The following is a 56,330-nucleotide window of genomic DNA, read 5'->3' as shown; positions in this document are numbered from 1 at the left end:
CTGGTTCTTTATTCCGAAGTTTACGAAGCGCCTCTTTTTTAAAGGCTTCAAAATCGAATTTTTCTGCTTTCATATTGGTCAATTTAAATCTTTTAATTTAATTGACACACTTTATTTTACACCCTCTTTCCGTACCCGAAGTATCGTCCGCGGCAGTTGAAGGAGTAATTTCTTTCTGAAAATGTTTGAGTTATTTTCTTTCGCGTAGATTCCAAATTATTCCAGAATAACATTCCTGCTTTCTTAATTTTCATCTGCACATTCAACTCAAATTACCATTTCCAATTATTCACGAAGAGAAGGAGGGTTACAATTCCTTGTTCAGCAATAAGCCACTTTGCACCAATTGATGCAGTGATTTTTCGTACAAGGCATTTTTGGCTGCGGCAACATGTCGTTCGTGATGACAATCGGTTCCGAGCAATGAAATCATATTTTTTTCAATCATTTGCTCTGCAATTTTTTTTGTCTCCGGAGAATAATATCCCGCCAAAGAAGATAAATTTACTTGCAACAAAACACCTTTCTCTATTAAGTCTTCGTATTTACTAAAATTTCGATGCCAATAATTATAACGTTCCGGATGTGCTAATACAGGTTTATAGCCTTTCATTTGCATGTTAAAAATCGCTTGATATAAATTATCCGGCGGATTAATAAACGACAATTCGAACAGCAAATATTTTTTTTTGCCGAACGTGAGCAAAGGTTCTTTTTCTATTTTTTGTTCAAAATCATAATCCAAATAATATTCGGAAGCTGCTTCCAATTGCACTGGAATTCCTGCGTTTTTTAATTCAACACGCACTTTTTCCATGCCTCCTAAAATAGTTTCAGAAGTATTGCGATAAAAATCACTCATCGTGTGCGGAGTGGTAATTATTTTTTTGAATCCCAGATGATACAATTCTTTAATTAAATTAATTGAATCATCCATCGTTTGCGCACCATCGTCAATGCCAGGAATGAGGTGAGAATGGACATCACAGCCCAATTGCGATAAATCTACAGGGGTATCTGTTTTTGTTGATTTAGAAAATACATTGCTAAAAAATCCCACGGGCGAATGTTGTTTTATACAAATGTACGAATAAAGCGCGAGGCAATTTTTCGTTTAAGCCTTATTGACAAACGACTCAAACCAATCCAAGGTTATTTTCAAACCAGTTTCAATAGTTATTTCAGGATAATAATTCAACTCTTTTTTTGCTTTCGAAATATCTGCTAAAGAATCGCGCACATCTCCTACTCGTTCGCTCCTATAAGTAGTTTCGACAGTTGCCTTACATAATTTTCTTAAAATCTTTATCAAGTGATTAAGCGAAACGCGTTCGCCAAAAGCAACGTTAAAAACACTTCCTTGAAAATTATTTTCCGAAGCAAACATGGCTTTTATATTTGCTTGTACAGCATTTTCCACGAAAGTAAAATCACGTGTTTGATTTCCATCTCCATTTATTTTCGGCGATATATTTTGAAGCAATGCATCTATGAACAAAGGAATGGCAGCAGCATATTCGCCTTCTGGATTTTGTCTCGGTCCGAAAATATTGAAATAACGAAGCCCGATAATTTCCATGTTATACGTCTTCGAAAAAATTTCTCCGTACAACTCATCCACCATTTTCGAAACCGCATAAGGCGATAATTGTTTTCCGGTAATTTCTTCTACTTTCGGTAAAATTTTACTGTCGCCATAAACCGACGAAGAACTGGCGTACACCAAGCGTTTCACGTTTGCATCGCGCGCAGCAATCAACATATTTATAAAGCCGGTAGCATTTACATGATGTGTATCTAAAGGGTTTTTGATGGATCTTGGAACGGAACCAAGCGCAGCTTCGTGAAAAACATAATCCACATTTTCGCAGGCTTTTCTGCAATCATCGAGGTTGCAAATATCACCTTCGATGAAAATAAAATTTTCAGAATTCAGAAATGGCTCGATATTTTTCTTAAAACCTGTTGCTAAATTATCGAGTACAATTACTTTTCCGGCATTGTATTTCAATAAATATTCTACAATGTTGGATCCAATAAAACCCGCGCCACCTGTAACTAAAAAAGTTTTTTCGGATAAATCGTTTGAATGAAATTTAGTAGCGTACACGATTTGTTTCAGATTTTAAATAAAAATTTTAAAGAATATTTTCATAAACTCGAAACGAAAGAATTATCTTTTAACGTATTGATTTTCGTAGTATTTCTGATAATCTCCAGAAGTTACATTGTTCAACCACACTTCGTTTTTCAAATACCAATCAACGGTTTTTTCCAAGCCTTCTTCAAATTGTAAACTCGGTTTCCAATCCAATTCCTTTTGAAGTTTTGAAGAATCAATCGCATAGCGCAAATCATGTCCAGCACGGTCTTTCACAAACGTTATCAGCTTTGCTGATTCACCTTCTGCACGATTTAATTTCTTGTCCATAATTTTACACAACAAACGAATTAAATCGATATTTGTCCATTCATTATTTCCACCAATATTATACGTTTCTCCATTTTTTCCATGATGGAAAATAGTATCAATGGCGCGTGCATGATCTTCTACAAACAGCCAATCACGCACATTCTCACCTTTTCCGTAAATAGGAATGGCTTTGTTATTTTTTATATTGTGAATGGAAAGTGGAATTAATTTTTCTGGAAAATGAAAAGATCCGTAATTGTTGGAGCAATTCGAAATTACAATAGGCAATTGAAAAGTATCGTGATACGCGCGCACAAAATGGTCGGAACTCGCTTTGGATGCGGAATACGGACTGTGTGGATCATATGAAGTTTTTTCCGTAAACATTCCTGTTTCACCCAAAGAGCCATACACTTCATCTGTGGAAACATGATAAAAACGATGCTCTGAAAAATTATTTTTCCAACTGCTTTTTGCAGCGTTCAATAAATTTACGGTGCCGATTACATTCGTCATTACAAATTCCAAAGGATTGGAAATACTTCTGTCTACGTGGCTTTCAGCGGCTAAATGAACAACGCCAAAAAAATTATTTTTCTCAAATAAATTCGAAATAAAATTAGCATTAACAATATCACCTTTTACAAATTCGTAATTCGATTTTTTTTCAATATCCTTTAAATTAGCGAGATTGCCAGCGTACGTGAGCATATCTAAATTCACAATATGATAATCCGGATATTTATTTACAAACAAACGAACTACGTGAGAACCAATAAATCCGGCACCTCCAGTGATTAAAATTTTTTTCATCTAAGAATTATAATAATTTGCTATTCGTAAATTCGTGTTGATTTGTAATTCGTAACCACTCTCTATTGGTAAATTCGTATTGATTTGTAATTCGTAACCACTCTACAATCCCCAATAGGTAATATTTTTCATTTTATTTCTGTACATCCCTTTCACATCAATCAACACAGGATTTTTAGACAAAATAGATTTAAAATATTTTTCATCTAAATTCAAATACTCTTTGTGATTAACCGCGATGATAACAGCGTCGTAATTTTTACCTATATTTTTTACCAACCCGAAACCGTATTCGTGATCCAATTCCTTTGAATCCGCATACGGATCCGTTACTTCTACTTTTACCGAATACGATTTTAATTCTTTCACCACATCTGCAATTTTAGAATTTCGGATGTCGCTCACATTTTCTTTAAACGTAGCGCCCATCACTAAAACCTTGGCTTGAGAAATATTTTTTCCAGCTGCAATTATTTTTTTTACGGTATTTTTTGCGACATAAAACCCCATCGAATCGTTTACGTATCTGCCGGAATTAATTACGCGCGAGTGATAACCCAAGGCTTCCGCTTTGTGCGTTAAATAATATGGATCCACGCCAATGCAGTGTCCACCAACAAGTCCTGGAGAAAATTTCAAGAAATTCCATTTTGTTCCCGCAGCTTCCAACACATCATACGTATTAATATTCATTTTATTGAAGATGATGGAAAGTTCATTCATCAAAGCAATATTTACATCTCGCTGGGTGTTTTCAATGATTTTAGCGGCTTCTGCTACTTTAATGGAAGGTGCTTTGTGAACGCCTGGTTCCACAATAATTTGATAGGTTTTCGCAATTTCTTCCAAGGATTCCTCATCACATCCCGAAACAACTTTTAAAATTTTTGTAATCGTATGTTCCTTATCGCCTGGATTGATACGTTCTGGAGAATATCCCACTTTAAAATCTTTTTTGAATTTCAATTTCGAAATTTCTTCCAAAATCGGAATGCAATCTTCTTCCGTACAACCTGGATAAACAGTGGATTCATACACCACATAATCTCCCTTTTTCAATGCTTTCCCAACAGATTTAGACGCGCCAATCAGAGGTTTTAAATCAGGTAAATTATGTTCGTCAATCGGCGTTGGCACGGCTACAATGAAAAAATTTGCTTTTTTCAACACATCAATCGAAGCGGTAAATTCAATGTCACAGCCTTTAAACGCCGACTTATCAAGTTCTTGACTCGGATCAATTCCTTTCTTCATCATGTTTACGCGTGCCTCGTTGATGTCGAATCCGATGACTTTAATTTTTTTTGCAAAAGCCAGTGCAATGGGCAATCCTACGTATCCCAAGCCAATAACGGCTAATTTCGCTTCTTTTTTGAGGAGTTTTTTATACATATTTTCAGTCTTGAAAAATTATTTTTTTCGATTGTCTTTTCGCAAAGCGTAAATACGTTCAATCATCTCCACCACTTTCATCCCTTCTAAAGCGTTGGTAGTAATGGTTTTCCTATTTTTTAGCGTATCCACCACATTTTCAATAATATAATGATGATTGGCTGCCGAACCTTTGTAAGTCCCGTAATCATTGCCCGGATTGGTTGGCGCCAATTCTGGCAAAGTATAATTTTCGATGTGACAATATTCTACTTCGTTCATGTATTGCCCGCCAATCTTCACGCTCCCTTTTTTTCCGATAATCGTAATGCTACTTTCTAAATTGCTATCCCAAACAGCCGTGGAATAATTAATACTTCCCATTCCGCCATTCGCGAAATTAAAAGTAACAAAACCGCTGTCTTCAAAATCAGTAGAATTAGCGTGTGTAAAATCATTGAACTTCGCCTGAATGTCTTTGATATCGCCAAAAAGCCAATACATGATATCTATAAAATGAGAAAATTGCGTGAACAAAGTTCCGCCATCTAAATCCTGCGTGCCTTTCCAGCCGCCTTTTTTATAATAACGCTCGTCGCGATTCCAATAACAATTCAACTGCACCATATAAATATCACCCATTTTTTTTGTTTCGATGAGCTCTTTTATCCATACAGATGGCGGCGAATAACGATTTTGCATCACGCAAAAAACATTTTTATTTACTTGCAACGATTTATAAATAATGGCTTCGCAATCTGCTTTGTGAAGTGCCATCGGCTTTTCGCACACAATGTGTTTTTTTGCATCTAGCGCAAGCAACGCATGTTTCGCGTGCAATCCGTTTGGTGTAGCAATATTTACGACATCAATTTCTAAATTAGACACCAACATTTCTTCAATCGAATTGAAAAATTTTTCTTTCAATTCAGATAATCCTAATTTGCTTTTATCTTGAATATCACAAACGGCAACGAGTTCACATTCTTCGTTTCTGCGAATCATCTCCGCATGGCGTTTTCCGATGTGTCCTTGACCAACAATGGCGAATTTTATTTTAGTCATTTTGATTGAATTAATACGGGAAATTACTCCACTATCTTGCTTACTTTTCCGATTTCTAATTTGTATTTTTCCTTACTTTCTGGACAAACCGCGATGCCATTTTTAAAATCCAAACGATGTCCGAATTCACTCATCCAACCAATTTGTTTGGCAGGATTTCCGACCCATAAAGAATAAGCAGGAACATTTTTTGTAACCACAGCACCCGCACCAATAAAGGCAAATTCGCCAATATCGTGTCCGCAAACAATAGTTGCGTTGGCACCAATAGATGCTCCTTTTCCAACATGCGTTTTGGCATATTGATTTTTACGATTGACAGCGCTGCGTGGATTAGTCACATTGGTAAATACCATCGACGGACCCAAAAAAACATCGTCCGCACACGTTACGCCCGTATAAATAGAAACATTGTTTTGCACTTTTACATTTTTGCCAAGCACCACATCAGGCGAAATAACTACGTTTTGACCGATGTTGGAACCCTCGCCAATTGTGCAATTAGACATAATGTGTGAAAAATGCCAAATCTTAACGCCTTTCGCTATTTTACAGCCTTCATCAATAAAAGCAGAAGGATGCGCAAAAAAATCTTTTTCCATTCTTAAAATTTAAGGATACAAAAATAGGAAAATCTAAGAAAGTATACGCTTTTTAGCGTTTTACTTTAGGATGTCTTTAAAAAAGTATGATTTTAAACACTTCAAAAAAATAATTTTTCAAAGCACTTATTTCGAGCCGCCTTCTTTCTGGACTTTGCTATGTTTTATTCCGTAAGAGAAATAAATAATAATTCCGATAGCCATCCAAATAATCAATCGCCACCAAGTTTCTGACGGAAGTGCAATCATTTGAGCCGAACAAATTATAATTCCGAGAATCGGAAAAAGCGGAACAAAAGGTGTTTTAAATGGACGATGAATATTGGGACGTGTTTTTCGGAGTACAATAATTCCTGCACAAACAATTACGAAGGCGAGTAAAGTACCGATGGAAACCAATTCGCCTAATATGCCAATCGGGAAAAGTCCAGCAATAATGGCAGCTACAGAGCCTGTTAAAATAGTGGTAACATAAGGCGTTTTAAATTTTTTGTGAACGGCTGCAAATTTTTGTGGAAGCAAACCGTCTTTCGCCATGGAATAAAAAATACGCGGTTGTCCCATCAACATCACTAAAATAACGGAACTCAATCCGGCAATGGCGCCGATTTTTATCAAAGGACGCAACCAAAATAAAGCAGGACCAGCTTTGTCAATCGCCATGGCAATAGGAGCGGGAACATTTAAATCTTTGTAATTAACGATTCCTGTAAGGACAAAAGAAACGACAATGTATAAAATGGTACAAATGATGAGCGATCCGAGAATGCCTCGAGGCATGTCTTTTTGTGGATTAATAGCTTCTTGAGCAGCGGTGGAAACGGCATCAAAACCGATGTATGCAAAAAAGATAACGCCTGCACCGGCAACAATTCCACTCCATCCGAATTTTCCATCACCTGCATTGGGCGGAATAAAAGGAGTCCAATTGGATTTGGTAATGTAGTGTGCGCCAAATCCTATGAAGAGCAGAATTACCGCAATTTTTAAAATAACGATGATGTTGTTGAAACGCGCTGATTCTTTAATGCCGATCACCAATAAAGTGGTCATCAACACAATAATAAATATTGCTGGAAAATTGATGAAAGCACCCGTTAAATGCCAGCCTTGTGTTGGGTCGTGATCCAAAGGAGCTTGGCACATGGCGGCAGGAATCGTAATTCCGAAATCTTTAAAAAAACTAACAATGTAACCCGACCATCCAACAGCCACGGTAGAAGCGCCAAAGAGGTATTCTAAAATTAAATCCCACCCGATAATCCAAGCAATAAATTCTCCGAGCGTGGCGTAGGAGTACGTATAAGCACTTCCTGCAATCGGAATCATGGAAGCAAATTCGGCATAACATAAACCTGCAAATGCACAGCCAATTCCAGATAAAACAAAAGACAATACCAAAGCTGGACCCGCATGATTAGCAGCTGCAGTACCAGTTAGTACAAAAATTCCAGTGCCGATAATGGCTCCAATACCAAGGGCAATGAGATTATTAGCCGTTAATGTGCGTTTCAGTCCGTTTTCAGAATCAGAAGATTCCGTCATTAAGCGATTGAGTGATTTCGTGAAAAAGAGCTTATTTGCCATAGTTATTCGGAGTATTTATAAAAAATCAGTTTGAAAAATTATTTTTTAGAAGGCTAAATATAGATATTTTTTTTAGTTGGTGCGCTCTAAGCGATAAAAGGATTGGGATAATTTACAACAGCAGTATATATCGCAAGTTGATAATTGAGAAAATTTATTTTTTGCATTTTGAATTATTGGTTTAAATTGAAAGAAAATCTGGCTTTTTATACACTGCTAAAATTTTTTAAGTTATTTTTGAATCAGTAAAGACGTATTTTTATTTTTAATTTCAATTGCTCATCTTACTTTAGAAAATCTATAACCATGAAAAAATTAATTTTACTCTGTGTCATTTTTCTGTTCGGATCCATTTCTGCGGAAGCGCAACAAAAAATTAATTTTCAAAACCCTAAAACACTTGCTGATAATCAGAGAAGCGATACTATTGATATTTTAAATTATACGATAAATCTGAATATTACGGATTTCACCAATAAAATAATTGGCGGAAATACTGTAATTCGTTTTGCTCCGAAAATGAATACTGTCAATACGATTAGTTTGGATTTACTCCGTTTAACGGTTGATTCCATTACAATGAACAATCAATTAGTAACGTATCATTACAACGATACTCTTATTGTAGCTCAGCTCCCAAGTACTGAAAACATTGGGGATACAAATAATTTAACTATTTATTATCACGGAACGCCACAAATGGACGCTTCGGGCTGGGGTGGTTTTTATTTTCAAAACGGAATTGCTTATAATTTGGGTGTTGGTTTTGATGCGAATCCACATAATTATGGAAGAGTTTGGTATCCGTGTTTCGATAATTTTGTAGAGCGTGCTACGTATATTTTCAACATCACCACCAATAATGGAAACATTGCTTATTGCAATGGATATTTAAAAAGTGATACCACTGATATATCCGGATTAAGAACACGAACATGGGAATTAGACAAATCTATTCCAAGTTATTTGGCAAGTGTTGATGTAGGGAAATACACACAAGTAAACGAAGTTTACAACGGCATTAATGGTCCAATTCCAATTGTGTTGGCGGCACTTCCTGCAGATACAATCAATTTAAAAAATTCATTTGTTCATCTTAAAAATGCACTTGCTGGTTTCGAAAACAGGTATGGATATTATCGTTGGAATAAAGTAGGTTATTCGCTTGTCCCATTTACTTCTGGTGCAATGGAACACGCCACAAACATTGCTTTTCCTGCACTTGCCGCCAACGGAACAACTACTTACGAAGCGGATATAATGGCGCACGAATTATCGCATCATTGGTTTGGTGATTTGGTAACGTGTCAAACAGCAGGCGATATGTGGCTGAACGAAGGAATGGCAGTTTATTCGCAATCTATTTTTACAGAATGGGTTTACGGAACAAATGCTTACAAAGCTTCTATCAGAACCAATCACGAAAATGTATTGCACTACGCACATATTATAGATCACAGCTATCGCGCGCTTTACAACATACCGTTAGCATATACGTATGGTTATACGGTGTATCAAAAAGGGGCAGATGTAGCGCATACATTAAGAGGTTATATGGGCGATTCCACATTTTTTGCCGGACTGAAATATTATTTGAATACCAATCAATACACTGCTGTTAATAGTTACACCTTGATGAATAGTTTACAAACTTCATCTGGAATGAATTTGTCAGATTTTTTTAATGGATGGGTTTTTAATCCAGGCTTTCCGCAGTTTTCCATTGATTCATTTAAGGTGGTTCCAGTAAGTGGAAATTATACTGTTACTGTTTTTGTAAAACAAAAATTGACTGGAGCGCCTGCTTATTTCAACAATGTGCCTTTGCAGATTTCATTCAAAGATAAAATGTGGAATGATATTGATCAGAAAATAATTGTTTCCGGACATCTTTCTACGTTCACTTTTACGCTTCCGATAAATCCTATTTTTATTGGTTTAAATATGGATGAAAAAATTAGCGAAGCCATTGCTCCACAAACTGCTACTATAAAAGCAACTGGAACGTATAATTTATCCAATGCGCGCATGTCAATTACGGTTACCAACATCACCGATTCTGCATTTATTTTTGTGGAACATAATTATACCGCGCCCGATTCTATAAAAAATAATCCGATGCACTACCGCATTTCGCCAAACAGGTATTGGAAGGTATCGGGTATTATTCCGAACGGATATACAGCAACGGCACAAATGTATTTTGATGGCAGAAAAGTTTCTTCTGGCGGCGGCGGATACCTCGATACCGCATTAACTATCCATGGCTCAGACAGTATTATTTTGTTGTACCGAAAAAATCCTGCTTCTGATTGGACGCAATATCCTGCTTATTCGAAAGTAATTGTGGGTGGACCAACTCTCGGTTTTGGATACGTTAAGTTAGACTCCTTGCCGATGGGTGAATATACTTTCGCAGATGGCGTTTCAACACTTGGAATTAAAGAATTGAAAAAAAGTTCGGGAACTATTCAGGTGTATCCGAATCCTGCAAATAAAACTATTTCATTCGATTTGAAAGATGAATCGCAACTTCAATCCAAAAAATTCTCTGTGATAAACGCTGCTGGAAAAATAATTTTTCGTGGCAATTTAAAACAAGGACAAACTAATTATTCTGTTTCTGCCGAAGATTGGAAAAACGGTATTTATTTTATTTCTATTCCCGTAGACGACCAACATTATTTGACTGGAAAGTTTGATGTGATCCACTAAAGTGATTAGGTAATTAAGTGATTATGTGATGAAGAAAAGATGTCATTCTGAACGCAGTGAAGAATCTAATGTTAACTAAATAAAGCTTAGCGAGAAGCTGCGCTGAATGGAAGAAGCTAATGAAAAAATATTTGCACATAAATAAAAATCCAATATTTCTGATTGTTATTCTTTTAGTTTTAATTAGTAGTTGTTGGTCTCCTTTTACTTGTGATAAATGGCGAAAGGAAAACATAAGGTATAAAGAATTTAAAGGCACTATATCTGTAAAAAAAGAATTTAAGAATTGCGATGGCATTATTGTAATTAATAAAACAGATACTTTACCGCATTTTTGTCCGTGTGGTTTGTGGAGAGAAAAATGGAATATGATAAATGTATCAGATTCAATTATTAAAAATTATGGTAGCGATTCAATTAAAATAATCACAAAGGATACTATTCTAAAGTTTCTATATCCATGTTGTGATGAATAGTGGAATAGTGTCACTATTTGCACCCAACAAAAGAGCTTTAAAAATTATTTTTTTGAAGCCTAAATTTACGGATAATGAAATCGCCAGGCATTCAAATAAGCAATATGTTTTTTCGTACGCTTTTGTTCGTAGTTAAAAATAAGATGTCCTAAATCTGCCATAAAAGGCAATGCCAGCGAATCGTATTGGTATTTTCCGGTGTTCAAAATATTTTTTTCGTTCGCATAAATCAATACCGACAAACAAAATTCTGTGTGCGTATCCGGATCTACAATGTAGGCGCAATCAGCTAAAAAGCCATACGCTCTGCCCACAATATTAAACGATCGAACCGTAGAATCTTTAATGGAATCAGTCGTTCCGAAGTAAATGTATTTCTTGAAATTGTCTTTGTAAACTTTTTCATCGTAATGTGGATAATCACTTTCTCGTGGAAGCATACTCATGTATTTATACAAAAATTGATAATCACTTTCTGTTATATGAAATTGCAGTGAAGGGTTAATACATTCAGGAAAAATAATGGAAAGTAAAATATTATTTTCATCTTCAAACGGAATATAATTGTTGTCGCAAAAATTTCTTGGAGGTCTTATTCGTCCGTCCTCTTTAAACCCTCTCCCTATTTTTGTGCATAGCGCACAGTTTGCAATAGCAGCATTGTCAGTATCGGCAGCTTGTTTGTAAATAACAGAAGAATCATTTCTTAAAAAAACAAAAGGATTGGTAAAACGATTGTCGTTTGTATCGCAACCTCCCCCCAAACGCTGATTTATCAAAATGTTTTGATAGCCCATCTCATGCAATCTTTTATTGATATAATCAGGAGACAGAAATTCGTAAATACGATTACAGGCTTTGTTATTACTAACCAGTAACATTTTTTTTAAGTATTGCGCAATGCTTGGATAGCCTGATTCCGCAGTAGTATCCACGTATTCTTTTGTTTGACAACGATGTAAACTGTCAATTAATAAACGAGAATCTTTGGTTAAATCACTAATATTTAAGCGATCAATTTTTTCGAGCGCTAAAGCTGAAAAGGGTAATTTCACTAAACTTGCGGGGTAAAAATAATTTTTTGAAGGAGGTTCCAAAAAATATTTTTTCAAGTGCGGAACATTATCTTTATCGCGATTTATTTGCGTGTAAATAATTTGCAAATGATATTTTTCGGGATGTAAAAAAACGTCTTTATACTTCGTGTAAAACGAATCGGTTTTAATAATTTGTTTTAAAATATTTTGAGCGGTGCAGTGAATTTGCATCGCTGCAAAAACAAATAGCAGTGTCCGCTTAATCATATTGAAAAAATTATTTTCGTTCTGCTTTTATTAAATTCTGATCGTTTGTCCCCCAATGATAGCCGAGTGAAAAGGGTAGTGCTTTTACATATTTAGCACTGTCTTTATAGGCAGTTTCCAAATTAGTTTGGGTAACACCTTTAAAATCTTTTACCGGAACAACATACATCCCGTAAAGCGAAACACTCCATTTGTCGCTGGTCAAATATTTATAAGGAATTCCGGTATCGTCTTCTAAAATAGAAGCACTTTTATCCAAAATAAAATTTCGGAGCAGCGTAAAAAATTTATAATGCAACAGATAGGACGCGGATTTCAGATAGGTAAAAGAGGTTGGCATATTTTTCATCCAAGCCATCATGCCTTTGTTTTTTGCCAATGCACCATCTGATAAATCACATTTCATGTACGAAACTACTTGCATACTATTATTCGTATTATTTCGGAAATATACTTTTACAAAATCATTTGTGTGAACCGCTGCACTGTCCTTGTTTAATTCGGTTTCAGAACCATCATCGTTCAGATGAAAATATTTTACATTTACAATTGGATGATGTGTGCGCACTAAAAAAACACAAATCAATGGCAAGGTTCCGTTCACATTTTCGCGTTGTAAATCGCCCAACATTTTGTGTGTAATGAAATAACTTTTTTTGAAAACATCACTCAACGACGTGAAAATATCATTCAAATAATTGGCACGTTCGGACGGGTTTAAATGTTTTAAATTTGGCAATGCACCAGCTCTTTCGAGCGCATATAAATGATAATTTTTTGCTTCATGGAAAAAAATATTTCCGTGCAAGATATCCGGCCCGCTCAAGGGATAAAAAACATCTAAATTTTTTTGATGTTCTGATGAAAGTTCTGTATTTGCCCATGCTGCCATAGGTTTTATACGTTTACTATCCAATAAATTCCAGGCAGCATCGAAATTTTTTGCGTGACGAATCCAAGCGGTATCCTTTTCCAAATCTGAGAAATCGCTGCCCGATTCTTGTTTCATACCGGCAATGTATCGCGCAATATCATTGAAAGTTCGGTCGATCGTTACATTTGTATCAGCTGAAATTTTTATTTTTTTTATACTGTCTGAGACTTGTTTTACTGGAACAGAATCTTTTTTTACTGCCGTGTTTTTTGTTACGATAGTTGATTTATTTTCTTGATTTCCGCAAGCGTTTATCAAAAAACACATCGCAAGAATCGTGATTGAAAAAATTATTTTTTCAGCGTACTTTTTTTTCTTCATTTTGAGATTCATTTTTTTTAATAAAATAGACAATACCTCCAACAAGCACAGTTGCTAAGCCAAACAATGATTCTTTAACGTGCCCTTGCATTGTAAAAAACAATGTCCAACCCGTCAAAAGTAAAAAAATAATTGGAGTAATCGGATAGGCGAATGTTTTGTAGATTCCTGACAATTCTCGTTTCTTTATTCTCATTACAAATAAACTGAAAACGGTTAAGAAAGTAAATAAGCCCAAGGTAAAGCCGATGTAGACCAGTACTTTATCGAAGGTAGACGTGAGGATTAATAAAATTGTAATGGCTGATTGTATAATGGTTGCTACGACAGGGATTCCATTTTTATTTTTCTTCGATAAAAAAGAAAGTTGTGTTAAATCTTCGCCCATTACTTGCGCTACGCGTGGACCCGCAAATACCATGGAGCTAATGGAAGACACTAATAAAAACGCGATGAGCATCCCCATTAAATTTCCAATTTTTGTTCCAAAAATATGAACAGCAGAAATGTATCCAACTTCTACTTGACCTTTCAATTCGTTGATGGGAGCGGTGTACAGAAAAATAAAATTTAAAAGGACATATAAAATCATCACCACCAAAGTTCCCCAAAATAAAGATTTCGGAATGTTGATACGCGGATTTTCAATGTCACTCGCCATGTAGGCAGAAGCGTTCCAGCCCGAATAAGCGTAGGACACATAAATCAATGAAACAGCAAATGCTGGACTAAAAATACTTTTCCAGCTTTCGCTCGGAATAAGGCTATTAATGGGAAGGATAGAAATTGGTTGCGAAGTATTTATTGTAAATCCAGCAACGATAAAAAATAAAATCAACAACACTTTTAATACGGTAAAAATATTTTGAAATTTCGCACTATTTTTAAGATTGAAAGAATGTACGAGTGTAATTAAAATAACAACGGAGCAACCCAGCATTGCAGGATTTAATGTTGGATACACTTCGTTTACATATTTCCCCAAAGCCATTGCGGATAAGGCTACGGGCACTGAAAAACCTACGGTTACAGAAACCCAGCCAGATAAAAATCCAACGAAAGGATGTAATAATTTGGAAAGATAATGGTATTCTCCGCCTGAACGCGGCATCGCGGAAGCAAGTTCTCCGTAAGACAATGCGCCGCAAAGCGCAATAATTCCGCCAACTACCCACAATAAAATAATTCCGAAAACAGATTGAATATCGAATAATTGAAAACCGAGGCTCGTGAAAACCCCAGTGCCAATCATATTGGCGATGACGACGGAAACGGCGGTGTAAAAACTAATTTTTCGTGCGGACATTTTTGAGTAGTTGAAAATTATTTTTCTTACAGGGTAGCACTGATTTTTTTTGAAATATTTTTTTGACTATTAGACGAAAACACACCATGAGCGGTGTCGCGCACATCCTCTATCGTATAAAAGACTTTCGGGTTGTGCTCTCGAATAAGTTCAATAACCGATTGTACATTTTTACGTTTCACAACAGTAAATACCATTTTTACGGCTCCTGATGCGCCTTGAGCAGCTACTGTAGTAATTCCATGATTTTCTCTTTTAAGCTTATCAATCAATGTTTCACAATCATGTTCTGTGATAATTCGAATTAGTTGCAAGCCGATTGCTAATTTTTCTTCTACAATAATTCCAGCATACGTGCCAAGAGAATAGCCCAATGCCCAAGCGAAATAGCAGGCTACATTATCCATGTGCTTCATCACTTGTGCAATTGCAACTAACCAAATTAAAGCTTCTGCAAAAGCGGTAAATGGCACTATTTTTTTTAATCCGCGAAAAATAAAAATATAACGCAAAGTGGAAAGCGTTACAGCAAAAAGGCGCGCAATTACTATTAACAAAGGCAATCCAATCCAAGCGTAGTAATCAAAATGAGTCATAGTCATATATTTTTAAAGGAACAAAAATAATTTTTTCTTTGTAGGAATGGCCAAGTATTTTCGGTACTCCGAAAAATTATTTTTTGAAGGCATCGTAAATTGCTTGCTGGATTTTTGTGCGAATATTAAGTTCAGCCAATTTATTTTCTGATGCATTTGGATTAACTCTGTTAGATAAAAAGACATACACAATTCCGTTGTCCGGATCCGCCCAGGTAAATGTTCCAGTATATCCAGAATGCCCAAAACTGTTTGTTGATGCGGAATCGCAAGCAGGGCTTTCTTTGCTGTGATTCATTTCTGGCTTATCAAATCCGAGTCCGCGGCGGTTGCCGTTTGCGGAAAATTGGCACGCTGTAAAATTACTAACCGTAGTTGAATCAAAATATCGCTCACCACCATACGTGCCTTTTTGCAAATACATTTGCATCATTATCGCTACATCATTCGCATCCGAAAAAAGTCCGGCATGACCCGAAACGCCTCCCATCATGGCGGCTCCTTGATCTTGCACATCGCCATGCAGCAATTGTTTTCTAAAATAAGTATCGTTTTCTGTCGGCGGAATTCGTTTTAAATCGAAGCGTTTTCGCGGCAAATATCCCATTGTAGTAAGTCCTAAAGGGTTGTAAAAATTTTGAAAAACATAATTGTCAAGTGTTGTTTTTGTTTGTTTTTCGATGATTTCTTTTAATAAATAAAATCCTAAATCACTGTATAGATATTCTTTTTTCTTCGATACTTTTGATTGAATAATTTGACGTAAAATACTGTCGTGATACGCTTTACTGATGTACAAATGTTCCGCTACACGTATTGGAAATGCAGGCGTTTCTACACTGTCGTAAATCCATGGGAAATAGATTCCATCCTTCATCGTATTTTTATAAAAAGGAATCCACGCTTGCAATCCCGCTTGGTGCGCCATCACATCATTGATGAGCATTTTCTTTTTATTTGATTTTTTTAAAATCGGTAAATACAAACTGAGTGGAGCATTTATTTTTATTTTATTTTCTTCGGAAAGGCGCATGATGGAGGGCGTTGTTGCCAATATTTTTGTGAGAGAAGCGAGGTCGTAAATATCATTCGTACGTGTAGGAATTTTTTTATCATACGTTTGATAGCCGAATGCTTTTTGATAAAAAACATTACCATTTTTTGCAGCAAATACAACACACCCAGGATAAGCGTGTTCTTTTATTCCTTCGTTAGCAAGTGAATCAATCACAGAAAGTTTTTTTTCGGACACTCCAATTTCTTCTGGAGAAACGTAGGCAAAACGAATTTTATCAGTGGTTCTGATTCCGCTTCCAATTGGAAACAAAGGCGCTGCGGTAACAGGTAATTTTCCTTGAGCAGTCATTCCTCCAAAGATAAGTTGCGCAGAATAATTTTGAGTGTATTCATTGTCTTCGTAAGATTCAATAACTGCAAGCGATTGCTCGATATTGTTAAATTTAGAAAGTACATACGGTGTGGAAAAACAATCGAAAATTATTTTTTTCGTTAATAATAATTTGTCTAAAAATTTTATGGATGGAATAGAAAGTCCGAAATTAATTGCCGGATTAGAACTTGGATTATCCAATGCTACAACAATGATATTGTAAGGTTTTAAAGCCTTTTCGATGGAATCATAAAAAAGAGAATCGCCATTTATTTTCAAAAAAATATTTTTTGAAGGAGCATATTTTGTAATTGTTTCTTGAAAAATAGTAGTGCTTGTATCTCCGACAGAAATCGTCGCAATGTTTAATGTATCCAGCCTTTTTAGAGGAATAAAATTATTTTTGTTTTGAAGTAAAGTGAGTGATTGTTCTGTGATTTTTCGATTCAATAAATCAGCGCTTATTGGATTCAAATCTTCGTATAACCCTTTCAAATCAACAGGTTTATACTGATTTAATCCTGCCCAGGATTTTGCCATCAGAATTTTTTTGCAGCGTGCATCAATATCTGCTTGTGTAATCTCACTATCGGCAATTGCATTTTTAATTTCCTCCATTGCTTTTGGTACATCTTCCGAAAAAAGCAATACGTCATTTCCTGCAAGTAATGCTTTCACATCTACAATTCCGGGTTTGTAAAATTTACTTACGCCCTTCATATTTAAAGCATCTGTAAACACTAAACCCTTAAAATCCATTTTCGTTTTCAACAAACCATTCACCACTCTTGGAGATAAGGTAGAAGCGGTATTGGGCGTAGAATCAAGTGCAGGAATGTATAAATGTGCTACCATTGTGCTGCTAATACCATGCGAAAAAAGTTGTCGGAAAGGATATAACTCAAGTGTATCAAGGCGCTCAACGGAATGATTTACAACAGGTAATGTTTTGTGAGAATCGGCATCCGTATCTCCATGACCGGGAAAATGTTTTGCGGTAGAAATCACGTGTTCGTCCTGCAAACCGCTCATATAAGCCAATCCCTTTTGTGCTACTTTAAATTTATTTTCGCCAAAAGAACGCGTACCGATAATTGGATTTAGTGGATTACTGTTGATGTCAATCACAGGAGCAAAATCCAATTGTACGCCCAAACGCTTGCATTGCAAGGCAATTGAGCGACCCATGTCATAAATCAAGGAATCATTTTCAATCGCGCCAAGTGTCATTTGATGTGGAAATTTTACGGTGCTGTCGAGGCGCATTGCCAATCCCCATTCTGCATCCATGGCGATTAATAAAGGCGTTTTTGAAATGCTTTGATATTCATTTTCAAGTATAGCTTGCCTTGCGGGACCACCTTGAAAAAAAATCAATCCGCCAATTTTATAATCACGAATTAATTTTTCGAGTTCCTCTTTGTTTTTCTTATGCTCTTTTTTATCGAGATTGGAATACGCAGCCACCATAAATAATTGTCCAAGACGTTCATCTGGCGTAAGCGAATTAAAAACGGAATCTACCCAAGTTGTATTGGTAGAAAGGAAAGGCGGAGCTTGTGTTTTTAATTTTAGAGTATCAGAAGCAGCATTTACTAATTGACTGCAAATAATAAAGGCAATAAAAACACAGGTTGAAAAAATATTTTTTCTCATCACGAAAATTAGAAATAGATAATCTCTAAAATTATTTATAATGAGAAAGCTGTTGTTGTGTTTGTCGGAATCTTATCAACAGCGAGAAGTTGATTTAGAGACTCATCTTTTCGATTAAATCCGCTAAACGGTTGGAATACCCTGATTCATTGTCGTACCAGCCAATTACTTTTATCATTCCGCCAAGTACAGAAGTTAAATCAGCATCAAAAATACAGGAATACGGATTTCCTACAATATCAATGGAAACAATAGGATCAAGTGTATATTGAAGAATATTTCTCAAGTTAGTTTCCGCTGCTTTTTTAAAAATAGCATTGATTTCTTCCACGCTTGCCTTTTTTCTCAACGTACACGTAATGTCCGTCAAAGATCCGTCCGGAACGGGAACTCGAATACCGCAACCACCTATTTTTCCATGTAAATGCGGGAAGATTTTAGTGATTGCTTTTGCTGCGCCAGTAGAAGTAGGAACGATGGAAACCGCCGCTGCTCTTGCTCTTCGCAAATCTTTGTGAGGCGCATCGTGCAAGCGTTGATCGCCAGTATAGGAATGAACGGTGGTAATGTAAGCGTCTTCAATTTCCCAATTTTCATCCAATAATTTTATCATGGGAGCCGCGCAATTAGTGGTGCACGAAGCATTCGAAATAATGACATCTTCTTTTTTAAGCAATTCATCATTTATTCCAATAACGATGGTTTTGATGTCGTCGGCTTTTGGTGGCGCAGAAAGAATTACTTTTTTAGCACCAGCCAATAAGTGCTTTTCAGCGCTTTGTTTGTCTAAGAAAAACCCAGTGGATTCGATGACAATATCTATGTCCATTGATTTCCAAGGTAATTGTTCAGGATTTTTTTCAGACAGAATAATTATTTTTTTTCCATCAACAATAAAATGACTTTCTTCTGCAATAACAGTTCCTTGGTACACGCCGTGAATGGAATCGTATTTCAATAAATGCGCGAGTGTTTTTGCATCGCTCAGATCATTGATGGCAATGATTTCTATATTTTGTCTTTTCTGAAGGACACGAAATAGAACTCTTCCTATTCTTCCGAAACCGTTGATGGCAATGCGCGTTTTTTTCATAATGTGTTTTTTACAAAATTACGAAATAATGCGCAACTGAATCTTAATCAACATCTTAAAATTTTACCTAAACGAAACAGGAGTAATTTGTTAAAATTCGTTAATTTTTAGTTGTGAAAAAATTGTGGCACGAGGCTTGCATGTATCCCTTCAGAAATCAAAAAATAATTTAAACCTTAAAACCAAAACAAAATGAAAAAAATCATGTTATTAGCAGCTGCCGTAATATTTTCAGCATCTGTGTTTGCCGCAACAGGAAGCAAAACAATTAAAAAATCAGTAAAAGCTCAAACTGCTCAAACTGCAAACAAAAAAGAAGTGAAAAAAGCAGAGAAAAAAGCAGAGAAAAAAGAAAAACCTGTGAAAGCTAAAAAAGCAAAAACAGAGAAAAAAGTGAAAACTGCAAAAAAAGCGAAGTAATTCACATCGTTACAAAACGCCTTCAGAAAATTAATTTTCTGAAGGCGTTTTGTATTATTAATTCTCTGAAAATTATTTTTTCAAGCGGATAAAATCTCCATCATTTTCAGCCATTCCGGATTTAATTGCGAAATGTGTTTCACTGCATTTTCAAAAGGAGTGAAAATAATTTCATTGCTTTTACTGCCTACCATCACGCCGTGTTTTTTTTGTATTAAGGCTTCAACGGCAGCAAAACCAAGTCGGCTGGCAAGTACTCTGTCCATACAACTCGGATTTCCGCCGCGCTGAATGTGACCTAAAACAGTAATGCGCACATCGTAATGCGGCAATGCTAATTTTATTTTTTTTCCTGTTTCGATGGCTCCGCCTGCCTCATCGCCTTCTGCTACAATAATAATTTTCGATGTTTTATCTTTCCTTCCGTTTTTTAATTTGTGAATTAATTGTGTGTGGTCGGTTTTTATTTCTGGAATTAAAATGTCCATCGCGCCCGACGCAATGCCCGTTCGAAGCGCAATTAAGCCGGCATCGCGACCCATTACCTCTACAATAAATAAACGCTCGTGCGATTCTGCGGTATCGCGAATTTTATCCAAGGCGTCAATCACTGTATTGATGGCGGTGTCGTAGCCAATCGTATAATCGGTGCCAATTAAATCGTTATCAATTGTTCCCGGAATGCCGATAATCGGAATGTTGAATTCACTTTCAAATACGGATGCAGCGCGGAAAGTTCCATCTCCACCAATCGCTATTAGCGCATCAATTTTATTTTTCTGGATGTGTTCAAATGCTTTTTCTCTGCCTTCTTTTGAGTGAAATTTTTCGCTGCGGGATGTTTTTAAAACAGTGCCACCGCGCTGAATAATATTGGCAACGGATTTCGGCGGAAGTGGAATAAATTCTCCGTTCATCATACCTTCGTACCCGTGCATAATTCCCGAAATTTCCAATTGATGATGTGCTGCAGTTCGTACTACGGCTCTAATACAAGCGTTCATTCCCGGTGCATCGCCTCCTGAAGTAAACACGGCTATTTTCTTCATCGAAAAATTATTTTTTTGAAAGATAAAATCAATCTTCTTTTACCAATTTATGAATTTTTTTTGTGCCTTGATACATTTCGTATTTCAAAAATTTACATTCCAAGGCACCGTTAAACAAGGTGATTTTTCGCGACGGACGCAAACCAATTGCATGGATGGCTTCTATATTTGAACTGATAATCCAGACATCGTAACCGCTGTATTTTTTTTTCATCGTACTTCCGATTTCTTTGTACAATTCTTCAATATTATCTTTCACCATTCGTTCGCCGTAAGGCGGATTGAAAATCACAACGCCTTTGGCAGCAGGTGGTTCGAAATCTTGAAAAGAACAATGTTGTACCGAAACTACGTCGTCCACTTTTGCTGTTTTAATATTTTTTTTCGCTTTTTTTATGATGTTTGGCGAAATATCACAGCCTCTTATTTCCGGATTTAAACTGTCGATTTTATCAATTGCGGCATCGTAAATTACTTGCCACAAATCAGCATCAAAATCTTTCCATTTTTCAAAACCAAATTGTTCGCGAAAGCAACCTGGCGGAATATTATTCGCGTACATCGCGGCTTCTATCAAAATAGTTCCGGAGCCGCACATGGGATCAACCAAAACGGAATGTTTATTCCAGCCACTGAGTATCACCATCGCTGCCGCCAATACTTCGTTGAGTGGCGCTAAATTTATGTTTTCGCGATAACCTCTTTTATAAAGCGCATCGCCAGAACTATCCAAAGAAACCGTGCAGGTAGTTTGAAAAATATGAATGTTGATGCGAAGCGTCGGATTGTCTAAATCTACATCCGGACGAACGCCATATTTTTCGCGGTATTTATCTACAATGGCATCTTTTGTTTTTTGAGAAATGTATTGCGAATGGTTGAATAAATCAGTGTTGAGCGCCGTATCCACCGCCAAGGTTTCTTGAGGTTCTAAATATTTTTCCCAATTTATTTTTTGAATTTTTTCGTAGAAATCATTTTCATCCGAAACCTCAAAATGAGTGATGGGTTTTAAAATTCGTAAGGCGGTGCGCAAACACAAATTGGCTTTGTACATAAAACCTTTGTCGCCTGTAAAACTAACGGCGCGGTTGCGTTGCTCAATATTTCTGGCACCTAATTTCAACAATTCGGCTGCCAAAATTTCTTCCATTCCGAAAGCAGTTTTGGCAAGCATCTGAAACTCATTTATATTTTCTTCCACAGCTTATTTTTTTGCAAATGTAGCAAGAATTTGAGCCTCTTAAAGCATCGCCTGAAAAGGCGTTTGAAAAAATAATTTTTTGAATGGGTTTTAAACGTAAAAATGAATAGTTGCTACAAAATAAACTCACGCCAATGCCAAGCCATTCTTTATTCGAATAAGCACAATTCGAACTATGATACAAATCATTTTTTTACAGAATGGTGGCTCCTACTTTTGAGCCGAAGAAAAGAGACATAAATTAATTGAGATAAACTGAAGTAGTTGAAAAAATAATTTTTGAAATACCTTTTTTGATAATACAAATTTAACATTGCGTAAATAATTCAATAACAATTAAACTCTTGCTTTGTAACGAAAAATAAACGAACCAAACAACTAAAACAAATATAACTAAACAAATAAGACGATGAAAACAAAATTATTTTTTGCAACGATGTGCGCTTTCTTATTAGGAAGAGGAATTGCAAATGCACAATTTGGTGATAGTAAACCCTATCCCAGCACAACAAGTCCGCATGAATCAAAAGATTCTACACGTGGGCACATTTGGGGATTTATGTTCGGAAGTGATTACACAAAAACACATGCCGATTCTGCCAAACGGGGATCTACTCAGTATTCTCAAGTTCCGCAAGGAGCGAATGCCTTTTCCTTCCAAAGGGTATATCTCGGGTACGATTATTTTTTCAATAAACAATTTTCTGTACACATGGTATTGGCTCACGAGGATCTTTACGATGGCAGCATCGGAGGCGTTAATATTGATCAAACTAACTCTCGCTCCTTTTACTTGAAATTTGGGAACATGGAATGGGATAATATTTTTCCAGGCTCCAACCTCTCGATAGGCGCTGTTGTAACTCCATCTTTCGCTTTTATGGAAGAACCTTTTTGGGGATATCGTGCCATCGAAAGAACGATTTTAGATATGAGAGGAATTACTGGTTCCAACGATGTGGGGGCAAAATTGGGCGGAAAAATTTGGAAGACAAACGACGAAAATGGCGCCGAGAAAGCCTGTGTAGGATATAACATAATGGTGGGGAATAATAGCGGTGCAAAACCAGATAATAGTGCTTTGTCGAGCTACACACCTTACAAAAGGTATTATGGGGATCTTTTTGCGAAATTTTTCAATGATAAAATAGTTGTTGATTTTTATGGAGATTATCATACTATTCAGTGGAGCCCTTACAAACAAAGTAATACCGTTGGAAGAGGATTGATTGGGTACAAAACAAAAAATTTCAATATCAGTTTTGAATATTTTCAAGAAGTGATGAAAAATCAAGCAATCGTTGCAAAAGTAAACGGTATTTCTCAGCCGAACGACACCACCAATCGAGTGCAGTCTGGCTTTTCCATAGAAGGTGCCGCAACGCTTCTTAGAGATAAAAATGGAGTTCAAAAATTAGGTGCTATTTTCAGATACGATACCTATAACCCGGATGCAAATTACAGCGCAGATGATACGTATACTGGTTCATACAGTAATGGAAATTCCAATACGGAAAATTTTATTACGGTAGGACTCGATTACACGCCGATTCCGCAAATACACATCATGCCAAACGTTTGGTACGACCAATTCAGCAATAGAGCAAATGGAGTGGGTGGTAGCTTAAAAAGCGATTATGATTTAGCGTATCGCATCACTTTTTATTATTTGTTTTATAAATAAAAAAACATTTTTTACTGCATGAAAAAAGGCTGGCTGCAAACAGTCAGCTTTTTTTAGTTAGATATTCGTCTTTAAGGAGATATTATTTTTTAAAATGGATTATTTTAGGTCTATTTTCTCCACCCAATCGCCGTGTTCTTTGATGAGATCAATAAGTGCATCCACAGCTTTTTCGGATGCAATGCTGCGTTGAACTACTTCTTTGCCTTTGTAAAGTGTAATTTTTCCGACACCCGTTCCCACATATCCATAATCGGCATCAGCCATTTCGCCTGGACCGTTTACGATACAGCCCATAATTCCGATTTTTACACCTTTTAAATGATCGGTTCGTGAACGAATTTTAGCCGTAGTTTCTTGCAAATCGAAAAGCGTTCGTCCGCAAGAAGGACAAGAAATATATTCTGTTTTAGAAATGCGCGTACGCGTTGCTTGAAGAATTCCGAAAGCAGTTGCATTGATTAATTTTTGAGGGATATTTTCATCTGCGCTCAGCCAAATGCCATCGCCAAAACCATCTAATAACAAGGCTCCTGAATCAGAAGAAGCGTTTAATTGAAATTCTTCTTCTGTTGTATTTTGATAATTTTTTTTGATAATGACAGGGACCGTTTGAAAAAATATTTTTTCAGCGCTCGTTAAATCAATGAACATTTTTCGTTGTTCCATGAAACTTTCGGCTTCAAAAATCAAAACAGTTTTTTCATCTAATTTTGATAATTTATCGGAAGAATTCAGTTTCAGAAAATTTATTTCCGAAGATTTTTCTCCTTCTAAAAAATAATTTTTCGAATCGAATAAAGGATATGCACTTTTTTTATTTTTCAGTTTTTTCCAGGTGTCGTAATTGTAGATTAATCCAAGTGTCCCGGGAATTTGAAAATTAATTTCTGTATCGCCTAAATAAATATAATCACAGGCTTGATCGCTCAAATTCCATTTGTCGAGCGGCACCGAATAATTATATCCAACAGCAAAAAAATTCGCGGGAATAATATTTTTCCTTTTACTGAAATCAGCGATTACCCGTGGTACATTTTGTGCGCCAATATTCGCTACGAGATTGGTTTCTCTGCGTTTGTAATCGTAAGGGGAATAAGGTAATTTCGCTAAATCAATTGGACTGGAATTACTTTTTTCAGATGAAAGTTGATTGTATTTTTTGACTAAAATTTTTGCTACCGGAATTTCAAATTCCGGTTCTTCCGTTAAGGAAACACGAATGGTATCGCCCAAGCCATCTGCCAACAAAGTGCCAATGCCGACAGCCGATTTAATACGTCCATCTTCGCCTTCTCCGGCTTCGGTAACACCTAAATGCAATGGATAATTTCTACCTGTTTCGTTCATTTTTTTTACAAGCAATCGGTAAGCTTGCACCATTACGTGCGTGTTGCTCGCCTTCATCGAAAGAATAATTTGAGAATAATTATTTTCTTCGCAGATGCGCAAAAATTCGAGTGCCGATTCCACCATTCCGAGTGGCGTATCTCCGTAACGACTCATAATGCGATCGCTCAAAGAACCATGATTGGTGCCGATTCTCATCGCTGTTCCGTATTCTTTACAGATTTTTACGAGTGGCGTAAAACGTTCGCGAATGCGCTCTAATTCTGCTTCATACGTAGAATCAGAATAATCAATTTGTTCAAATTTTTTCTTGTCGGCATAATTTCCGGGATTTACGCGAACCTTCTCCACAATACGCGCAGCAAGCTCTGCAGCGTTTGGCGTAAAATGAATATCTGCAATTAACGGAGTTTTATATCCGCGTTTACGTAATTCCTTTTTTATATTTTCGAGATTTTTTGCTTCGTTCATACTTGGCGCAGTGATGCGCACATATTCGCAACCAGCCTCAATCATGCGAATGGATTGTTCCACCGTTGCGAGCGTATTCATCGTGTCGGTAGTGGTCATGGATTGCACACGAATGGGATTTTCGCCACCAAGCGGCACATCGCCAATGTTTACTACGCGCGTTTTGTAACGTGAATAATAGTCTAAACTATTGCAATAAAAAGCTTCGGAAGATGTCAATGTAAAAAATATTTTTTTACAAATTTACGAATTTGCTGTTTGAAAAATTATTTTTTTGAGAGACGAATTTTTGTGATAAAAAAAAGGCTTCGAAAAATTAATTTTTCAAACCTAAAATTCGATTCTATTTTCCGAAATAAGGATAGGCGAAACCATAGCGGATGTATAAATCAAAGATTTGCTGAGAGGCTGCCATTACAAAAATATAGCTCAAAAATCCGATATGAAATAATCGAAGAGGTATTTTTCCGCTGGACGAAAAACTTTTTTTCAAATTTTCAAAATAAATGGGCAAACTATAACCCAGCATCAGCGCGTAAAAAACACCAATCTGTTTGGTAATAAAAATATGTACTAAGGAATGTTGCGTCATAAAAACGGACCAACTCAAAGACGCGATTAGCAAGGTAATGAGAATTAGGAACAGTTTTGAATTTCCTTTTTTCGCTTTTCGAAATCCGAGTATACACAATACTAAAAACGCCCATCCTGGAATCAGAAAAAAGCGCTCGATGCGATTGAACCAATCGAAGCTAATTAATTTTATTAAATCGAAAAAATGAATGGCGTGATGCAATTCGTGTGTTTGCTCGTTTCCTCCGCCAATAGTACGATTCAGGAAAGCACCTTTTAAATCACTTAGCGTTTCCGGTAAGGAATGAAAATAAAAATAGCATTGTAAAAAATGAATTCCGAAACCAATAATAGCAGCAAAACCAAGGATAAAAACTTCTTTTCCGAAAAAAGTTTTTTTATAGATGTGAGAAAAACCAATGGTAACAAAGCCCAGAAATAATATAGGTTCGTAGGAAACATTTGCAATAATGATAAAAATGAGCGCGAGTACGACGAGTAAAAAAGTCTTTTTTTGCTTTCGCTCGTGGTACAAATAGATGAGATATACAAAAAGCCATTTCAAAAATTCTTCGTAACAATGCTTGTGAAAGCTATCGATCCAAGCGATGTAATAATTGGAAAGCACTAAAATAATACCAGCGATGATCGCCCACTTCTTATCCGGCAAAAAATCAATTAGTAATTTAAAAATCAGAAAAAACCAAAAGAAAGAAATGAGTAATGGTGGAATTCGCAAATAAATTTCAGACTTGGAATGTGTGATTTTCATAGTGATGCCCGCGATGATGGCTGGTAAAGCGGGATAATGTGTATATACTTTTGTGCTGTCGGTAATTACACCATCACCTTTGTAATTTTGGACGGGTAAAAAAGATGTTTTCCGAAATCCATAATCGTAAAAATAAAGTGCTGCGGAATGCGTGTCTTTATCGCTGAAACCATCGCCATGAATAAAATCGCGTCCTGAAATACTCTTGTATAAATCAATATTTGCGACACGAAAAAACACAAGCGTATACACAAACAGAAATACCAAAATAACTGCACGAGTGTACGGTTTAAACATTTTTTTATTCGAAAATTATTTTTTCTCGAAAACGACTGATTCTACCCAGCTTTTGCCCCAATGTTCCATTTCTTCTTTGGTCCATAATTCGGGGAAGAAAAATATTTTTTGGAAACGTGGAGGTAAATATTTTTGCCAATTTGTTCCACCAGTTGCGGCAATGTCCACTGGATTTTTTTGCAAATAACGCACCGCAGATTTATAATGCACCAATCGCCAATTCACATTCAAACTCACGTCCAACTTACGAAGTGCGAGAATTATTTTTTCGTTTTTTTGATCGGCTTCAGGCAATGATTTGTATTTCGCCCAAACATTTTTTGTTTTGTATTCTTGGGCAAGTGCAATAAATTCTTGCGCATATTTTTTTTCAAATTGTTCCAACGTAAGTGTCCTTTTACCTGTTGCCAACTCTGTTGCGCCGGATCTCCAATACAAATGTTTGTACAATTCTTCAATCATCGAATCGGTAGTGTAACCAGAATATTTTTCGCGTTTATCTGCTGGAATAAGTTGCAAAAAATCGCAAGAACAAATTTCCACCATTCGGAATTGCCCCGATTGGAAGCCACTTGCAGGCAATAGGGACATTCTGAATTTTAAAAATTGTTCTTGCTCCATACCGTCCACCATCACATCAAACGAAGTTGTTAATGCTTCGTAATAGCGTACAATTCGGTTTACGCGTGCCAAGAAAAAATCGGCTGTCATGTTTTCTTTATTGCCAATTTGCGCGTATTCATGCATGCACAATTTCAAATACAATTCTGTAATTTGATGGTACATGATAAATATTTTTTCATCCGGAATACTTGTTTTTGGATTTTGTAAACTCAACAAAGTATCCAAATGAATGTAATCCCAATACGTGAGGTAATCGGCGTACAGCAAGCCATCCAAGTACGAAGTTAAATCTTGTCCCATCGCTTGATATTTTTCATCCAAGCGCTTGATGCGATCAATTAATTCTGGTTTTAATTCCATTTTTTTCTGGTTAAAAAATTATTTTTTCAGATAACAATATTGACAATTTTATTGGGCACTATAATTATTTTTTTTGGGGATTTTCCTTCCAAATATTTTTGTGTTTGTTCCATCGCCATCACTTCTTTCTCAATGTCTTCCTTGCTTAGCGACAATTCTAATTCGGTGAAAAAACGTGTTTTCCCGTTTACCGAAACAGGATAATTGAAAGATGTTTCGGTTAAATATTTCTCGTCAAATTCTGGAAAAGTTGCATACGAAATACTTTCAGCATGTCCGAGCAAATTCCAGATTTCTTCGGCAACGTGTGGCGCGTAAGGCGAAATTAAAATTGCCAAAGGTTCTAAAATAGCGCGCTTGTTGCATTTTAATTCGGTTAATTCGTTTACGCAAATCATAAAATTACTCACCGATGTATTGAAAGAAAAACGCTCAATATCTTCTGTAATTTTTTTGATGGTTTTGTGCAAGGTTTTTAATTCGGGTTTGGTAGCTTCTTCCTCACTTATCACCAGTTTTTCGTCTTTGTGATACAATCTCCAAAGTTTCCGAATAAAATTTGAAACACCGCTAATTCCGTTGGTATTCCAAGGTTTTGAAATTTCCAGCGGACCTAAAAACATTTCGTATAAACGCAAACAATCTGCTCCGTATTTTTCACAAATATCATCGGGATTTACTACATTGAATTTGGATTTGGACATTTTTTCGGGTTCGGAAAAAAGTTCAATTTTTTCTTCATTTACTTTTATTTTTTTTTCTGGAAGAGCATCAAAATCATTTTGATTAAAAAGTCTTGCATTTGAAAACATTTGATATTTGATTTTTAATTTTTCTAAATTTTCACATGTCAAATAATATTTTCCTTCTTCAAAAGTTACATATTCTATTGGTATATGGCGCTTAAAAGCACTATATACTGAAATTACAGAATTTTTGTCTATCAATAAATTATTGATGTTATGAATAGAAGTTTTAATAGAATTTTCAGTTTCTTCTCTATTATATGAATAACTAATGTTCAAAAAATAAGATAGCATACTTAATCCTTGAATCATTCCTTGATTAATCAACTTTTTCGCAGGTTCGTCTTGAGGAATCAATCCCAAATCAAATAAAAATTTTGACCAAAAACGCACGTACAATAAATGTCCGGTTGCGTGTTCGGCACCGCCCATATACAAATCTATATTTTGCCAATAATCTATATTTTTTTTAGAAGCAAATTCTTTGTCGTTATGCGCATCCATGTAACGTAAAAAATACCAAGAACTTCCCGCCCAACCCGGCATTGTGCTGTGTTCGTAAGGAAATTCGTTTTTGTATTTCCATTTTTCTGCGCGAGCCAAAGGAGGTTCTCCAGTTTCGGTTGGTAAAAATTTATCTACTTCTGGTAAAATCAACGGCAATTCGCTTTCGCTGAGTACGTGCGGAATTCCGTCTTTGTAATAAACAGGAATCGGTTCGCCCCAATAACGTTGTCTGCCAAAAATCGCATCGCGCAAACGGAAATTTGTTTTTCCTTTTCCAAAATTATTTTTTTCAATTTCTTCAATTGCTTTTTTGATAGCCGCTTTTACATCCAAACCATTTAAAAAATCAGAATTAAAAAGCGTTCCCGATTTTTCTTCCCAAGCTTCGTTTTCATTTTGAGTGATATTTTTAGGCGGTTCAATTACTTTAATTTTATCCAAACCAAAATAATTAGCGAATGCGAAATCGCGCGAATCATGCGCAGGAACAGCCATTACCGCACCTGTTCCGTAACCCGCAAGTACGTAGTCGCCTACCCAAACCGGAACTAATTTTCCGGTAAACGGATGCTCCACAAACGCGCCAGTAAACTGTCCGCTAATTTTTTTAACGTCCGCTTGCCGCTCGCGCTCCGAACGATTTTTTGCATAAATAACATATTCGTCAACAGCTTTTTTATGTTCGGGCGTTGTAATTTTTTCAACCAATTCATGCTCTGGAGCCAGCGTTACGAAGGACACTCCGAAAATAGTATCAGGACGTGTGGTGAAAACTTCAATGAAAGATTCTGAATTCTGAATTTTAAATTTTAACGATGTCCCTTCTGATTTTCCAATCCAATTGCGTTGCGCTTCTTTGATACTTTCACTCCAATCAATTTTTTCCAAACCACTCAACAAACGCTCTGCGTAAGCAGTTATGCGCATGCTCCATTGTTTCATTAATTTGCGTTCAACAGGAAAACCACCGCGTTCAGAAACTCCTTCTTTTACTTCTTCGTTCGCCAAAACAGTGCCGAGTTGCGGACACCAATTTACCCAAGTATCGCTCAAAAACGTGAGGCGATAATTTAATAAAATAGATGATTTCTCTTTTTCGGAAAAGGATTTCCATTCACTTGCCGTGAATATTTTTGTTTCTTCGCAAGCTGCATTGATATTGGAATTTCCTTCGCTTTCAAAAACAGAAATAAGCGCAGAAATATTTTCCGCTTTGTCTGTTTTTTTATTGTACCACGAATTAAAAAGCTGAATAAAAATCCACTGCGTCCATTTGTAATAATTCGGATTAGAAGTTCGTACTTCTCTGTCCCAATCGAATGAAAAGCCAATTTTATCTAATTGTTCGCGATAACGCGAAATGTTTTTTTCGGTAGTAATTGCAGGATGTTGTCCCGTTTGAATGGCATATTGTTCCGCTGGTAAACCGAAAGAATCGTAACCCATTGGATGCAACACATTAAAACCTTTATGACGTTTGTAACGCGCAATAATATCCGAAGCAATATAACCCAGCGGATGCCCAACGTGCAAACCAGCTCCGCTCGGATATGGAAACATATCCAACACATAATATTTCGGTAGCGAAAAATTATTTTTCGTCTCGAAAGTTTTATACTTTTTCCAATACTCCTGCCACTTTTTTTCTACTTCCGTGAAATTATATTCCATATCAAATTATGCTGCAAATTTTGTTGTTGGCGAATTTAGGAATTATTTTCCCCGTTCGTGTATTACAAAACAATGTTCAGAAAAATAATTTTTTGATTATTTTTTTTGCCCTAATAAAGTAGCGAAAATTACGCTGATGATAACACCTGGAATCAAATGCATAAATAAAGAAATGGTAGCTTGGTGGAAAGGTGAAAAATAATTTTGTGCATTTGTCAATATTCCAGAAATACTGGCAGCGGGTGTATCCACGGAAACTAAATAATTTTGTGTTTGTGTGAGGATGGCAGGAATTTCAAAAAGAAAAAAAATATACGTAAAAAAAGCAACCGTGAAACTAACGGCTGTTACTACTTGTAAGCCACTTTTAATGGCTTCCTTTAGGATATAATTTTGTTTTAAATCGCGTTCTTTTTTGGATTTTATTCCCCAAAAAATTCCAGGTAACATAATTAGCAAATCGAGTAAAAGTGCGTATCTGCCAATAGAAGTATAGAAACTGCCCGAATAAAAAACAGCTAAATGAAATATCATAATGATAAATGCGGTGAGGATACCAATTCGGACGTAATAATTCATGTTCAAAAAAATATTTTTTCGAATGATTAACTGTTCATAGAAATTAAAAATTCTTCGTTGGTTTGTGTGTTTTTAATACGATCTCTCAAGAATTCCATCGCTTCTAAAGGCGTCATATCTGCTAAGTGATTGCGCAAAATCCAAATACGTTTCAAGGCATCTTTGTCAATCAATAAATCATCTCTTCGTGTGCTGGAAGCCACCAAATCAATAGAAGGATAAATACGTTTGTTCGCCAATTTGCGATCCAATTGCAATTCCATATTTCCGGTTCCTTTAAACTCTTCGAAAATAACTTCGTCCATTTTAGAACCCGTATCAATCAATGCTGTCGCAAGAATCGTCAATGATCCACCATCTTCTATTTTACGTGCTGCACCAAAAAAGCGTTTTGGTTTGTGAAGCGCATTCGCATCCACACCGCCCGATAAAACTTTTCCAGAAGCTGGAGAAACAGTATTGTATGCACGGGCTAAACGAGTAATCGAATCCAATAAAATAACTACATCGTGTCCGCATTCTACCATTCGTTTTGCTTTTTCTAAAACGATGTTGGCGATTTTTACGTGACGATCGGCAGGCTCATCAAAAGTGGAAGCAATTACTTCTGCTTTCACGCTTCTTGCCATATCTGTCACCTCTTCAGGACGTTCGTCAATCAATAAAATCATCAAATAAACTTCAGGGTGATTGGCTGCAATTGCGTTCGCGATTTCTTTCAATAAAACTGTTTTACCAGTTTTCGGTTGGGCAACAATTAAACCTCTTTGCCCTTTTCCAATCGGTGTAAACATGTCTACCACTCTCGCAGAAATAGAACTTTTCGGTCCTGTTAAATTTAATTTTTCAAACGGAAATAAAGGCGTTAAATAATCAAACGGAACTCTGTCGCGCACAAATGCGGGTTCTCTGCCATTGATATGTTCTACTTTGATGAGCGGGAAAAATTTTTCGCCTTCTTTCGGTGGACGAATACTTCCGAAAACATTGTCTCCAGTTTTTAATCCGAATAATTTTATTTGTGATTGCGATACGTAAATATCATCGGGAGAACTTAAATAATTATAATCTGCCGAACGTAAAAATCCATAACCATCCGCCATAATTTCCAACACGCCTTCGCTGTTGATGATACCATCAAAAGAATACGGAACGTTGATTCTGTCTGGTCTCAACGCTTCTTTTCCTTGAAAAATTCTTTTTTGTTCTTCCGTTTCCGGTGTATGTGGAGTAGGTGTGAGAGTAGTATTTTCAGTGGGAGCCACTGGAGTTATTTCTTTCTTTTCTTCCGTAAAAATTTCTGTGGATGGCATTATTGGTGCATTAATTAGTTCTGGTTCTTTTGCAAAAACAGGTGCCTGATCTTCGTGTTTCACAATTTTTTCAATTTTATTTTCTGGCTCTTCCGTTCTCGGTCTGCGCGGACGAAGATGTCTGTTATCGTCCAGTTTCGGAAGTTTTGGAGCTGTATTTTCAGGCTCCGGCGTCGGCATTACAGGAACAATAGTAGTTTCAGCAGGAGCAGAAAGTGCTTGTTGATCTAAAATTTTATAAATTAAATCTTGTTTTTTGAGAGCTTCGTATTTCGGTACGTTTAATGCTTTGGCAATGTCTTTTAATTCGTTTACGAGTTTGTTGTTCAGTTCGAGGATGTCGTACATGAGGAAAAATTAGGGTTTGGTTTATAAATCTATAAAATAGATAAAATGAGTAATTAGAGGGTAATTGGCATGTTTTTCAATGCAAAAGATAAGTGAAATTTGATGTGTGAACGATATTTGTTTTTGTTTGATTGACTACAGGTACGGGTGTAACAATAGTATTATGATGCAATGATACAAAGAATTTTTAATACACAAGCTTTTTTCAAAAAATTATTTTTCGCCTAATTCAATTACTTCCATTTGCTGGATACTGCCATTGTCTATCTGAAAACGAAGCAATGTCTTTATTTTGTGAAATCCGTACATGCCACAGGCACCAGGGTTTAAACAAAGCGTATTCAGTTGTTTATCGTACATTACTTTTAAAATGTGCGAATGTCCGCAAATAAAAATTTTGGGCGGATTCATTTTTATTTTTTCTCTCACATCAGGCGAATAATGGTTTGGATAACCTCCAATGTGCGTCATCCAAATGTCCATTTTTTCGACAGTAAAACGTAAATCTTTCGGATATTTTTTTCGAATATCTTGTCCGTCAATGTTTCCGTAAACGGCTTTTAAAGGTTTTATTTTTTCCAATTCTTCGCAAACAGAAATAGTGCCGATATCGCCCGCATGCCATATTTCATCGCAAGGTTCGAGGTATTTAAAAATACGTTTATCCAAATAATTGTGCGTATCCGAAAGCAAAGCAATTTTTATCATGTCGCAAAGATGAAGCAAAATTGGGGTTCAAAAAAATAATTTTTTGAGCCTTCTTTTTTCTAATTTTGAATGACGGAAATCAGAGCTAAAAAACAGTTTCAAAAAAATAATTTTTCAAAACCTAAAAAAATAAATGTTATGAATGAAGTAAATGTTACTCCAACACCTCCTTGGTGGATATTCCCTGTTGGCATTGCTGCTATGGCAGCTGGCGTGTATTTTTTGAAATTATGGCAAAAAGAAAAAAGAGATAATCCGAATGCCGATCCTGTTTATAAAGCTGTAATTGTGAACCAGTATTTATGGAGTGGAATGTGTCTCTTTTTTTTGGGATTAATGGCTATAATTGTACCTATATTTCAAATATTGTCAAAGTAGGCACTGTCGCAATTTGCGCTTTGGAATAAAAAATAGTTTTCAAAAAAATAATTTTTCAAAACATAAAATGAACACATTAAAAATCAGTGCAATTATTACAGGAGCAACCGGAATGGTTGGCGAAGGCGCATTGCACGTATGTTTGCAAAATCCGCAGGTAGAAAAAGTGTTGGTTATTAACCGAAAACCTTGCGGTGTAAAGCATCCTAAATTATTGGAAATTATTCACGCTGATTTTTTTGATTTAACGGCTATAGAAAACCAACTTTCGGGTTACAACGCTTGCTTTTTCTGTTTGGGCGTTTCGTCTGTCGGAATGAAGGAAGAAGCATATACAAAATTGACTTACACATTAACGATAAACGTTGCAAAAACTTTGAGCAAATTAAATCCTGAAATGACATTTTGTTATATTTCGGGAGCAAGTACCGACAGCAGCGAAAAAGGAAAAATGATGTGGGCGCGCGTAAAAGGAAAAACCGAAAACGATTTGATGAAATTACCTTTCCGACAAGTATTTGCATTTCGTCCCGGATTTATAAAACCGATAAAAGGATTAAAAAATGCGCATCCCTTTTACAAATATATAAATTGGATGTATCCAATTGGAAGAAAATTGTCACCAACCAAATTTTGCACTTTAAAAGAATTGTCTGATGCGATGATTGCTGTGGTGGAAAAAGGCTACGATAAAAAAGTAATCGAAGGAAATGATATTATCCAATTAGGTGCGTCAAAAAAATAATTTTTCAATGCGTAAAAAAAGCATTTTTAATTTTGACTTCAAAAAATTAATTTTTCAAACGCGTTTATGCAGGTAAATTCTTCCGTAAAAAATATTATTTTTGATTTAGGTGTTGTGCTGTTGAATATTGATTATTCGCTTACGCAGAAAGCATTTCGGCAATTAGGAATTACTGATTTTGATGCTTTGTATTCACAACTTCATCAAGATAAAATTTTTGATGATTTTGAAAAAGGGTTAATTTCTGCAGCAGAATTTAGAAATACCTTGCGTAAAATTTCTGATAAAAATTGGAGTGATGCACAAATAGATGCTGCGTGGAATGCAATGTTACTTGATTTTCCGGAAAAGCGTTTGCAATTACTCGAAAAATTAAAATCACGCTATCGCTTGTCTTTATTGAGTAATACGAACGAAATTCACATTAATTACTTCTCCAATTATTTGCAAAAAACTTTCGGAATAGCTGATTTGTCAAATGTTTTCGAAAAAGAATATTTTTCTTATGAAATAAAAATGCGAAAACCCGATACAGAAATTTATGAGTACGTATTACGTGAAAAAAAAATTCTGGCGCAGGAAACTTTATTTATAGACGATTTATTAATCAACGTAAAAGCTGCTGAAACAATTGGTTTGCAAACCATTCATCTTGCTTCTCCGAATACGATTTTAGATATTATTTTCATCTGAAAATCGTCTTCAAAAAAATAATTTTTCGAACCAATTCTTTTATTTCAATACAAAAATTTATTATAAGGATATCTTTTTTGATGCAACTCTTTTACGGTTGAATACAGCGTTTGGCGCATCTCTTCCAAGTTTTGTTTGTTCATAGCCGAAATAAAAAGACAAGAACCATTCAAATTTCCCATCCACGTTTTTTTCAATTGCTCCAAACTCATATTTTCTCTGGTGGCAGGCAATAAATCGTCTTCGTCTTTTTCGATAAAATGATACGCATCTATTTTGTTGAACACTAAAATAGTTGCTTTGTCGCCTGCGCCAATATCTGTAAGCGTTTGCGTAACCACTTTAATTTGATCTTCAAATTGCGGATGCGAAATATCCACGACGTGAATTAATAAATCGGCTTCGCGCACTTCATCCAAAGTCGATTTAAACGATTCCACCAAATGCGTGGGCAGCTTGCGAATAAAGCCTACCGTGTCGGAAAGCAAAAAGGGTAAATTTTCAATCACTACTTTTCGAACGGTTGTATCGAGCGTTGCAAACAATTTATTTTCGGCAAACACATCCGATTTAGAAAGCATATTCATAATCGTGGATTTGCCCACGTTGGTGTATCCTACTAACGCCACGCGAATTAATTCACCTCTGTTTTTTCGTTGCGTTGTCATCTGCCGATCAATGGCAGAAAGCTCTTCCTTCAGTTGCGAAATTTTATCGCGTACAATCCGACGATCGGTTTCAATTTCTTTTTCTCCAGCGCCACTGCGTGTTCCAGTGCTTCCACGCTGGCGTTCCAAATGTGTCCACATACCAGTTAAACGCGGTAACATGTATTGATAAAAAGCCAATTCTACTTGTGTTTTGGCGTGTGCAGTGCGTGCGCGTGCTGCGAAAATATCGAGAATAATTCGGTTTCTGTCGAGTACTTTACAGACCAATTCTTTTTCTAAATTTCGTTGTTGAGAAGGCGAAAGTTCATCATCAAAAACAACTAAACTTACTTTATTTTCTATAACGTATTCTTTTATTTGCGCGGTTTTACCAGAACCGATAAATGTGCGCGGATCGGGTTTTGATAAACGTTGTGTAAATTTTTTGAGTGGTTTTACGCCCGCAGTTTCTATCAGAAAAGCAAGCTCTTCCAGATATTCTTGTACTTGAATTTCGTTCTGTTCGCTGTTAATTAATCCTACGAGAACGGCTGTTTCCTGTTGTACTGCGGTATCGAACAAAGTACGTAAATTATTTTTTTAGGGAAGTTGTGTAATCGGCAAGAGCTTTGATTTGTGCGTCAGATAATGCTCCGAAAGCCGGCATGGCATTTTTTCCATTTTTAATGGTATTGATGATTGTCGCATTATCCGCTTGAAGTGTTGATAAATCGGCTGCGCCCATCGCGCCTTTTTTACCATCATTGCCATGACACGAAACGCAATTGTTTGTGTAAAGTGCTTTTCCATCAACAGCTGTGGTGGCTACAACAGCAGGTTTCGCGCTCATTTCGGCTAAACCATAAGCGGCTACAACTAATAAAAAAGCAAGTGTTGCTAATACTTTGTTTCCTTTTTTATAACCAACAATTGCCAATGGAATAGCAGCAAAAACGGCTACCAATTTCAGAATCATGAAGGTATTTATCTGCGGAAGCGAAACCAATAAAATTCCGCCTGTAACAAGGAAAAGAACGCTAACAATCATTTCTAAAATTTTTGTTCTTTTAGAAAAAACTGCCAACTTTTCTTTCGCGTTGCTGAGCAATAAAAAAGTTTTCACGAGATAAATAAGGAAGAAAATTGTTACAACAATTATGTGTGTTTTTAGAATGATAGAATCAATAATAGTTGCACTTGGGCTTTTAAAGGCGACAACAACTGCTTGGAGAATAATAGAAGTCATGTTAAAGGAGTTTATGTTTTGTCAAAAATACAAATTAAAAATTCAGCGCAAAAAAATAATGTTTATATTTTCAATCCTGCATTGGTCGCAAAAAGCTTAATGGCAATTGCCAACAAAACAATTCCGAAAACTTTTCGCAAAATGGCAATTCCACCTGGACCTAAAATTCGTTCCAAACGTCCGGTAGTTTTAAGGACTGCATATACAAAAACAAGATTGATCAGAATTCCTGCGATTATATTTTCGGTGCTAAATTGTGCTTTTAAAGTAAGTAAAGTCGTCATGGTTCCAGTTCCGGCAATTAGCGGAAATGCAAGAGGAACAACACTTGCAACGCCAGGAGCATCATCTTTGTAAATGCGAATTCCCAAAATCATTTCGATGCCTAACAGAAAAATAATGATGGCTCCGGCAATGGCAAAAGAATGGATATCAACACCGATGAGATTTAAAATGGATTCTCCGAGAAATAAAAAAACAATCATTATTCCGCCAGAAATAAGGGTTATTTTTTCGGAATGGATATGCCCCATTTTATTCCGTAAATCAATGATAACAGGTATAGATCCTAAAATATCTATCACTGCAAAGAGAATCATACTAACGCTGGCTATTTGTTTTAAGTCGAAGTGCATTTGAAAAATTATTTTTTTGAAGTCCTTAAGCGGAAACCAAATCGAGAATGGATTCGAATATAAATTTTCCGTCGGTATTGCCTAATTCGCTATCCGCAGCTCTTTCGGGATGAGGCATCATGCCAAAAATATTTTTTCCGGCATTGCAAATTCCGGCAATATTTTCAGTAGAACCATTGGGATTAGCGACGTCCGTAATTTGCCCGTTTTCATCGCAATAGCGAAATAAAATTTGATTGTTGGCATTTAATTTTTGCAAGGTTTCAGTATCTGCGTAAAAACGACCTTCACCATGTGCAATGGGGGTTTTCAAGGCTTTGTTTTCGGGAATATTTCGTGTCAGAACGGTTTCTTTATTTTGTGGTGTGATGAAAATATTATTGCAATTAAATTTCCGATTGCTGTTGTGAAGCAGGGCGCCGGGCAACAAACCAGCTTCGCACAAAATTTGAAATCCGTTGCAAATACCCGCCAAATAACCGCCGTTGTTGGCGTGTTTCACCACTTCTTCCATAATCGGCGAAAAACGCGCGATGGCGCCAGAACGCAAATAATCTCCGTAGGAAAAACCTCCGGGAAGTATAATGAAATCGCAGCCTTGCAAACTGGTTTCTTTGTGCCACAAAGCCACGACGTTTTGTTTAAAAACCGTTTTTAACACGTACAACATATCCTGATCACAATTGGATCCTGGAAAAACAACCACTCCGAATTTATTTGCCATGATTTTAATTTATGGATGCTCAAAAGTAAATAAAATCTGCGGACGGACTTAGGGCTTGTTTAAATTTATTTTTTGTTAAGTGCCGATATTTCGTCATAAATTGCTTCTAAGATTGCCGCATTTTTTGCAGGAGAATTTACCGTATCTATTTTTTGTAATGCCTTATATCCCTTCTCTTTAATGCTTTCGGGGAATTGGATAATTTTTTCAATGATAGCATAAAGCTGATCGCAGATAGCGTTAGAAAACAACACCGCCTCTTTTTTATTCGAGTAAATACCGTTGCCGAATTCGTCCTTTGGAACTTTGATTATCCAACCAATTTCATCATTATTTATTTCCGGGAAAGCACGAATATCAGTTGTTATTGTTGGGCAGCCAGAAGCTTGAGCTTCTAAGATAGAGTATCCATAAGTATCTTGATAGCTTGGCAATAATCCTACATCCGTTTCTCTTAATAATTCCAGTATTTTATCATTTGGTAATTGAAAATATAGGGTGATATTATCAGGATATTTTGCAATTATTTTTTTTACATGATTAAAACTATCTGAGGAAGTAGAGTCTCCGTTTAATGATTCCGAAACAATGGTCAATTTCCAATTTTTTATACCATTATTATATAAGTGGTTGAATACCTTGATTATTTCATGCCCTCCTTTTTTGGTAAAATCCGAAGCGATAAACGTAAAACGTATAATTTCGGATTTGTTTTTTCCTTGTAAATTTTGCATTATCTTTTTTTGCGTTGGATGCAAAACCATTAATTTACTTTCAATAATTTCTGAAAATTCAGGAAATCTGGTAGCAACTATTTGTCGTTGAATATTGGCAGCAGAATCAGAGATTGCTATAATTTTCTTACAGGAATCATTGGCAATAAGAGAAAGCCCTTTTTGAATAAGTTTGTCATTTCCCCAACGAGGGAGGGAAGTTTCAAAAGTGGTAATCCAAGGTGTTTTTCCAACACTTAATGCGTTAAAAAAGTGAAATAATTCAACATTGTGGATGTTAAAATCATTAAAAGTATTCCAAAAATAGTCGTTGGTTTTTCCTTTCCATTTAAAATAAAAATGAGCTGGAATTTTATAAAAATTTTGTTTCTTTTTGATTTCGTATTTTAAAAAAGGTAAATCGACAAAGTTTCTAATTTCAGGATAACTGATTGTATTTGTACCGATTATTTTTTTCATAGAAGTTCCATCACAAATTCTAATCAAAAATAAGAAACATTCTCATTAATTTCATTCATATTTAAAACGTAATTTTACAAGATGAATGTTCCTAAAAATATTTTTTTAAATTTTGCTTTACTTGTCCTATTTTTAGGTAGCTGTCAGCATACAAAAAAATCTCAAACTATGAATACAAAGCAATTTGAATATACCAACCACCTCATTCACGAGAGCAGTCCGTACCTTTTACAACACGCGCATAATCCAGTAGATTGGTATCCTTGGGGCGACAGCGCTTTGGCAAAAGCAAAAAAAGAAAATAAATTAATGCTTATCAGTATCGGTTATTCGGCGTGTCATTGGTGCCATGTGATGGAGCACGAAAGCTTTGAAGATACAGCTGTTGCGGACATTATGAATAAATATTTTGTGTGCATAAAAGTGGATAGAGAAGAGCGTCCGGATATTGATCAAGTGTATATGAATGCGGTTCAATTAATGACTGGAAGCGGCGGTTGGCCTTTGAATTGTTTTACGTTACCCGATGGAAAGCCGATTTATGGAGGCACGTATTTCCGAAAAGAAGATTGGAAGAATATATTGCTCAGTTTGGCGGATACATTTCGATTACATCCCGAAAAGATACGTGAATATGCGGAAAAATTAACAGAAGGTGTTCAGAAAAGTGAATTGATTTCTAAAAATTCACAGCCCGAAAATTTTAAATTAGATTTTTTAACGCAAGCGTATAAAAGTTGGATACCTCGATTTGATACAGTAAATGGTGGACCAAATCGTGCGCCGAAATTTCCTTTGCCAAATAATTATGAGTTTTTGCTTTCGTATTATGCGCAGACAAAAGATAAAAATGTGTTGAAACAAATTGAGCTGACGTTGGATAAAATGGCGGAAGGTGGAATTTACGATCAAGTGGGTGGTGGATTTGCACGTTATTCAACAGATGATCAATGGAAAATTCCGCATTTCGAAAAAATGTTGTACGACAATGCTCAGCTTGTAACGCTTTATTCGCAAGCTTTTCAGCTCACGAAAAAAAAACTATATAAACAAATTGTTGACGAAACGCTTGCTTTTATTGCACGTGAAATGACTTCTCCGGAAGGTGCTTTTTATTCCGCTTTGGATGCTGATTCAGAAGGAAAAGAAGGAAAATATTATGTGTGGACGAAAGTAGAATTGCAGCAAATTATTGGAACTGATTTTAATTTGTTTGCAGATTATTACAACGTAAATAATGTTGGTTATTGGGAGGAAGACAATTATATTTTGCTTCGAAAAAAATTAGACGAAGCTTTTGCGAAAGAACATAAAATTCCGCTTGAAAAATTAGAAACTAAAGTACAAGAGTTTAAAAATAAATTATTGATTGCACGCGAAAAACGTATTCATCCGGCTTTGGATGATAAATCTTTGACTTCTTGGAATGCTTTGATGTTAAAGGCTTATACAGATGCTTACAAAGCTTTCGGAGAAAAATTGTTTTTAGATGCCGTTTTGAAAAATGCAAATTTTATTTTACAAAAACAGCTTCGTCCAGATGGAGGTTTAAATCACACATACAAATCTGGAAAGTCGAGCATAAACGGTTATTTAGACGATTATTCATTCACGATGGAAGCCTTTATAAGTCTTTATCAATGCACATTTGATGAAAAATGGTTGACGATTTCCAAACAATTAGCAGATTATTGCATTCTTCATTTTCAAGACAAAACGACGGGAATGTTTTATTATACTTCCGATTTAGACGCTGCGTTAATTGCTCGAAAAACAGAATTGACGGACAATGTGATTCCAGCTTCTAACTCCAGCATGGCAAAGGATTTGTTCTTCTTAGGAAATTATTTTGACGATACGCATTACCTCGAAATATCGAAACAAATGTTGAACAATGTAAAACCATTTATTGTAGATTATCCCGAAAATTATTCCAATTGGATGTTGTTGATGACGCACTTTACAGCGCCTTTTTACGAAGTTGCCATTGTTGGTTCCGATGCTATCGCGAAGCAAAAGGAATTGGAATCGTATTTTATTCCGAATAAAATTATCAGCGGAAGCCTTGTAAATAGTACATTGCCATTGCTGGAAGATAAATATGTTTCTGGTAAAACGTTGATTTACGTATGCCAAGATAAAACTTGTCAACTACCCGTGAGTGAAGTGAAAAATGCGGTGAAAGAGATGGAAAAATAATTCTACTTTTGCGAAGACAAAAATAATCTATGCAACAGAAAAAAATTTTTCTCGATTACAAAAAAAATATTTTTTTGACGCTCTGTTGCTTGTCTGTGTTAATTTCTCCAGCACAAATAATTTCTGAAAACCCTTTTCAAATGTCTTTGAGTGATCCGAGTTTTAATGCAACATTCATTCAAAAAAATAAAATAAAATCCATTTCGGCGGCACTTGTTATCAAACCAGATGGTAAGCCCATTATTGATCAAGGGCTTTCAAAATATTATCAATTTGATTCGATTAATGGCGCGTTGATTTATTCGTATTTTAATTTGAATAGAGGTAGGGATTTGTTCGATACCATTCCTACTTATTTTTATTACGATGCGCAGAAACGATTATCAATAAAGAGAAGTAACGAAGGCGATTTTTATGATTCTTGGTATTTTGTATATGATTCTGTCGGACAAAAAGTAAAGGAAACGCATTTCAGAGAAGTGAACGGAAGTATCGATCCGAATGTGTTTAAACTCAAAGAACAAACCGTTCTTTCCTTTGATTCATGTACCTTTCAACAGCTTACAAAAACACAGTTGAAAAAATATTTTTTCAACGACGAAAAAAAATCATATAAACAAAGCATCGTTAATTTTGATGCTCTTGGGAAAAAAATAAATGAACGCGAATCATTTTTATATACGTGGGTACGTACGGAAACATCTTGTAAATACGACTCTATAGGGCGTGTTTCGGAATATGATTATACTTCCAATGCCAGCGGAAATTTAAACGAAAAAACACATCTTCATTATAACAAGCAAGGCAATTTGGATGATGTGATAAAATATCGCAATGCAAATGAAATACATGAAATAGCTTATTTATACACAGATTCGACAGGAATTTTAAACTCAATGATCGATCGCGATTTTATCGAAAAAAATATTTTAATTGTAAAATTCTCGTACGATTATTTTGTGCCACCGGCAACAAATTCTTTCAAATAAAACGGTTCGAAATACGCTAAATCTTCAAAATTATTTTTGTCAAAAGCTGCGTGTGCAAGCGCGATCATGTTTTTTGCAGATGGAAAAATAGTTTCTAAAAAAGCGACATTTTTATGATGCGAAAGTGTTGTTTTACATTTAGCTGCGCCATCTCCATAAAAAAATATTTTTTTGGAAGATAAAAATTCTGAGAACGAATTTTCAGAAATAATTTCGGCAGAAGTATTTTTTATCCAATTGTTTTTTGCATCAAATAAAGCACAATACACTTCCATTCGGCGCGCATCAATCATCGGACAATACAAAGCGTTCTCTTCTTTAGGAGTTATTCCCACTGTCATAGCTTCGAGTGTATTTATCGCGATAAGCGGCTTGTTGAGTGCGTAACACAAACCTTTTGCAGTAGCCACGCCAATACGCAATCCAGTATAAGAACCAGGTCCTTTACTCACTGCGATTGCATCAAGTTCTGTATTTTTTTTTTGAGTTTGACGAAGAATATTTTCGATGAAAACCGTCAAGTTTTCGGCATGCGTATAACCGTTATTTATTTCTTCGAACACGAGTAATTTCCCATTTTCGGAAAGTGCCACAGAACATACAGTGGTGGCTGTTTCTAAATGAAGAAGGAGCGACATTTTATTTAGTAGCGGTATCTTTAAACAAATTTATTTTACTCGCTTTTTCAACCGAGCTTCCATCTTTTAATACTTTGGAAACGCTTTCGTACGGACCTGTAATCACTTCGTCGCTGTCTTTCAAACCTTCTGTAATTTCAATGAAATTATTGTCTTGAATTCCTGTTTTTACATTCACCATTTTTGCTTTCCCATTGGAAAAAACAAATACACATTCCTGAATTTGTGCATTTGTTTTTGGAGCACTTTTCGTTTTGCTATTATCTGTTTTATCAGAAGTGTCGCCCGTTTTTTCGTCTGCTGTCGCATTGTTATTTCTGGTGGTAACTGACTCTATTGGTACGGAAAGCACATTATTCGAACTTTTTGTTTCGATATCTACGGTTGCTGACATTCCCGGACGGAAAGGTGGAGTGCCGCCATTTTTAGCCAATAAATCCGCATACGATTTTTCGAGTATCCGAATTTTTACTGAAAAATTAGTTACTTGATCGGCAGTAACTCCTGTTGTGTTGGCAGAATTTGCAATTTCTGTTACAATACCTTTAAACTTGCGATCTAAGAAGGCATCTACTTCAATCAAGGCAGTATCTCCAAGATGTACGCGCACGATATCATTTTCATTGACATTCACATTGGCTTCCATTTTATTGAGATTGGCAATGCACAACATTTGGGTTCCTGCCATTTGAGATGTCCCCACTACGCGCTCACCTTTTTCAATTGCTAAATTATAAACGGTGCCAGTTACTGGCGCAACAATGGTTGTTTTGATCAAATTATCTTGTGCTTCATTTACAGAAGCGGCAGAACTTTTAACGCTAAATTCGGCTGCTTTTACCGTTTCGTCGGCTGCACTTACATCTGCTTTTGCGCCAGCATAAGCCGCTTTTGCAGCATCCCAATCGGATGCAGAAATAGCATCTTGAGAAAACAATTTTTGATTGCGATCGTAGATGGCTTGCGCATTTACAAATTGCGCTTGCATTTGTGTTAAACGTGCTTTTGAATTGGCTAAATTGGCTTTTGCATTGTTTAAAGATGCGGTCATTTGATCGAGCGTAGACTCATAAATATCCGGACGAATTTTCAATAACAAATCGCCTTTCATTACCTGATCGCCTTCTTTTACTTGCAAAGCGACAATCTCTCCTGATACATCCGGACTGATTTTTACCTCTGTTTCTGGTTGTATTTTTCCGTTGGCAGAAACAGTTTCAATGATATTTCTTTTTTGCGCTTTTTCGGTTGTTACTTTTAATAAATTATCGTTCGAACAACTTTTAAGCGATAAAGTAAAAGCAATCGCAGCAATGCCGATACCGATTAAGATTAAAATTTTTTTCATCCGAAAAATTATTTTTTTGAATTAAAATACAAGCGGTTTTCCTTCGTAAAAATCAAGCACTTTGGTTTTAAAAATGTAATCGTATTTGGCTTGTAATAAATTTGATTTCGCTTTAATCAAATTATTTTTTGAGGTGTCGTAATCTACCGAATTGACCATCCCTACATTAAATTTTGTTTGTGTATAATCGAATGCCTCTTGCAAAGAGGTAACATTTTTTAAGGTAGAATAATATTTTTTCAGCGCTGCTTTTGCATCTGCGAAAGCTTGTTGAATCGTTTTACGAAATTGATTTTGCGTAATTTCCAACGCATATTGATTATTTAATTGTTGAATTTTTGCTTTTTCAATAGTTGTTTTTGTTTGAAATCCATTGAAAAAAGGAAAAGTTAATTGTAGTGCAATGGCTTTGTTCACATTGTCGTTAAACTGATTAGAGAAAGGGGCGATGTTGGTAATTTCTTGATAAGTAGGTCCGAGTACTTCAACGCCTGTTGTAGTTACTCCAATCGGTTGGTAACCGGTCAGATTTACTCCAGTAACATTGTTGGCTACATTGGAATATCCCGATCCGATAGAGCCACTTAAAATTAAGCGCGGACTAATACCGCCTTTTGCAATAGATACAGCAGTTTCAGAACTTTTCAATTTCATTTCGGCACTTTCAATATCTGGCTGGGAGCTAAGTGCTTTGGTGTAAATTTGATCGGGAGTAGAAGTTAAAATGGTTTCTGCAGGAATGGAAAGTTCTGGTTTCACAATTTGAAATCCTCCAACAGAATCAAGATCTAACAATTGCGTCAAGGTTAAATAAGAAATGTCTAATTGATTTTGTGCATCGGTTACAGATAATTCTTCGGATGCTTCTTGTGCTTGAATATCCAATAAATTTCCTTTCGGCAAATTCCCGACATCTACCAAAATCTTTGTTCGTTTTACTTGTGCTGAAATCAAGGAAAGTTGATCATTGGATTGTTGCAATAATTCTTCGTTCATTAATATTTGTAAATAATCGGAAGCAATGTTCAACGAAATATCATTTTTTTGTTTTTGCACATCGTACTTGCTCGAAAGTAAATCGTATTGGCTTTGTTTTACAGAATTATAATTTTGAAATCCACTAAAAAGCGTAATACTGCTGCTTAACGAAAAATTATCCGTTTGCACTTCGGAATTATCAAATTGGTTTGTGTAGGGATTGATGGATTTACCCCAATTGTAACTGTGTGAAGCATTGCCATTGAGGTTGGGTAGCATTTTTCCTTTATTGGCAAGTAAAGTGGCTTGAGTAACTTCCTCGTTCAGCTCATTCTGTTTTATTTGCAAGTTATTTTTCAGCGCATAATCAATACACTGCTGCAAAGTCCATGTCGCAGCTTGCGGAGGTGTTGCATTTTGCGATCGGCAAAAAATCGAGCCAACAAAAAGAAGAAAAAAACTAAAAATAAATTTCAAATCTTTGTACATCATAATATCCTAACAAAAAATAATTGCCAAAGTTAGAAAATACTGCGAAATGAGAAAATAATTTTTGAGCCTCAAAAAAAGAGAGTGCTCGGTTGTTTTTTGAAATTTTTATTAATAAATTCGTCCTGCTTTTTTAATTTTTTATTGAAAATAATGAATCCATCCGACGAACTTTTTCAGTTGATTAAATCGATGAGTAAATCTGAAAAAAGATTTTTCAAACTCATGTCGTCGCTGCAAACAGGTGCGAAAAATTACGTACGTTTATTTGATGCGATTGAGTTGCAAGAAACTTACAATGAAGCCGCTATCCGCAAAGAATTGAAGCGTGAAACTTTTATCAAACATTTGCCGTCTGAAAAAAATCATTTGCATAAATTAATTATGAAAAGTTTGCGTGCTTATCACGCAAATATTTCGATGAGTGCGCAACTGAAAGAACAAATAAATGATATTGAAGTTTTGTTCGACAAAGCGCTGTATAAGCAGTGTAGAAAAGCGTTGGAGAAGGTGAAAAAACAAGCATATTTCTACGAAAAATTTTATCTTATTTTAGAAATTATCAATCTCGAAAAAAAATTGATTGATATGGAAGCGCATTTCGGTATGATGGATATTGACCTGAATGATTTGTTGGAAAAGGAAAATAAAGTAATTGAACAATCCGGAAATTTCGGAAAATACCAAATCATTTTTTCTAAACTAAATTATTGGGTGCGTCAAAAAATGGTAATGCGCAACTCTAAAGAACAATCTTTTACTGAATATTTATTGAATGAACCTTTGATGCAAGATGAATCTCGAGCACTTTCCATCAGCGCAAAAATTGTATTTCATCACATCAAAGGAATGTATTACATGGCAAGCGGTTCTGGATTGGATAAAACGTTGGTTCATTTTACCGCTTTGTTAAAATTGATGGATACGTATCCGCAAATGGCGAAGGAAATGTCGAAACGTTATTTGTCTGCCATCAACAACATTGTTTTTTGCCATTTGGCTGAAAATAAGTACGAAAAATGTTTTAATAATATTGATAAGATGCGGAGTTTGCTTACGCTTCCGGAATTTGCGAGTATCGATTTACAACTCAAAATATTTACCAGTTCGTACAACGCAGAATTATTAATTTACAATGATTTAGGCGAATTTGATAAAGCCGTAAAGTTAGTAAACCCAATAGCGGCAGGCTTAAAAAAATACGAAGGCAAAATCAATACGGAAGAAGTAGTGATTTTTTATTACAACATTTCCGCTGTTTATTTTGGGAATGGTGATTTCCACAAAGCATTGCTTTGGAACAATAAAATTTTGAACGAAAGAGAAAAAGAATTGCGCCAGGATTTATACGGCTTTTCGCGCTTACTCAATTTAATTATTCATTATGAACTGGGCAATACGCAATTGATAGAATATGAAATTCGCTCCGTTATCCGCCTGTATTCAAGTAAAGACAAAACACATAAATTCGAACATTTGGTATTGGAATACATCCGAAAACTAATTAAAGTAAAACGCGGAGCTTCAACAGAAACTATTTTTCTGGATTTCAAAAAAGAAATGGAAATTTTAATTGAAGATAAATTTGAACGTGTGGCATTGGAGTTTTTTGATTTTATTTCATGGATAGAAAGCAAAACAGAAAAAATTACTTTTGCTCAAGCTATTCGCAGAAAACGCAAATACGGTCATGTCATAGAAATAATTTAAGAAGCTTAAAATAAGCCTCCGAAAAATTATTTTTTTGAATGAGAAATTAAGCGTGATTTTTTATTGAAATGTTACTCTACCGTATTTAAAATTTTTTCTTTTATCGCCATAAATAATCATGGCTGAGGGACTTACTTGCAAGCTCAATATCGGTCGTAATATAACTTCCAAGTCTTTCGCGTTAAACATTGAGTTGCGTTGTTCATCGCCTTTTTCATCCATTGTAACCAACATAGCAACCGATTTCCTAGGATTACTCATTGTTTTGTAATCATCCGAATTTGGTATTTTCAGATTTTTCACATTGTCGTTAAACATAAAAAATAATTTTTTTCCGACTTCTTGTACCGAGTATGATAAGTACATTCCAAAATCATTTTCCGACTCCTGAGTTTTCACAATACATTTTGCCCAAACAATCGAACCGTCAGCAGCAAAATTAACGACTACAATATTATTTGCGTGATAAATGGTTGTGGTCTGAGACGAATGGGTTTGAGGATCATAAGTTGTGATCATGGCCACCCAATATTGCTCGGAAATCATATAGGCAGTTCCATCATCGTGAAATAAAATCTCATCCACTTTCATGTCATTTATTTCATTTCCTTTATTTACTTTTCGAACACTCATAAACTTCGCCAATATATCTTTATCAAATTCTTTAAAACCTGTATTGACTACATTTTTTGTTTTTTCATCTATTTTAAGATAAAAAGAACCGGCAACGGAATAGCTGTTTTTGTTGGAGTAAAACCCAGCACACACTAAATCTCCTGTTGTATTTAATTTAAAGGCAACACTGGTAATGTATTTTTGACCGATGCTCAAATCATATTCTTTCAAAGCATCAGCAGTGTGATTGTAATACAAAATTTCGTATTTATAATTCGGATCTCCTTTTTGATGTTGATCTTTTTCCAATTCTATTTTTGCTAACATATACACATCTCCATTATTGTCGAGTGTATAATCCGAAACAGAAAAGTTTTTGTCTTTGTAAGGTAATTCTAACTCTTTCGACCAAATTTCATTCAAATTCAAATCCAATACTTTGCAGTGAAATTGATGCGTTTCATTTTTTTTATACGTTTCGCTACGATAAACTAAAATTTTACTGCTGTCGGTAGAAAGAATAGTACTGAAACTACCTTTATTTGTTCCAAACAAACCTGATTTCGTAACTTCTATTTCATCTATTTTTTTAGCATCTGGATTTACGGTTCCGTCATTGTTCACAGACTGTACAAAATCATAATTTTTCTTTTGATCAGAGTTGTAATAGCTGGTAAACAAAATCATTTTTCCTTTCACATAAAGAAGGGTGCCAAATTCCTCTCTTTTCCCATCTGTTTTCGGCATCAGTATTTCTTGCTTTCGAACCAGTGTCATATCGCTTTTGGAAAATTCTTCAAAAAAAATGTGTCCATCGGAAAACAGCGTTGCTGGTTGCGTTGTAAGTGTATAAAAAGAAGTGGCATTTTCGCCAATAATGTCTGTCCCAAGCATAGCTTCTCTTCGAGAGTCACTTTTAAGTTCAGGACCCCAGGTTACTTGTACATTATTTTGCGCAGTAACTTTTTGTTGCGGGGCAAAGGATATAACAAAAAGTAGAAGAAGAAAATTTCGTAGTATTTTTTTCATGATTTTTTTTTAAGTTTTTTGTAAATATAATAGAATGTAGATAACTTTATAGTAGAAAATTATTTTTCAGAGCTCAAAATAAGCCTTCGAAAAATTATTTTTTTGAAGGGCTTAAAAAACCGCTGTATAACATCTTAAAAAACGCTCCAATTTTTTTTTTCGAATATCTTTTTTATCTTGCGCCTCGTTAAAAAAATAATTTTATGAAAAGAAAACTGATACTTACCGCAACCATTGCTTTAGCAGCAGGTTTAATTTTAACTGTGAATGATTATAAAACTAATTATGGATATTCGCACGCAGCAGGACAAGTCGGAGCAACTGGTTCTCCCGCGGATGGCGGTGCTACCTGTGATCAAGGAGGGTGCCATAATTCTTATGCTTTGGGAACAAAAACAGGTTGGATAACAAGCAATATTCCTCCTGTGGGTTATACCGCAGGACATCAATATTTAATTACCTGCACAGCTACTTATGTGGGCAGAAGTAAATTTGGCTTTAACGCAGGCGTTTCTGCAGGAACGATTGTTAGTTCAGATGGACAAACACAAACATCTGGGAATGAAGTAACACATACCATCAATAGCAATACTGGCACCAACGGACGCTCTTGGAGTTTTTATTGGACTGCTCCGACAAGTGGCTCCAGTGTTACATTTTATGCGGCATTTAATTGCGCCAACGGAGATGGTGGTGTGGGAGGAGATTATATTTATACTTCCACTTTAGTTGCAAATGCTGTTACACCTACGGCGAATGATGCAGGAATTTCAGCAATTACAACTCCTTCTTCCACTATTTGTTCCAGTTCTTTTACGCCAATAGTTACACTCAAAAATTTCGGAACAAACACATTAACTACTGCTACTATTAATTATAAAACAGATGCTGGAGCGCCTGCTACATTTGCTTGGACGGGTACATTGGCTACTTCTGCTACTACAAACATTACACTTCCTTTACAAACTACAATTGCTGGCGCACACACATTTACGGCATATTCGACAGCTCCTAATGGTACAACGGATACGGACAATTACAACGATACTACGACCACACATTTTAATTGTGTTCCTGTCGGAAATACCGTTCCGTTTAACCAAGGTTTTGAAGCCACTACATTCCCGCCTGCTGGTTGGAGTATCGTAAATCCGGATAACAGTATTACCTGGGTGCGTACTACAGCTGCACATCAAACAGGAACAGCATCCATAGAAATGGACAATTATAATTACAATGGCGCAGGACAAACAGATGATATTATTACTCCTCCTATTAACTGTACGGCTTTAAGTTCTGTGAGTCTTTCGTTTGGTGTGGCTTATACTTATTACAATGGATCGCCAGCTCAGTATGATTCCTTACGCGTATTGGTATCCGCTGATTGCGGACAAACTTTTACTTCTGTTTATTACAAAGGAGGAGCGAATTTGGCAACACTCGCTGGAGGAAGTTCGAGCGAATTTGTGCCTAATTCAGCACAATGGCGTACAGAAACGGTGAACCTAAATGCTTTTGCGGGAATGAATATTTTAGTAGATTTCAGAAGTATTACAGAATATGGAAATGATTTATATATTGATAATGTGAATATTTCTGCTCCAACGGCTGTCGTTAATTTGTCGAAAAATTATTCTTCCATAGTACTTTTTCCAAATCCAACAAATGATCAATTAACCCTTCGTTACTACGATGCACAAGACGAACAAGTACTAATTTCATTGTATTCGATTGACGGAAAAAAAGTAATGGACATTGTTTCCGCACATCAACAAGCTGGAACGCACACGCAACAAATATCGCTGAAAGGCACAGTATCAAAAGGAATGTATTTCGTGAAAACAATACAAGGAGAACAAACAACGATGCAAAAAATAGTGGTTCAATAATTTTTGTGCAGATTCCAAAAACAAGAAAATCCGATGAATCGCAGAAGTTTTTTTTTGAGAGTTTTTGGAGGTGCTACCATCGCTGCATTTGTAGTCGCATGTAAAAAAAATAATTCTTCTGCTCCAACGCCTTCTGGTACGTCAAATGTCAATTTTACGATTGATATTACGCAGCCTGCGTACTCCGCACTTCAAAATAATGGCGGATATGTATATGCGAATTCAATTATTATTGCCAAAAGTAATAGCGGTGCTTTTTTGGCGTTGTACGATGTATGCACACATGCAGGATGCACCATTCAGTTTAATGGAAATCAATTTCCTTGCCCTTGCCACGGTTCTTTGTTTGATACTAACGGAAATGTGGTAACCGGACCCGCCAGTATTCCTGTTAAAAAATACAATACCTCTCTTTCGGGAAACTTGCTGCGTATTTTTTCCTAAAAAACAACTTGCTTTTTTACCTTTGCAAAAAAATATTTTTTCGAATGCAAAAAAATAAATTGTTTCTCATTGCTATTTTTATGTTTCTAAATCTTTTTTTTCTGGAAGCGCAAACAAACGTTCCTGCAAAAAAAGATTCTGCGCATACCGCTGTTACCGTAAAGGTGATGGTATTTAATCCAGCCATGACGAAAAATTATTTTTCAAACCGTTATATCGACAGCACTAAAAATGCAATTAAAATAAATCCCTTACTAATCGCGCGAGGCGATGTTCCTATTTATTATGAACGAAAAATTGCTGGACGTTTTAGCGCCGAAATTGCAGCCGGAATTACCTTCACGGATTTTGTGTATGAGTTCGAAACAGGCGATGTATATAGCACCAATGGTACAACCGTTATGGGTAAAACGGGATACAGTTTAGAGGGGGCTTTGCGTTATTACATTGGGTACAAAAATACTGCCATGAGCGGTTATTATATTTCTCCAGATGTATGGTACCGTACGTATAATAAACAAGTGGAAGTAGAAGATGTGAGCGGAAACCTTACTGGGAATTTTGATCCGGATAGCCGCAAAGTGCTTAGCTACCGGCTATTGTTCGGAAATCAAAATTCGGGAGACAATGCCTTGTTTTTTGATTGGTACATTGGCGTGGGTATGGCGCAAACAACACTTAATAAAGTTACCTACGGCGTTATCAGTACGTCGTATGGAATTGGCAATCAAACAACAATAGTTTCTTCTCAAAAATGGGATCCTGTATTTTCATTGGGTGTCAGAATTGGTTTGGGTTTTTAATGTTTTTCTCCTTTAAAAATACCGTTCGAAAAAATAATTTTTCAAACGGTGAAAATTAAAAATCAATAGCACCATTTTTTTTGTGATAGTCTCATTTTATTGATAACTTGTTAAAAACTTATTTTGTCGAACTTTAATTGAGTTTAATCTCGTTAGAAGGCTTATAGGTCGCTACTTTTATCAAAAAAATAGTTGTTTTTCAGTAATCAAAATTCTTATAGCTAATTCTACTTTTGTATATGCAATTTTTTTTTATTATGTTTGCTTATTGATACTCGTAACTTACAATTAAAATAATTTTATAAAATTCATATTATGAAAAACTCAACTTCTTTAAAGGTAGTATTGTTAATCGCTTTGTCGTGCTTTATGTTTAACATGAAGGCTTCTGCACAATCAGCAACATCTTCCAACAAAGCACAGTTAGCGGCAAATCAAATACTCAAACGTACTTCAGTTTGTATATACGAAGGACAAAAATGGGAAATTGTTGGTAAAATCTATACCGACAATTTAGCAAAAGCCATTCAACACCAACAATATGCTTGTAAATTATATGCCGCAGGCGATTACGCCAATGCTATTATTCAAAGTCATCGCGCGCGCCTTATTGTAATGGATGTTATTCGTGCGAACAAGGGGAATGTAAATCCGCTGTACCAATTTACAGAAAATGAAAATAAATGGCTTCAAAATGCGCCAGATGATCAAACATTGGATGCAGCATCACAAAAAAACTCGACAATGGTATCTATGAAAGACAGTGATTACGCAACAGGCGGTATCGCAGACATAGTGCCGGGAGAATAATTATTTTAAAGTAAATTTCATTCATCAAAAAAATATTTTTTTGCACTGCTAAAAAACTCCCCTATGAAGAGAATATACCTATTCTTAATTACGCTTCTCGCAAATTTATTTTTTGCAAGTGTTATTTTCGCACAAGGAGCTCCTGCTTGTCCTTCGGTGATAATTGCACCGCCTCCGGCCATTTGTAAGGGTTCTTGTACTACACTAAACGCTACTTTAGTAACCAATAACCAAACTACGAGTTATTCTGTAGCAAGTATTCCGTATGTACCTTACTCTTTCACTACAGGAACTGCCACATTGGTAGGTACTGATGATATATGGGGTACTGTTGAAAACATTGGATTTAATTTCTGTTATTTTGGAAATACATACAGTAAATTTGTTATCGGTGCTAATGGAGAAGTTACTTTTGATGTAACTCAAGCAAGTGGATACGATCCATATACTACAACAGGAGCAGCACTTCCAGATGGAACTACTCCGATTCCCGGCAATACGATTGCTTGTCCTTACAGGGATATTGATCCAGGTATAGCTGCTCCAGGTGAGAGTACTAAATTCCAAATGTATGGAACTGCACCTTGTAGAGCATTAGTAATTAGTTGGAATAATATCCCTTTATTTGACAAGGGCTCTGGGACCTGTAATGGAACACCAAATTCCACCTTCCAATGTGTGTTGTATGAAAACACAAATTACATAGATGTTTATATACAAAACAGTTTTTCTTGTGCTGCATGGAATGGAGGAAAAGGAGTGATAGGAATTCAAAATGCTGCAGGCACAGTTGCTGTAACTGCTCCTGGCAGAAATAATACTACTTTTTCGGTAAATGGCACACCTGAAGCATGGCGTTTTACTCCAACAGGAGCACCTTCTTATACGCTTAATTGGTACGTTGTAGGTTCAGGAACTTCCTTGGGCACAACAACAGCCTTAACCGTTTGCCCTACTGTAACTACTTCCTATGCCGCTGTCATGAAGCTAACCAATTGTGATGGTTCTTCTTTTACTAAATCAGATACTGTCAAAGTAATTGTTAATCCATCACCAACAGTTACTGCATCTGCATCTGCATCACCGATATGCGTAGGTTCTTCGAGTATCTTAACGGCAGGAGGAGCTACAAGCTACAGTTGGAGCCCTGGAGGCTCAACTGCCAATCCACTTACCGTTACTCCTGCAACCACCACCACTTATACGGTAACGGGTACTACAGCAGGTTGCACAGGAACGGCAACAGTACAAGTAATTGTTAATCCTACGCTTACAATAACAGCGAATGCTGTTCCTGCGACTATATGCGCAGGAAGTTCCAGTATTCTAACAGCAACAGCGCCTGCAGGAACAACTTATTCCTGGAGTCCGGGTGGCTCAACTACGAATCCTCTTACTGTTATTCCTGCTACTACAACCACCTATACGGTAACAGGGAATAATGCTGGATGTACTGGAACCGCAACGGTAACAGTAACAGTCAATCCAAGTCCAACAGTATCGGTAAATTCAGCAACCGTTTGTGCGGGCACAGCAGCAACCTTAACAGGAACAGGAGCTACGACTTATAGTTGGAGCACAGGCGCGACAACGAATCCGATAACAGTAAGTCCGGCGGGAACGACAACGTATACCGTAACAGGTACTACAGCAGGTTGTACAGGAAGTGCGATAGCGACGGTAACAGTGAATCCGAATCCGGTAGTAGCGGTCAATTCACCAACAATATGCGCAGGAACGAGTGCGACTTTAACAGGCACAGGCGCTACGACTTATAGTTGGAGTACAGGACAAACGATTAATCCTA

45 protein-coding genes are annotated in these 56,330 nt (G+C 36.0%); 14 read left to right on the top strand and 31 right to left on the bottom strand.

What is annotated here, in order from left to right; translation table 11 throughout:
* Positions 1-307: 307 nt before the first annotated feature.
* From ABIZ51_03100 to ABIZ51_03070, 7 genes are all read right to left on the bottom strand, one after another.
* The gene (locus ABIZ51_03100; GenBank protein MEO7087767.1) at positions 308-1,060 is read right to left on the bottom strand and encodes a CpsB/CapC family capsule biosynthesis tyrosine phosphatase; all 753 of its coding nucleotides are present in this window, start codon (positions 1,058-1,060) and stop codon (positions 308-310) included.
* A gap of 54 nt (positions 1,061-1,114) precedes the next feature.
* Positions 1,115-2,110, bottom strand: a complete 996-nt coding sequence (locus ABIZ51_03095; GenBank protein MEO7087766.1) for an SDR family oxidoreductase — start codon at positions 2,108-2,110, stop codon at positions 1,115-1,117.
* A gap of 63 nt (positions 2,111-2,173) precedes the next feature.
* On the bottom strand, positions 2,174-3,226 hold the full coding sequence (gene rfbB, locus ABIZ51_03090) for a dTDP-glucose 4,6-dehydratase (protein MEO7087765.1): 1,053 nt from the start codon (positions 3,224-3,226) through the stop codon (positions 2,174-2,176).
* 102 nt (positions 3,227-3,328) lie between these two features.
* Entirely contained in the window at positions 3,329-4,618 is a 1,290-nt protein-coding gene (locus ABIZ51_03085) for a nucleotide sugar dehydrogenase (GenBank protein MEO7087764.1), read from the bottom strand.
* 18 nt (positions 4,619-4,636) lie between these two features.
* On the bottom strand, positions 4,637-5,662 hold the full coding sequence (locus ABIZ51_03080) for a Gfo/Idh/MocA family oxidoreductase (protein ID MEO7087763.1): 1,026 nt from the start codon (positions 5,660-5,662) through the stop codon (positions 4,637-4,639).
* Between the two features lie 23 nt (positions 5,663-5,685).
* Positions 5,686-6,264: an acyltransferase gene (locus ABIZ51_03075; protein ID MEO7087762.1), complete on the bottom strand. Its 579-nt coding sequence runs from the start codon at positions 6,262-6,264 to the stop codon at positions 5,686-5,688.
* Between the two features lie 126 nt (positions 6,265-6,390).
* Positions 6,391-7,851 (bottom strand): amino acid permease, encoded by a 1,461-nt coding sequence (locus ABIZ51_03070; GenBank protein MEO7087761.1) that lies wholly within the window; start codon positions 7,849-7,851, stop codon positions 6,391-6,393.
* Positions 7,852-8,157: 306 nt separating this feature from the next.
* On the opposite strand from ABIZ51_03070, the gene ABIZ51_03065 reads away from it, so the two are divergent.
* The gene (locus ABIZ51_03065) at positions 8,158-10,566 is read left to right on the top strand and encodes a M1 family aminopeptidase (GenBank protein ID MEO7087760.1); all 2,409 of its coding nucleotides are present in this window, start codon (positions 8,158-8,160) and stop codon (positions 10,564-10,566) included.
* Between the two features lie 541 nt (positions 10,567-11,107).
* Here the strand turns inward: ABIZ51_03065 and ABIZ51_03060 are convergent.
* The 6 genes from ABIZ51_03060 to gap all read right to left on the bottom strand — a co-directional run bounded on the left by ABIZ51_03060 (position 11,108) and on the right by gap (position 19,642).
* Entirely contained in the window at positions 11,108-12,346 is a 1,239-nt protein-coding gene (locus tag ABIZ51_03060; protein MEO7087759.1) for a serine hydrolase, read from the bottom strand.
* A 10-nt stretch (positions 12,347-12,356) separates the two neighbouring features.
* Positions 12,357-13,601, bottom strand: coding sequence for a hypothetical protein (locus ABIZ51_03055; protein ID MEO7087758.1), 1,245 nt, complete (start codon positions 13,599-13,601; stop codon positions 12,357-12,359).
* Positions 13,579-14,907 (bottom strand): amino acid permease, encoded by a 1,329-nt coding sequence (locus ABIZ51_03050; protein ID MEO7087757.1) that lies wholly within the window; start codon positions 14,905-14,907, stop codon positions 13,579-13,581. The genes ABIZ51_03055 and ABIZ51_03050 overlap by 23 nt, the downstream gene beginning before the upstream one ends.
* A gap of 26 nt (positions 14,908-14,933) precedes the next feature.
* Positions 14,934-15,509: a DUF2179 domain-containing protein gene (locus ABIZ51_03045; GenBank protein ID MEO7087756.1), complete on the bottom strand. Its 576-nt coding sequence runs from the start codon at positions 15,507-15,509 to the stop codon at positions 14,934-14,936.
* A gap of 70 nt (positions 15,510-15,579) precedes the next feature.
* Positions 15,580-18,549 carry a glycoside hydrolase family 3 N-terminal domain-containing protein gene (locus ABIZ51_03040; GenBank protein ID MEO7087755.1) on the bottom strand — a complete coding sequence of 990 codons (2,970 nt, stop codon included), beginning with the start codon at positions 18,547-18,549 and terminating at the stop codon, positions 15,580-15,582.
* Positions 18,550-18,643: 94 nt separating this feature from the next.
* Positions 18,644-19,642: a type I glyceraldehyde-3-phosphate dehydrogenase gene (gene gap / locus ABIZ51_03035; GenBank protein MEO7087754.1), complete on the bottom strand. Its 999-nt coding sequence runs from the start codon at positions 19,640-19,642 to the stop codon at positions 18,644-18,646.
* Between the two features lie 192 nt (positions 19,643-19,834).
* Between gap and ABIZ51_03030 the strand changes: the two genes are divergently transcribed.
* Positions 19,835-20,062: a hypothetical protein gene (locus ABIZ51_03030; protein ID MEO7087753.1), complete on the top strand. Its 228-nt coding sequence runs from the start codon at positions 19,835-19,837 to the stop codon at positions 20,060-20,062.
* A gap of 80 nt (positions 20,063-20,142) precedes the next feature.
* Here the strand turns inward: ABIZ51_03030 and pfkA are convergent, their stop codons facing one another.
* Together pfkA and ABIZ51_03020 are read right to left on the bottom strand one after the other, a co-directional pair.
* Complete coding sequence (gene pfkA / locus ABIZ51_03025; protein ID MEO7087752.1) at positions 20,143-21,111, bottom strand: 6-phosphofructokinase; 969 nt, start codon at positions 21,109-21,111, stop codon at positions 20,143-20,145.
* A 28-nt stretch (positions 21,112-21,139) separates the two neighbouring features.
* Positions 21,140-22,315, bottom strand: a complete 1,176-nt coding sequence (locus tag ABIZ51_03020) for a class I SAM-dependent RNA methyltransferase (GenBank protein ID MEO7087751.1) — start codon at positions 22,313-22,315, stop codon at positions 21,140-21,142.
* A 409-nt stretch (positions 22,316-22,724) separates the two neighbouring features.
* Between ABIZ51_03020 and ABIZ51_03015 the strand changes: the two genes are divergently transcribed.
* Positions 22,725-23,999 carry a hypothetical protein gene (locus ABIZ51_03015; GenBank protein MEO7087750.1) on the top strand — a complete coding sequence of 425 codons (1,275 nt, stop codon included), beginning with the start codon at positions 22,725-22,727 and terminating at the stop codon, positions 23,997-23,999.
* Positions 24,000-24,098: 99 nt separating this feature from the next.
* Here the strand turns inward: ABIZ51_03015 and ispG are convergent, their stop codons facing one another.
* From ispG to ABIZ51_02980, 7 genes are all read right to left on the bottom strand, one after another.
* Positions 24,099-26,039 carry a (E)-4-hydroxy-3-methylbut-2-enyl-diphosphate synthase gene (gene ispG / locus ABIZ51_03010; GenBank protein MEO7087749.1) on the bottom strand — a complete coding sequence of 647 codons (1,941 nt, stop codon included), beginning with the start codon at positions 26,037-26,039 and terminating at the stop codon, positions 24,099-24,101.
* Between the two features lie 124 nt (positions 26,040-26,163).
* Positions 26,164-27,462: a hypothetical protein gene (locus ABIZ51_03005; GenBank protein ID MEO7087748.1), complete on the bottom strand. Its 1,299-nt coding sequence runs from the start codon at positions 27,460-27,462 to the stop codon at positions 26,164-26,166.
* Between the two features lie 15 nt (positions 27,463-27,477).
* Positions 27,478-28,446, bottom strand: a complete 969-nt coding sequence (locus ABIZ51_03000; GenBank protein MEO7087747.1) for a tryptophan 2,3-dioxygenase family protein — start codon at positions 28,444-28,446, stop codon at positions 27,478-27,480.
* Positions 28,447-28,472: 26 nt separating this feature from the next.
* A complete protein-coding gene (locus ABIZ51_02995; GenBank protein ID MEO7087746.1) occupies positions 28,473-31,370 on the bottom strand; it encodes a class I tRNA ligase family protein in 2,898 nt (965 codons plus the stop codon).
* A gap of 96 nt (positions 31,371-31,466) precedes the next feature.
* Positions 31,467-31,949 carry a DUF4199 family protein gene (locus tag ABIZ51_02990; GenBank protein MEO7087745.1) on the bottom strand — a complete coding sequence of 161 codons (483 nt, stop codon included), beginning with the start codon at positions 31,947-31,949 and terminating at the stop codon, positions 31,467-31,469.
* Positions 31,950-31,975: 26 nt separating this feature from the next.
* Entirely contained in the window at positions 31,976-33,610 is a 1,635-nt protein-coding gene (gene rho, locus ABIZ51_02985) for a transcription termination factor Rho (protein ID MEO7087744.1), read from the bottom strand.
* A gap of 213 nt (positions 33,611-33,823) precedes the next feature.
* Positions 33,824-34,318, bottom strand: coding sequence for a metallophosphoesterase family protein (locus tag ABIZ51_02980; GenBank protein MEO7087743.1), 495 nt, complete (start codon positions 34,316-34,318; stop codon positions 33,824-33,826).
* Between the two features lie 69 nt (positions 34,319-34,387).
* Between ABIZ51_02980 and ABIZ51_02975 the strand changes: the two genes are divergently transcribed.
* The 3 genes from ABIZ51_02975 (at position 34,388) to ABIZ51_02965 (ending at position 36,134) form a co-directional block, all read left to right on the top strand.
* A complete protein-coding gene (locus ABIZ51_02975; GenBank protein ID MEO7087742.1) occupies positions 34,388-34,696 on the top strand; it encodes a hypothetical protein in 309 nt (102 codons plus the stop codon).
* 67 nt (positions 34,697-34,763) lie between these two features.
* Positions 34,764-35,441 carry an NAD-dependent epimerase/dehydratase family protein gene (locus ABIZ51_02970; protein MEO7087741.1) on the top strand — a complete coding sequence of 226 codons (678 nt, stop codon included), beginning with the start codon at positions 34,764-34,766 and terminating at the stop codon, positions 35,439-35,441.
* Between the two features lie 66 nt (positions 35,442-35,507).
* Complete coding sequence (locus ABIZ51_02965; protein MEO7087740.1) at positions 35,508-36,134, top strand: HAD family phosphatase; 627 nt, start codon at positions 35,508-35,510, stop codon at positions 36,132-36,134.
* 44 nt (positions 36,135-36,178) lie between these two features.
* Here ABIZ51_02965 and hflX read toward each other — a convergent pair whose 3' ends face one another.
* The 5 genes from hflX to ABIZ51_02940 form a co-directional block, all read right to left on the bottom strand.
* The gene (hflX, locus tag ABIZ51_02960) at positions 36,179-37,366 is read right to left on the bottom strand and encodes a GTPase HflX (GenBank protein MEO7087739.1); all 1,188 of its coding nucleotides are present in this window, start codon (positions 37,364-37,366) and stop codon (positions 36,179-36,181) included.
* Positions 37,367-37,376: 10 nt separating this feature from the next.
* Positions 37,377-38,030, bottom strand: coding sequence for a cytochrome c (locus ABIZ51_02955; GenBank protein ID MEO7087738.1), 654 nt, complete (start codon positions 38,028-38,030; stop codon positions 37,377-37,379).
* Positions 38,031-38,092: 62 nt separating this feature from the next.
* Positions 38,093-38,665, bottom strand: a complete 573-nt coding sequence (locus tag ABIZ51_02950) for a MarC family protein (GenBank protein MEO7087737.1) — start codon at positions 38,663-38,665, stop codon at positions 38,093-38,095.
* A gap of 25 nt (positions 38,666-38,690) precedes the next feature.
* On the bottom strand, positions 38,691-39,389 hold the full coding sequence (purQ, locus tag ABIZ51_02945) for a phosphoribosylformylglycinamidine synthase subunit PurQ (GenBank protein MEO7087736.1): 699 nt from the start codon (positions 39,387-39,389) through the stop codon (positions 38,691-38,693).
* A 65-nt stretch (positions 39,390-39,454) separates the two neighbouring features.
* Positions 39,455-40,582 (bottom strand): glycosyltransferase family 4 protein, encoded by a 1,128-nt coding sequence (locus ABIZ51_02940; protein MEO7087735.1) that lies wholly within the window; start codon positions 40,580-40,582, stop codon positions 39,455-39,457.
* Positions 40,583-40,750: 168 nt separating this feature from the next.
* Between ABIZ51_02940 and ABIZ51_02935 the strand changes: the two genes are divergently transcribed.
* Together ABIZ51_02935 and ABIZ51_02930 are read left to right on the top strand one after the other, a co-directional pair.
* Positions 40,751-42,781, top strand: coding sequence for a thioredoxin domain-containing protein (locus tag ABIZ51_02935; protein MEO7087734.1), 2,031 nt, complete (start codon positions 40,751-40,753; stop codon positions 42,779-42,781).
* 29 nt (positions 42,782-42,810) lie between these two features.
* Entirely contained in the window at positions 42,811-43,770 is a 960-nt protein-coding gene (locus tag ABIZ51_02930) for a hypothetical protein (protein ID MEO7087733.1), read from the top strand.
* Here ABIZ51_02930 and tsaB read toward each other — a convergent pair.
* Genes tsaB through ABIZ51_02915 form a run of 3 tightly spaced genes read right to left on the bottom strand, consistent with a single transcriptional unit; the run spans position 43,734 to position 47,226 of the window.
* Entirely contained in the window at positions 43,734-44,408 is a 675-nt protein-coding gene (tsaB, locus tag ABIZ51_02925) for a tRNA (adenosine(37)-N6)-threonylcarbamoyltransferase complex dimerization subunit type 1 TsaB (protein ID MEO7087732.1), read from the bottom strand. The genes ABIZ51_02930 and tsaB overlap by 37 nt on opposite strands.
* A 1-nt stretch (position 44,409) precedes the next feature.
* The gene (locus ABIZ51_02920; protein MEO7087731.1) at positions 44,410-45,756 is read right to left on the bottom strand and encodes an efflux RND transporter periplasmic adaptor subunit; all 1,347 of its coding nucleotides are present in this window, start codon (positions 45,754-45,756) and stop codon (positions 44,410-44,412) included.
* Positions 45,757-45,777: 21 nt separating this feature from the next.
* The gene (locus tag ABIZ51_02915; GenBank protein MEO7087730.1) at positions 45,778-47,226 is read right to left on the bottom strand and encodes a TolC family protein; all 1,449 of its coding nucleotides are present in this window, start codon (positions 47,224-47,226) and stop codon (positions 45,778-45,780) included.
* Between the two features lie 150 nt (positions 47,227-47,376).
* Here ABIZ51_02915 and ABIZ51_02910 point away from each other — a divergent pair, with 150 nt between their 5' ends.
* Positions 47,377-48,933 (top strand): hypothetical protein, encoded by a 1,557-nt coding sequence (locus tag ABIZ51_02910; GenBank protein ID MEO7087729.1) that lies wholly within the window; start codon positions 47,377-47,379, stop codon positions 48,931-48,933.
* Between the two features lie 60 nt (positions 48,934-48,993).
* On the opposite strand, the gene ABIZ51_02905 is transcribed toward ABIZ51_02910, so the two are convergent.
* Positions 48,994-50,577 (bottom strand): hypothetical protein, encoded by a 1,584-nt coding sequence (locus ABIZ51_02905; GenBank protein MEO7087728.1) that lies wholly within the window; start codon positions 50,575-50,577, stop codon positions 48,994-48,996.
* A 203-nt stretch (positions 50,578-50,780) separates the two neighbouring features.
* On the opposite strand from ABIZ51_02905, the gene ABIZ51_02900 reads away from it, so the two are divergent.
* The 5 genes from ABIZ51_02900 to ABIZ51_02880 all read left to right on the top strand — a co-directional run.
* The gene (locus ABIZ51_02900; protein MEO7087727.1) at positions 50,781-52,466 is read left to right on the top strand and encodes a choice-of-anchor V domain-containing protein; all 1,686 of its coding nucleotides are present in this window, start codon (positions 50,781-50,783) and stop codon (positions 52,464-52,466) included.
* Between the two features lie 33 nt (positions 52,467-52,499).
* A complete protein-coding gene (locus ABIZ51_02895) occupies positions 52,500-52,910 on the top strand; it encodes a Rieske 2Fe-2S domain-containing protein (GenBank protein ID MEO7087726.1) in 411 nt (136 codons plus the stop codon).
* A gap of 44 nt (positions 52,911-52,954) precedes the next feature.
* Entirely contained in the window at positions 52,955-53,713 is a 759-nt protein-coding gene (locus ABIZ51_02890; GenBank protein ID MEO7087725.1) for a hypothetical protein, read from the top strand.
* 315 nt (positions 53,714-54,028) lie between these two features.
* Entirely contained in the window at positions 54,029-54,523 is a 495-nt protein-coding gene (locus ABIZ51_02885; GenBank protein MEO7087724.1) for a hypothetical protein, read from the top strand.
* Between the two features lie 63 nt (positions 54,524-54,586).
* Positions 54,587-56,330 (top strand): hypothetical protein (locus ABIZ51_02880; GenBank protein ID MEO7087723.1); only part of this gene is annotated, 1,744 nt, incomplete at its 3' end.

It is taken from the genome of Bacteroidia bacterium (assembly GCA_039924845.1).
In the GTDB taxonomy this organism is placed as follows: Bacteria; Bacteroidota; Bacteroidia; order DATLTG01; family DATLTG01; genus DATLTG01.
This window is presented reverse-complemented; position numbering and strand designations above follow the sequence as displayed.

Coding starts and splice junctions, on each gene's coding strand:
- ABIZ51_02950 (MEO7087737.1), bottom strand. CDS start 38,665: ATGCACTTCGACTTAAAACAAATAGCCAGCGTTAGTATGATTCTCTTT.
- gap (MEO7087754.1), bottom strand. CDS start 19,642: ATGAAAAAAACGCGCATTGCCATCAACGGTTTCGGAAGAATAGGAAGA.
- ABIZ51_03075 (MEO7087762.1), bottom strand. CDS start 6,264: ATGGAAAAAGATTTTTTTGCGCATCCTTCTGCTTTTATTGATGAAGGC.
- ABIZ51_03080 (MEO7087763.1), bottom strand. CDS start 5,662: ATGACTAAAATAAAATTCGCCATTGTTGGTCAAGGACACATCGGAAAA.
- rho (MEO7087744.1), bottom strand. CDS start 33,610: ATGTACGACATCCTCGAACTGAACAACAAACTCGTAAACGAATTAAAA.
- ABIZ51_03050 (MEO7087757.1), bottom strand. CDS start 14,907: ATGTCCGCACGAAAAATTAGTTTTTACACCGCCGTTTCCGTCGTCATC.
- ABIZ51_03040 (MEO7087755.1), bottom strand. CDS start 18,549: ATGAGAAAAAATATTTTTTCAACCTGTGTTTTTATTGCCTTTATTATT.
- ABIZ51_02940 (MEO7087735.1), bottom strand. CDS start 40,582: ATGAAAAAAATAATCGGTACAAATACAATCAGTTATCCTGAAATTAGA.
- ABIZ51_02965 (MEO7087740.1), top strand. CDS start 35,508: ATGCAGGTAAATTCTTCCGTAAAAAATATTATTTTTGATTTAGGTGTT.
- ABIZ51_02905 (MEO7087728.1), bottom strand. CDS start 50,577: ATGAAAAAAATACTACGAAATTTTCTTCTTCTACTTTTTGTTATATCC.
- ABIZ51_02970 (MEO7087741.1), top strand. CDS start 34,764: ATGAACACATTAAAAATCAGTGCAATTATTACAGGAGCAACCGGAATG.
- purQ (MEO7087736.1), bottom strand. CDS start 39,389: ATGGCAAATAAATTCGGAGTGGTTGTTTTTCCAGGATCCAATTGTGAT.
- ABIZ51_02995 (MEO7087746.1), bottom strand. CDS start 31,370: ATGGAATATAATTTCACGGAAGTAGAAAAAAAGTGGCAGGAGTATTGG.
- ABIZ51_03000 (MEO7087747.1), bottom strand. CDS start 28,446: ATGGAATTAAAACCAGAATTAATTGATCGCATCAAGCGCTTGGATGAA.
- ABIZ51_02895 (MEO7087726.1), top strand. CDS start 52,500: ATGAATCGCAGAAGTTTTTTTTTGAGAGTTTTTGGAGGTGCTACCATC.
- ABIZ51_02910 (MEO7087729.1), top strand. CDS start 47,377: ATGAATCCATCCGACGAACTTTTTCAGTTGATTAAATCGATGAGTAAA.
- ABIZ51_02920 (MEO7087731.1), bottom strand. CDS start 45,756: ATGAAAAAAATTTTAATCTTAATCGGTATCGGCATTGCTGCGATTGCT.
- ABIZ51_02980 (MEO7087743.1), bottom strand. CDS start 34,318: ATGATAAAAATTGCTTTGCTTTCGGATACGCACAATTATTTGGATAAA.
- tsaB (MEO7087732.1), bottom strand. CDS start 44,408: ATGTCGCTCCTTCTTCATTTAGAAACAGCCACCACTGTATGTTCTGTG.
- ABIZ51_02915 (MEO7087730.1), bottom strand. CDS start 47,226: ATGATGTACAAAGATTTGAAATTTATTTTTAGTTTTTTTCTTCTTTTT.
- ABIZ51_03030 (MEO7087753.1), top strand. CDS start 19,835: ATGAAAAAAATCATGTTATTAGCAGCTGCCGTAATATTTTCAGCATCT.
- ABIZ51_03055 (MEO7087758.1), bottom strand. CDS start 13,601: ATGAAGAAAAAAAAGTACGCTGAAAAAATAATTTTTTCAATCACGATT.
- ABIZ51_03085 (MEO7087764.1), bottom strand. CDS start 4,618: ATGTATAAAAAACTCCTCAAAAAAGAAGCGAAATTAGCCGTTATTGGC.
- ABIZ51_03005 (MEO7087748.1), bottom strand. CDS start 27,462: ATGTTTAAACCGTACACTCGTGCAGTTATTTTGGTATTTCTGTTTGTG.
- ABIZ51_03065 (MEO7087760.1), top strand. CDS start 8,158: ATGAAAAAATTAATTTTACTCTGTGTCATTTTTCTGTTCGGATCCATT.
- ABIZ51_03045 (MEO7087756.1), bottom strand. CDS start 15,509: ATGACTATGACTCATTTTGATTACTACGCTTGGATTGGATTGCCTTTG.
- ABIZ51_02900 (MEO7087727.1), top strand. CDS start 50,781: ATGAAAAGAAAACTGATACTTACCGCAACCATTGCTTTAGCAGCAGGT.
- ABIZ51_03060 (MEO7087759.1), bottom strand. CDS start 12,346: ATGATTAAGCGGACACTGCTATTTGTTTTTGCAGCGATGCAAATTCAC.
- ABIZ51_02930 (MEO7087733.1), top strand. CDS start 42,811: ATGCAACAGAAAAAAATTTTTCTCGATTACAAAAAAAATATTTTTTTG.
- ABIZ51_03070 (MEO7087761.1), bottom strand. CDS start 7,851: ATGGCAAATAAGCTCTTTTTCACGAAATCACTCAATCGCTTAATGACG.
- ABIZ51_02890 (MEO7087725.1), top strand. CDS start 52,955: ATGCAAAAAAATAAATTGTTTCTCATTGCTATTTTTATGTTTCTAAAT.
- ABIZ51_02955 (MEO7087738.1), bottom strand. CDS start 38,030: ATGACTTCTATTATTCTCCAAGCAGTTGTTGTCGCCTTTAAAAGCCCA.
- pfkA (MEO7087752.1), bottom strand. CDS start 21,111: ATGAAGAAAATAGCCGTGTTTACTTCAGGAGGCGATGCACCGGGAATG.
- ABIZ51_02975 (MEO7087742.1), top strand. CDS start 34,388: ATGACGGAAATCAGAGCTAAAAAACAGTTTCAAAAAAATAATTTTTCA.
- ABIZ51_03015 (MEO7087750.1), top strand. CDS start 22,725: ATGAAAACAAAATTATTTTTTGCAACGATGTGCGCTTTCTTATTAGGA.
- ABIZ51_02885 (MEO7087724.1), top strand. CDS start 54,029: ATGAAAAACTCAACTTCTTTAAAGGTAGTATTGTTAATCGCTTTGTCG.
- ABIZ51_02935 (MEO7087734.1), top strand. CDS start 40,751: ATGAATACAAAGCAATTTGAATATACCAACCACCTCATTCACGAGAGC.
- ABIZ51_02990 (MEO7087745.1), bottom strand. CDS start 31,949: ATGAATTATTACGTCCGAATTGGTATCCTCACCGCATTTATCATTATG.
- rfbB (MEO7087765.1), bottom strand. CDS start 3,226: ATGAAAAAAATTTTAATCACTGGAGGTGCCGGATTTATTGGTTCTCAC.